Source organism: Prauserella sp. PE36 (assembly GCF_003311655.1).
Lineage (GTDB): Bacteria > Actinomycetota > Actinomycetes > Mycobacteriales > Pseudonocardiaceae > Prauserella_A > Prauserella_A endophytica.
In genome coordinates this window covers 1-56240 of sequence record NZ_QEQT01000066.1, presented here as the reverse complement: position 1 = coordinate 56240, position 56240 = coordinate 1, and the positions used below count along the sequence as shown (strand labels likewise).

The 56240-nt window shown below is 71.7% G+C and carries 59 protein-coding genes; 27 read left to right on the top strand and 32 right to left on the bottom strand.

All coding sequences use genetic code 11. From position 1 onward, the window contains the following. Window positions 1-64: 64 nt before the first annotated feature. The 3 genes from dapC to DI005_RS18725 form a co-directional block, all read right to left on the bottom strand. Window positions 65-1156, bottom strand: a complete 1092-nt coding sequence (dapC, locus tag DI005_RS18735; protein ID WP_113642962.1) for a succinyldiaminopimelate transaminase — start codon at window positions 1154-1156, stop codon at window positions 65-67. Next, complete coding sequence (gene fdxA / locus DI005_RS18730; RefSeq protein ID WP_110335128.1) at window positions 1153-1473, bottom strand: ferredoxin; 321 nt, start codon at window positions 1471-1473, stop codon at window positions 1153-1155. Before fdxA ends, dapC begins: the two co-directional genes overlap by 4 nt. Window positions 1474-1582: 109 nt before the next feature. After that, complete coding sequence (locus DI005_RS18725) at window positions 1583-1768, bottom strand: hypothetical protein (protein WP_112275958.1); 186 nt, start codon at window positions 1766-1768, stop codon at window positions 1583-1585. A 37-nt stretch (window positions 1769-1805) separates the two neighbouring features. Here DI005_RS18725 and DI005_RS18720 point away from each other — a divergent pair, with 37 nt between their 5' ends. The 5 genes from DI005_RS18720 to DI005_RS18700 are packed head-to-tail and all read left to right on the top strand — an operon-like array spanning window position 1806 to window position 5806. Further along, window positions 1806-2549, top strand: a complete 744-nt coding sequence (locus DI005_RS18720) for a GNAT family N-acetyltransferase (protein WP_233520196.1) — start codon at window positions 1806-1808, stop codon at window positions 2547-2549. Window positions 2550-2565: 16 nt separating this feature from the next. Further along, complete coding sequence (gene cofD / locus DI005_RS18715; protein ID WP_112275954.1) at window positions 2566-3561, top strand: 2-phospho-L-lactate transferase; 996 nt, start codon at window positions 2566-2568, stop codon at window positions 3559-3561. Beyond that, window positions 3554-4891, top strand: coding sequence for a coenzyme F420-0:L-glutamate ligase (locus tag DI005_RS18710; protein WP_233520195.1), 1338 nt, complete (start codon window positions 3554-3556; stop codon window positions 4889-4891). The genes cofD and DI005_RS18710 overlap by 8 nt, the downstream gene beginning before the upstream one ends. Next, the gene (locus DI005_RS18705) at window positions 4891-5424 is read left to right on the top strand and encodes an NUDIX hydrolase (RefSeq protein ID WP_228714180.1); all 534 of its coding nucleotides are present in this window, start codon (window positions 4891-4893) and stop codon (window positions 5422-5424) included. The genes DI005_RS18710 and DI005_RS18705 overlap by 1 nt, the downstream gene beginning before the upstream one ends. A gap of 19 nt (window positions 5425-5443) precedes the next feature. After that, window positions 5444-5806, top strand: coding sequence for a GntR family transcriptional regulator (locus tag DI005_RS18700; RefSeq protein ID WP_112275949.1), 363 nt, complete (start codon window positions 5444-5446; stop codon window positions 5804-5806). Between the two features lie 38 nt (window positions 5807-5844). Here DI005_RS18700 and DI005_RS18695 read toward each other — a convergent pair whose 3' ends face one another. The 4 genes from DI005_RS18695 to DI005_RS18680 form a co-directional block, all read right to left on the bottom strand. Then, window positions 5845-6609, bottom strand: a complete 765-nt coding sequence (locus DI005_RS18695) for a putative hydro-lyase (protein WP_199542971.1) — start codon at window positions 6607-6609, stop codon at window positions 5845-5847. A 2-nt stretch (window positions 6610-6611) separates the two neighbouring features. After that, window positions 6612-7487, bottom strand: coding sequence for a biotin-dependent carboxyltransferase family protein (locus DI005_RS18690; RefSeq protein WP_113642960.1), 876 nt, complete (start codon window positions 7485-7487; stop codon window positions 6612-6614). A gap of 76 nt (window positions 7488-7563) precedes the next feature. Then, on the bottom strand, window positions 7564-8175 hold the full coding sequence (locus DI005_RS18685; protein ID WP_112276184.1) for an allophanate hydrolase subunit 1: 612 nt from the start codon (window positions 8173-8175) through the stop codon (window positions 7564-7566). Between the two features lie 2 nt (window positions 8176-8177). Beyond that, entirely contained in the window at window positions 8178-9431 is a 1254-nt protein-coding gene (locus tag DI005_RS18680; RefSeq protein WP_113642959.1) for an NRAMP family divalent metal transporter, read from the bottom strand. Window positions 9432-9545: 114 nt separating this feature from the next. Between DI005_RS18680 and DI005_RS18675 the strand changes: the two genes are divergently transcribed. Continuing rightward, window positions 9546-10244 carry a GntR family transcriptional regulator gene (locus DI005_RS18675; RefSeq protein WP_112275943.1) on the top strand — a complete coding sequence of 233 codons (699 nt, stop codon included), beginning with the start codon at window positions 9546-9548 and terminating at the stop codon, window positions 10242-10244. Here DI005_RS18675 and DI005_RS18670 read toward each other — a convergent pair. Both DI005_RS18670 and DI005_RS18665 read right to left on the bottom strand, forming a co-directional pair. Beyond that, window positions 10229-11140: a DNA-3-methyladenine glycosylase gene (locus tag DI005_RS18670; protein WP_113642958.1), complete on the bottom strand. Its 912-nt coding sequence runs from the start codon at window positions 11138-11140 to the stop codon at window positions 10229-10231. The two genes, DI005_RS18675 and DI005_RS18670, sit on opposite strands and share 16 nt — an antisense overlap. Further along, a complete protein-coding gene (locus tag DI005_RS18665) occupies window positions 11133-12212 on the bottom strand; it encodes a sugar phosphate nucleotidyltransferase (RefSeq protein WP_113642967.1) in 1080 nt (359 codons plus the stop codon). The genes DI005_RS18670 and DI005_RS18665 overlap by 8 nt, the downstream gene beginning before the upstream one ends. A 150-nt stretch (window positions 12213-12362) precedes the next feature. On the opposite strand from DI005_RS18665, the gene DI005_RS18660 reads away from it, so the two are divergent. Beyond that, the gene (locus tag DI005_RS18660; RefSeq protein ID WP_112275939.1) at window positions 12363-12722 is read left to right on the top strand and encodes a hypothetical protein; all 360 of its coding nucleotides are present in this window, start codon (window positions 12363-12365) and stop codon (window positions 12720-12722) included. Window positions 12723-12835: 113 nt separating this feature from the next. Here DI005_RS18660 and DI005_RS18655 read toward each other — a convergent pair whose 3' ends face one another. Next, window positions 12836-13699, bottom strand: a complete 864-nt coding sequence (locus DI005_RS18655; RefSeq protein ID WP_199542968.1) for a glycosyltransferase family 2 protein — start codon at window positions 13697-13699, stop codon at window positions 12836-12838. Between the two features lie 87 nt (window positions 13700-13786). Between DI005_RS18655 and DI005_RS18650 the strand changes: the two genes are divergently transcribed. Further along, on the top strand, window positions 13787-14320 hold the full coding sequence (locus tag DI005_RS18650) for a hypothetical protein (protein WP_112276180.1): 534 nt from the start codon (window positions 13787-13789) through the stop codon (window positions 14318-14320). 119 nt (window positions 14321-14439) lie between these two features. Here DI005_RS18650 and DI005_RS18645 read toward each other — a convergent pair whose 3' ends face one another. Both DI005_RS18645 and DI005_RS18640 read right to left on the bottom strand, forming a co-directional pair. Then, the gene (locus tag DI005_RS18645; protein WP_112276178.1) at window positions 14440-15573 is read right to left on the bottom strand and encodes a glycosyltransferase family 1 protein; all 1134 of its coding nucleotides are present in this window, start codon (window positions 15571-15573) and stop codon (window positions 14440-14442) included. Between the two features lie 24 nt (window positions 15574-15597). After that, complete coding sequence (locus DI005_RS18640) at window positions 15598-16701, bottom strand: glycosyltransferase family 1 protein (protein WP_113642956.1); 1104 nt, start codon at window positions 16699-16701, stop codon at window positions 15598-15600. Between the two features lie 17 nt (window positions 16702-16718). On the opposite strand from DI005_RS18640, the gene DI005_RS18635 reads away from it, so the two are divergent. The 3 genes from DI005_RS18635 to DI005_RS18625 are packed head-to-tail and all read left to right on the top strand — an operon-like array spanning window position 16719 to window position 21240. Continuing rightward, a complete protein-coding gene (locus DI005_RS18635) occupies window positions 16719-17627 on the top strand; it encodes a glycosyltransferase family 2 protein (protein WP_113642955.1) in 909 nt (302 codons plus the stop codon). A gap of 33 nt (window positions 17628-17660) precedes the next feature. Further along, window positions 17661-20162, top strand: coding sequence for a glycosyltransferase (locus DI005_RS18630; RefSeq protein ID WP_113642954.1), 2502 nt, complete (start codon window positions 17661-17663; stop codon window positions 20160-20162). Then, entirely contained in the window at window positions 20155-21240 is a 1086-nt protein-coding gene (locus DI005_RS18625; protein ID WP_199542965.1) for a glycosyltransferase family 1 protein, read from the top strand. The genes DI005_RS18630 and DI005_RS18625 overlap by 8 nt, the downstream gene beginning before the upstream one ends. On the opposite strand, the gene DI005_RS18620 is transcribed toward DI005_RS18625, so the two are convergent. Continuing rightward, window positions 21237-21680 carry a DUF6194 family protein gene (locus tag DI005_RS18620; protein WP_199542963.1) on the bottom strand — a complete coding sequence of 148 codons (444 nt, stop codon included), beginning with the start codon at window positions 21678-21680 and terminating at the stop codon, window positions 21237-21239. The genes DI005_RS18625 and DI005_RS18620 overlap by 4 nt on opposite strands. A gap of 38 nt (window positions 21681-21718) precedes the next feature. Between DI005_RS18620 and DI005_RS18615 the strand changes: the two genes are divergently transcribed. After that, complete coding sequence (locus DI005_RS18615; protein WP_233520194.1) at window positions 21719-22411, top strand: MerR family transcriptional regulator; 693 nt, start codon at window positions 21719-21721, stop codon at window positions 22409-22411. A gap of 123 nt (window positions 22412-22534) precedes the next feature. On the opposite strand, the gene rfbD is transcribed toward DI005_RS18615, so the two are convergent. Together rfbD and rfbB are read right to left on the bottom strand one after the other, a co-directional pair. Continuing rightward, a complete protein-coding gene (rfbD, locus tag DI005_RS18610; RefSeq protein WP_113642951.1) occupies window positions 22535-23440 on the bottom strand; it encodes a dTDP-4-dehydrorhamnose reductase in 906 nt (301 codons plus the stop codon). A 6-nt stretch (window positions 23441-23446) separates the two neighbouring features. Continuing rightward, window positions 23447-24439 carry a dTDP-glucose 4,6-dehydratase gene (gene rfbB / locus DI005_RS18605; protein WP_113642950.1) on the bottom strand — a complete coding sequence of 331 codons (993 nt, stop codon included), beginning with the start codon at window positions 24437-24439 and terminating at the stop codon, window positions 23447-23449. Window positions 24440-24585: 146 nt separating this feature from the next. Between rfbB and DI005_RS18600 the strand changes: the two genes are divergently transcribed. The 3 genes from DI005_RS18600 to DI005_RS18590 all read left to right on the top strand — a co-directional run bounded on the left by DI005_RS18600 (window position 24586) and on the right by DI005_RS18590 (window position 28397). After that, a complete protein-coding gene (locus tag DI005_RS18600) occupies window positions 24586-26172 on the top strand; it encodes an LCP family protein (RefSeq protein WP_113642949.1) in 1587 nt (528 codons plus the stop codon). A gap of 41 nt (window positions 26173-26213) precedes the next feature. Beyond that, complete coding sequence (locus DI005_RS18595; RefSeq protein ID WP_113642948.1) at window positions 26214-27473, top strand: LCP family protein; 1260 nt, start codon at window positions 26214-26216, stop codon at window positions 27471-27473. 219 nt (window positions 27474-27692) lie between these two features. Continuing rightward, window positions 27693-28397 carry a TIGR03089 family protein gene (locus tag DI005_RS18590; protein WP_113642947.1) on the top strand — a complete coding sequence of 235 codons (705 nt, stop codon included), beginning with the start codon at window positions 27693-27695 and terminating at the stop codon, window positions 28395-28397. Window positions 28398-28440: 43 nt separating this feature from the next. Here DI005_RS18590 and DI005_RS18585 read toward each other — a convergent pair whose 3' ends face one another. Both DI005_RS18585 and DI005_RS18580 read right to left on the bottom strand, forming a co-directional pair. Then, the gene (locus tag DI005_RS18585) at window positions 28441-28878 is read right to left on the bottom strand and encodes a DoxX family protein (RefSeq protein WP_113642946.1); all 438 of its coding nucleotides are present in this window, start codon (window positions 28876-28878) and stop codon (window positions 28441-28443) included. Between the two features lie 109 nt (window positions 28879-28987). Then, window positions 28988-29482 (bottom strand): GNAT family N-acetyltransferase, encoded by a 495-nt coding sequence (locus DI005_RS18580; RefSeq protein WP_113642945.1) that lies wholly within the window; start codon window positions 29480-29482, stop codon window positions 28988-28990. 73 nt (window positions 29483-29555) lie between these two features. On the opposite strand from DI005_RS18580, the gene DI005_RS18575 reads away from it, so the two are divergent. The 3 genes from DI005_RS18575 to DI005_RS18565 are packed head-to-tail and all read left to right on the top strand — an operon-like array spanning window position 29556 to window position 30902. Further along, window positions 29556-30212, top strand: coding sequence for a class I SAM-dependent methyltransferase (locus tag DI005_RS18575; RefSeq protein WP_113642966.1), 657 nt, complete (start codon window positions 29556-29558; stop codon window positions 30210-30212). Between the two features lie 22 nt (window positions 30213-30234). After that, window positions 30235-30504 carry a hypothetical protein gene (locus DI005_RS18570; RefSeq protein WP_113642944.1) on the top strand — a complete coding sequence of 90 codons (270 nt, stop codon included), beginning with the start codon at window positions 30235-30237 and terminating at the stop codon, window positions 30502-30504. Further along, a complete protein-coding gene (locus DI005_RS18565) occupies window positions 30501-30902 on the top strand; it encodes a hypothetical protein (RefSeq protein ID WP_113642943.1) in 402 nt (133 codons plus the stop codon). Before DI005_RS18570 ends, DI005_RS18565 begins: the two co-directional genes overlap by 4 nt. A gap of 111 nt (window positions 30903-31013) precedes the next feature. Here DI005_RS18565 and DI005_RS18560 read toward each other — a convergent pair whose 3' ends face one another. Beyond that, the gene (locus DI005_RS18560) at window positions 31014-32186 is read right to left on the bottom strand and encodes an acyl-CoA dehydrogenase family protein (RefSeq protein ID WP_199542962.1); all 1173 of its coding nucleotides are present in this window, start codon (window positions 32184-32186) and stop codon (window positions 31014-31016) included. 98 nt (window positions 32187-32284) lie between these two features. Between DI005_RS18560 and DI005_RS18555 the strand changes: the two genes are divergently transcribed. Then, window positions 32285-33934: a class I adenylate-forming enzyme family protein gene (locus tag DI005_RS18555; protein ID WP_113642941.1), complete on the top strand. Its 1650-nt coding sequence runs from the start codon at window positions 32285-32287 to the stop codon at window positions 33932-33934. Between the two features lie 140 nt (window positions 33935-34074). On the opposite strand, the gene purE is transcribed toward DI005_RS18555, so the two are convergent. The 4 genes from purE to DI005_RS18535 all read right to left on the bottom strand — a co-directional run bounded on the left by purE (window position 34075) and on the right by DI005_RS18535 (window position 38140). Beyond that, the gene (purE, locus tag DI005_RS18550; protein ID WP_233520193.1) at window positions 34075-34575 is read right to left on the bottom strand and encodes a 5-(carboxyamino)imidazole ribonucleotide mutase; all 501 of its coding nucleotides are present in this window, start codon (window positions 34573-34575) and stop codon (window positions 34075-34077) included. 14 nt (window positions 34576-34589) lie between these two features. Then, the gene (locus tag DI005_RS18545) at window positions 34590-35771 is read right to left on the bottom strand and encodes a 5-(carboxyamino)imidazole ribonucleotide synthase (RefSeq protein WP_112275906.1); all 1182 of its coding nucleotides are present in this window, start codon (window positions 35769-35771) and stop codon (window positions 34590-34592) included. A 41-nt stretch (window positions 35772-35812) separates the two neighbouring features. Then, window positions 35813-37144, bottom strand: a complete 1332-nt coding sequence (locus DI005_RS18540; RefSeq protein WP_369973600.1) for a glycosyltransferase 87 family protein — start codon at window positions 37142-37144, stop codon at window positions 35813-35815. 129 nt (window positions 37145-37273) lie between these two features. Continuing rightward, window positions 37274-38140: a GGDEF domain-containing protein gene (locus DI005_RS18535; RefSeq protein WP_112275905.1), complete on the bottom strand. Its 867-nt coding sequence runs from the start codon at window positions 38138-38140 to the stop codon at window positions 37274-37276. 204 nt (window positions 38141-38344) lie between these two features. Between DI005_RS18535 and DI005_RS18530 the strand changes: the two genes are divergently transcribed. Beyond that, window positions 38345-40624, top strand: a complete 2280-nt coding sequence (locus DI005_RS18530) for a sigma-70 family RNA polymerase sigma factor (RefSeq protein ID WP_113642940.1) — start codon at window positions 38345-38347, stop codon at window positions 40622-40624. Between the two features lie 32 nt (window positions 40625-40656). Further along, on the top strand, window positions 40657-41184 hold the full coding sequence (locus DI005_RS18525; protein WP_112275903.1) for a GtrA family protein: 528 nt from the start codon (window positions 40657-40659) through the stop codon (window positions 41182-41184). A 3-nt stretch (window positions 41185-41187) separates the two neighbouring features. Here DI005_RS18525 and DI005_RS18520 read toward each other — a convergent pair whose 3' ends face one another. Both DI005_RS18520 and DI005_RS18515 read right to left on the bottom strand, forming a co-directional pair. Further along, window positions 41188-42471, bottom strand: a complete 1284-nt coding sequence (locus DI005_RS18520) for an ATP-binding protein (RefSeq protein ID WP_112275901.1) — start codon at window positions 42469-42471, stop codon at window positions 41188-41190. 3 nt (window positions 42472-42474) lie between these two features. Next, window positions 42475-43158: a response regulator transcription factor gene (locus DI005_RS18515; RefSeq protein ID WP_113642965.1), complete on the bottom strand. Its 684-nt coding sequence runs from the start codon at window positions 43156-43158 to the stop codon at window positions 42475-42477. Window positions 43159-43206: 48 nt separating this feature from the next. On the opposite strand from DI005_RS18515, the gene hisN reads away from it, so the two are divergent. Continuing rightward, entirely contained in the window at window positions 43207-43992 is a 786-nt protein-coding gene (gene hisN / locus DI005_RS18510; RefSeq protein ID WP_112275899.1) for a histidinol-phosphatase, read from the top strand. A 78-nt stretch (window positions 43993-44070) separates the two neighbouring features. Here the strand turns inward: hisN and DI005_RS18505 are convergent, their stop codons facing one another. From DI005_RS18505 to DI005_RS18475, 7 genes are all read right to left on the bottom strand, one after another. Beyond that, window positions 44071-44343 (bottom strand): hypothetical protein, encoded by a 273-nt coding sequence (locus DI005_RS18505; RefSeq protein ID WP_110335090.1) that lies wholly within the window; start codon window positions 44341-44343, stop codon window positions 44071-44073. Next, the gene (locus tag DI005_RS18500; protein ID WP_113642964.1) at window positions 44340-46484 is read right to left on the bottom strand and encodes a TNT domain-containing protein; all 2145 of its coding nucleotides are present in this window, start codon (window positions 46482-46484) and stop codon (window positions 44340-44342) included. The genes DI005_RS18505 and DI005_RS18500 overlap by 4 nt, the downstream gene beginning before the upstream one ends. A 10-nt stretch (window positions 46485-46494) precedes the next feature. Continuing rightward, entirely contained in the window at window positions 46495-46827 is a 333-nt protein-coding gene (locus tag DI005_RS18495; RefSeq protein ID WP_112275896.1) for a WXG100 family type VII secretion target, read from the bottom strand. Beyond that, a complete protein-coding gene (locus DI005_RS18490) occupies window positions 46824-47267 on the bottom strand; it encodes a YbaB/EbfC family nucleoid-associated protein (protein WP_112275895.1) in 444 nt (147 codons plus the stop codon). The genes DI005_RS18495 and DI005_RS18490 overlap by 4 nt, the downstream gene beginning before the upstream one ends. A 150-nt stretch (window positions 47268-47417) precedes the next feature. Next, entirely contained in the window at window positions 47418-48362 is a 945-nt protein-coding gene (locus tag DI005_RS18485) for a hydroxymethylglutaryl-CoA lyase (RefSeq protein WP_113642939.1), read from the bottom strand. Between the two features lie 4 nt (window positions 48363-48366). Continuing rightward, the gene (locus tag DI005_RS18480) at window positions 48367-48948 is read right to left on the bottom strand and encodes a PH domain-containing protein (RefSeq protein ID WP_112276166.1); all 582 of its coding nucleotides are present in this window, start codon (window positions 48946-48948) and stop codon (window positions 48367-48369) included. Between the two features lie 65 nt (window positions 48949-49013). Next, window positions 49014-49838: a biotin--[acetyl-CoA-carboxylase] ligase gene (locus DI005_RS18475; protein WP_112275893.1), complete on the bottom strand. Its 825-nt coding sequence runs from the start codon at window positions 49836-49838 to the stop codon at window positions 49014-49016. Between the two features lie 78 nt (window positions 49839-49916). Here DI005_RS18475 and DI005_RS18470 point away from each other — a divergent pair, with 78 nt between their 5' ends. Next, the gene (locus tag DI005_RS18470; RefSeq protein ID WP_112275892.1) at window positions 49917-51557 is read left to right on the top strand and encodes an acyl-CoA carboxylase subunit beta; all 1641 of its coding nucleotides are present in this window, start codon (window positions 49917-49919) and stop codon (window positions 51555-51557) included. Then, entirely contained in the window at window positions 51554-51790 is a 237-nt protein-coding gene (locus tag DI005_RS18465; RefSeq protein ID WP_113642938.1) for an acyl-CoA carboxylase subunit epsilon, read from the top strand. The genes DI005_RS18470 and DI005_RS18465 overlap by 4 nt, the downstream gene beginning before the upstream one ends. Here DI005_RS18465 and DI005_RS18460 read toward each other — a convergent pair. Continuing rightward, window positions 51743-53032 carry a nitrate/nitrite transporter gene (locus DI005_RS18460; RefSeq protein WP_228714177.1) on the bottom strand — a complete coding sequence of 430 codons (1290 nt, stop codon included), beginning with the start codon at window positions 53030-53032 and terminating at the stop codon, window positions 51743-51745. The two genes, DI005_RS18465 and DI005_RS18460, sit on opposite strands and share 48 nt — an antisense overlap. 59 nt (window positions 53033-53091) lie before the next feature. On the opposite strand from DI005_RS18460, the gene DI005_RS18455 reads away from it, so the two are divergent. The 3 genes from DI005_RS18455 (at window position 53092) to DI005_RS18445 (ending at window position 56170) form a co-directional block, all read left to right on the top strand. Further along, complete coding sequence (locus DI005_RS18455; RefSeq protein ID WP_112275890.1) at window positions 53092-53748, top strand: GntR family transcriptional regulator; 657 nt, start codon at window positions 53092-53094, stop codon at window positions 53746-53748. Window positions 53749-53911: 163 nt separating this feature from the next. Further along, on the top strand, window positions 53912-54538 hold the full coding sequence (locus DI005_RS18450) for a nucleoside triphosphate pyrophosphatase (RefSeq protein ID WP_113642937.1): 627 nt from the start codon (window positions 53912-53914) through the stop codon (window positions 54536-54538). A gap of 279 nt (window positions 54539-54817) precedes the next feature. Then, entirely contained in the window at window positions 54818-56170 is a 1353-nt protein-coding gene (locus tag DI005_RS18445) for a dicarboxylate/amino acid:cation symporter (RefSeq protein ID WP_112275887.1), read from the top strand. Window positions 56171-56240 lie beyond the last annotated feature (70 nt).

The following is a 56240-nucleotide window of genomic DNA, read 5'->3' as shown; positions in this document are numbered from 1 at the left end:
AGCGGGGAACTCGCCGACCGGAGCGGGGAACTCGCCGACCGGAGCGGGGAACTCGCGCCGGGCGTCAGGCCCGCAGGCGTTCGGCGGCCGCGTTGACGCGCTCGTCGGTCGCCGTCAGTGCGACCCGGACGTGCTTGCCTCCGCGCGGGCCGTAGAAGGTACCCGGCGCGACGAGGATGCCGCGCTCGGCGAGCCAGCCGACCGTCTCGGCCGACTCCTCGTCCCTGGTCGCCCAGAGGTAAAGGCCCGCCTCGGAGTGGTCGATCCGGAAACCGCTGTCCAGCAACGCCTTGCGCAGCACCGATCGGCGCGCCGCGTACCGCTCACGCTGGGCGAGCAGGGCCTTGTCGTCGGTCAGCGCGACCGTCATGGCCTCCTGCACCGGCCTGGGCACGATCATGCCGGCGTGCTTGCGCACCTCGAGCAGCCGCCGCACCAGCGCGGGGTCGCCGGTCACGAAACCGGCCCGGTAGCTGGCGAGGTTCGCCGACTTCGACAGCGAGTGCACGGCGAGCAGGCCGTCGAGGCTGCCGCCGTGGACGTCGGGGTGCAGCACTGACACCGGCTCGCCCTCCCAGCCGAGTGCCAGGTAGCACTCGTCGGAGACGACCACGGTGCCGCGCTCCCTCGCCCACTCCACGACCTTGCGCAGGTGCTCGACGCCCAGCACGCGGCCGGTCGGATTCGACGGCGAGTTGAGCCAGATCATCGCCGGTTTCTGCGGCCCGAGCTGGGTCAGCCCGTCGGCCCGCACCGGTGACGCACCGGCGAGCAGCGCGCCCACCTCGTAGGTCGGGTAGGCGAGCTCGGGAATGACGACGACGTCGCCCGCGCCGGCGCCGAGCAGCGTCGGCAGCCACGCCACCAGCTCCTTGGAGCCGATCGTGGGCAGCACGGCTTCGGAGTCGATCCCCTCGATGCCATGCCGCCTGCGCAGTGCCTCCACCGCGGCGGCGCGCAGCTGCGGCGTGCCGTGTGTCGTGGGGTAGCCGGGGATGTCCGACACCGAGGCCAGCGCCTCGCGAATGGGCTCGGGCACGGGATCCACCGGGGTGCCAACCGAGAGGTCGACGATCCCGTCGGGGTGCGCCCGCGCCTTCGCGGTGTGGTCGGCCAGCGAGTCCCAGGGAAAGCCGGGTAGAGCGGCCGGGGTCATTCGCCCTGCGGGGGCAGGTCCTTGATCCACTGCGGGTCGTGAGCGGTCTTGCCGACCTTCGACGCACCACCCGGGGAACCCAGCTCGTCGAAGAAGTCGACGTTGGCCTTGGTGTAGCCGTTCCACTCGTCCGGGACGTCGTCCTCGTAGTAGATGGCTTCCACCGGACAGACCGGCTCGCAGGCTCCGCAGTCGACACACTCGTCGGGGTGGATGTAGAGCATCCGCTCGCCCTCGTAGATGCAGTCGACGGGGCACTCGTCGATGCATGCCTTGTCGAGCACGTCGACGCAGGGCTCGGCGATCACGTAGGTCACTGCGTTCTCCTGCTGTTTTCTTTGGTCTGGCCCGCTCACGGACATTACGCGGTCCCGGCAGGCATCCTATGCTCAGGCTGCCCTAATCGGGCGATCGCGGAGGGCTCGGTCACAGCCTCTTGTCACGGCCCGGCTTGGGTGGATTGCGCATGTCCCCGGTGACGACGAAACGCGGCTTCTCGGTCTCGGCCTCCTCGCCATCCTCCGGCTTCGAACCCACGGCGCGGTTGAAGCCGTCGGCGATCTCCCGCACCAGGTCGTTGTTGTGCCGGTCGTCCCTGCGCGCGATGCTCATCGGCTCTCCTTTCAGGTCTTTTGGTACCAATCTAGTCGTGACCGACGACGCCGAGCAGATCGAACGAGCATGCGCGGACGCATGGCCTGCCCAGATCGAACGGCCACTCGGACAGTGGCGGCTGCGCGCGGCGGGCGGCTTCACCGGAAGGGCCAACAGCGCGCTGGCGATCGGCGACCCGGGCACGACGATGGGCGACGCACTGCGCTCGGTATGTGACTTCGCCCACGCCCACGGCATCGATCCGGTGGTGCAGGCGATCCAGGACGGACCGGTCGAGCGGCAGCTGCCCGAACGCGGCTGGCGGCCCTACGACGAGTACGCCAACGGCAACGAGGTGTCCGTGCTCCTCGGCGAGGTCACCGAGGGAAGCGACGACCGCGTGCGCGTGCTGGACGCCCCGACACCCGGCTGGTGGCGGCTCACGGCGGACACGACCGAGCCCACTGACGCGCAGCGCCACGTCCTCACCGGCGGTCCGCTGGTCGGCTACGGGGTCGCGGAGGTCGACGGACACACGGCGGGTGCCGTGCGCGGCGCCGTCGCCGGCGACGTGCTGCTCGTGGCCCGCCTCGCCGTCGATCCCGGCTACCGCAGGCAGGGGCTCGCGACCGCGTTGATGGCCGGTATCGGCGGCTGGGCCGTCGCCCACGGGGCTACCCGCTGTGTTCTGCAGGTCTCGGTCGGTAACACCGGTGCGCTGGCGCTCTACGAAGGGCTCGGTTTCCGTGAACACCACCGGTATCGCTACTGGGTTCCGTGGAAGGATCGGGCGTCGTGAGGGAAAGGCAGGCGCTGTGAAGGTTGTCGTTGTGGTCGGCGGGGTCGGCGGCGCCCGGTTCCTGCTGGGGATCAAGGCCGCGCTCGGACTGCCGCCCATCGGTGAGGGCGAGTCTCCGCACCAGGTGACCGCGCTGGTCAACACGGGTGACGACGTGTGGCTGCACGGGCTGCGGATCTGTCCCGACCTCGACACGTGCATGTACACGCTCGGCGGGGGCATCGACACCGCTCGCGGCTGGGGGCACGCGGGCGAGACGTGGACGGTCAAGGCGGAGCTCGAGGCGTATGGCGCGGAGCCGACGTGGTTCGGGCTCGGCGACAAGGACATCGCCACCCACCTGATCCGCTCGCGGATGTTGCGGGCGGGCTATCCGCTCTCGGCGGTCACCGAGGCGCTGTGTGACCGGTGGCGGCCGGGCGTGCGGCTGCTGCCGATGACCGACGACCGGGTGGAGACCCACGTCGTGGTGGACGACCCCGAGGACAAGGGCCAGCGCAAGGCGCTGCACTTCCAGGAGTGGTGGGTCCGGTACCGGGCCGAGCTGCCCGCCCATTCGATCGTCCCGGTCGGGGCCGACGAGTCCACGCCGTCCCCGGGCGTCGTGGAGGCCATCGAGGAGGCCGACGCGGTGTTGTTCGCGCCGTCCAACCCGGTCGTCTCGATCGGCACGGTGCTCTCGGTGCCCGGGGTCCGCGAGGCACTGCGCAAGACCTCGGCGGGCATCGTCGGCATCTCCCCGATCATCGGCGGCAAGCCGTTGCGCGGCATGGCCGACGCGTGCCTGAGCGCGATCGGCGTGGAGACCTCGGCGGAGGGCGTCGGCAGGCACTACGGCTCGCGGCAGACGTCCGACGACGGGTTGCTCGACGGCTGGCTCGTGCAGTCGGGCGAGTCGGTCGACGTGCCGGGCGTCGCCGTCCGCGCGGTCCCGCTGCTGATGTCCGATGTGGACGCGACGGCGAAGATGGCCCGCGCCGCGCTGGAGCTTTCCGGGGTGGACGTTGACTGATCACAGCGCGAGCAAGCTGGAGGTCATCCCCGTCGAGGGGCTGCCCGAGTTCCGGCCCGGCGACGACCTGACGGGCGCCATCGCGAAGGCCGCGCCGTGGCTGCGCTCGGGCGACGTCGTGGTGGTGACCAGCAAGGTCGTCTCCAAGATCGAGGGCAGGCTCGTCACGGTGCCGAGCGAGCCGGAGGCCCGCGACGCCGTGAGACGCAAGCTGGTCGAGGAGGAGTCGGTGCGCGTGATCGCCAGGATCGCGCGCACGGTGATCACCCAGAACCACCTCGGCATCGTGCAGGCGGCCTCCGGGGTCGACGCCTCCAACGTCGCGCTGAACGAGATCGCGTTGCTGCCCGCCGATCCGGACGCCTCCGCGCTGGCCCTGCGCAACGGGCTGCGTGAGCGGCTCGGCGTCGAGGTGGCCGTGGTGGTCACCGACACGATGGGCCGGGCGTGGCGGGTCGGACAGACCGACGCGGCGATCGGCTCCTCGGGGCTGCGCGTGCTGCACTCCTACGAGGGCCAGGTGGACCCGCAGGGCAACGAGCTCGCCGTCACCGAGATCGCCGTGGCCGACGAGGTGGCCGCGGCGGCGGACCTGGTGAAGGGCAAGCTCGGCGGCACCCCGGTCGCGATCGTGCGCGGACTGGAGATCGGCGACAACGACTCGTCGGCACGTGACCTGGTGCGGCCCGTCGAGGAGGACCTGTTCCGGCTCGGCACCAACGAGGCCATCGCGCAGGGCCGTCGCGAGGCGGTGCCTGCCCGGCGGTCGGTGCGCGAGTTCAGTGACGAGCCCGTGGCCGAGGAGTCGCTGCGGGCCGCGATCGGCTCCGCGCTCACCGCGCCCGCCCCGCACCACACGCACCCGATGCGCTTCGCGTGGCTGCGCAACCGGCCGGTGCGGGTGAAGCTGTTGGAGGCGATGCGCGACGCGTGGCGGGCCGATCTGGTGGCCGACGGCTTCACCGAGGACCAGGTGGCCAAGCGCCTGAAGCGCGGTGACATCCTGTTCAACGCGCCCGAGGTGGTGGTGCCGTTCCTGGTCGCGGAGGGCGCGCACACCTACCCCGACGCGCGGCGCAACGCCTGCGAGCACACGATGTTCACGGTCGCGGGCGGGGCCGCCGTGCAGGGCCTGCTGGTGGCGCTGGCGGCGGAGGGCCTCGGCTCGTGCTGGATCGGGTCGACGATCTTCGCCGCGGACATCGTGCGCGAGACGCTCGGGCTCGACGAGACGTGGGAGCCGCTCGGCGCCGTCGCGATCGGTCATCCACTGCGAGCACCTGCGCCGCGCGAACCGCGGGACCCCGGAGAGGGATTGGTGGAGTTCTAGTGCTGCACGCCGACGTCGTGACCGTGCTGGACGCCTGGCGCCCCGCGACACGGAGCCAGGAGTCGTTGCGGCAGAGCTACCTCGGTTTCCTGGCCGCGCGCGAGGACGCGTGCGCCCGCGAATGCGCGCCCGGGCACATCACGGCGTCGGCCGTGGTGCTGGACGAGCCGGGCGAGCGCGTGCTGCTGACCCTGCACCCGAGGGTGGGCCGGTGGCTGCAGCTCGGCGGGCACTGCGAGCCCGGCGACGCGACGCTCGCCGACGCGGCGCTGCGCGAGGCCACAGAGGAGTCGGGCATGACCGGGCTCAAGCTCGACCCCGAGCCGGTGCACCTCGACGTCCACCCGATCACGTGCTCGCTCGGGGTGCCGACGCGGCACTTCGACGTGCGGTTCCTCGTGCGCGCGCCGCACGGTGCCGAGCCGGTGGCGAGCGACGAGTCAGACGACCTGCGGTGGTGGCCAGTGCACGCGTTGCCGCCGGGCAGTGAAGAGCTGACGGAGCTGATCGCCGCCGCGCTCGAACGCGCGTGACTTCCCCGCGGGAGGCGCCATGATCGTCAACGTGGACAGCACCTCGAAGGTGCCACCATACGAGCAGGTCCGTTCGGAGCTCGCCAAGCAGATCAACGACGGCACCCTGCCGGTCGGCACGAAGCTGCCGACCGTGCGGCAGCTCGCCACCGACCTCGGCATCGCGCCGAACACGATCGCCCGCTCCTACCGCGAGCTGGAGGAGGCGGGGCTCATCGAGACCAGAGGCAGGGCGGGCAGCTTCGTGGGCACCTCCGGCGACCAGAGCCGCCGCCGGGCGCGCGACGCCGCGACGAGGTACGCACAGACGGTGCGCAAGCTCGGCCTCGGCACCGAGGAGGCGCTGGCGATCGTCACCGCGGCCCTGAAGTCTCCGCAGTGAAGGTGGCCTTCACTGCGGCTGGCAGCCCTGCGGTCGCGTCAGGGCACCTGGAACGTCGAGTCCCGGACGTCCGTGATCGCCATGTGGCCCGGCGCGTGGCCGATCGCGAACGACGGCTTCGAGCGCATCACCGCGGCCTGCGGGGTCACGCCGCACGCCCAGAACACCGGGATCTCGCCGGGACGCACCTCCACGGCGTCGCCGAAGTCGGGGTTGCCGAGGTCGTCGATGCCGAGCAGGCCGGGTGATCCGATGTGCACAGGGGCGCCGTGCACGGCCGGGTACCGCGACGTTACGCGCACCGCCGTCGCCACCAGGTCGGCCGGGATCGGGCGCATCGACACCACCAGCGGCCCGGACAGCGAGCCCGCGGCGCGGCACTCCCGGTTCGTCCGGTACATCGGCACGTTCGAGCCCGCGTCGATGTGCCGCACCGGAACACCGGCGTCCAGCAGCGCGGCCTCGAACGTGAAGCTGCAGCCGATGAGGAAGGACACCAGGTCGTCGCGCCAGAGGTCGGTCACCTCGACGCGCTCGTCCACCAGCTCGCCGTCGCGGTAGACGCGGTAGGCGGGCAGGTCGGTGCGCAGGTCGCCCGTGAAGATCGAAGCGCTGGTCTCCCCCGGCTCCGTCACGTCGAGCACGGGACACGACTTGGGGTTGCGCTGGGCGAACAGGAGGAAGTCGTAGGCGTCCTCCTTCGGCAGGCACAGCAGGTTGGCCTGTGTCCAACCCGGACAGTAACCGGAGGTGGGAACCCTCAGTCCGGCACGGAACTTCTCCCTGATCTCGGCTGGTGACACCATCATCGGTTTCTCCTTCTCCCCACGGCGAACCGCAGCCGCATCCCCGGCCGCGCCTGTGCCGCCTTGTCGACGTCGCCCGACACGACGACGGCGATCACCGGATAGCCGCCGGTGACCGGATGATCGGCGAGGAACAGCGTCGGCCTGCTCGACGGCGGCACCTGCAGCGCACCGACGACCATTCCCTCGCTCGGCAGTTCCTCGTCCCTGCGCCGCTTGAGCTCGGGACCGTCCAGCCTGATCCCGACGCGGTTGGCCTCGGCCGTCACCGTGTACGGCTCGGACAGCAGCGCGTCCAGCGCGCCGTCGGCGAACCAGTCGGCCCTCGGCCCCGGCACCACGGTGAGCACGACCTCGTCGGCGGGCAGCTCGGCGACCGGCGCGAAGTCGGTGACCGGGCACCGCTCGGGAGCGGGTCCGACCGGCAGAGCCGTGCCCGCGCTCAGCCGGTCCGGACCCAGCCCGGCCAGCACGTCGGTGGAGCGCGAGCCCAGCACCGGCTCGACCGCGATGCCGCCGCGCACGGCGACGTAGCTGCGCAGCCCCCGCTCGGGCGTGCCGAGCCGCAGCACCGCCCCTGCCGGAACCCGCACGAGCGCGTTGGTCGCCGCGCCCCGGCCGTCCACCGTGACCGGACACGGCGCCCCCATGACCGCCACCGTGAGGTCGCGCCGCGCCCGCGCCGCGAACCCACCGAGGGTCACCTCCACGGCCGCGGCGCCCTCCTCGTTGCCGAGCAGCCGGTTGGCGAGCCGTAGCGAACCACGGTCGGCCGCGCCCGAGATCCCGACCCCGATACCGGCCAGCCCGGGGCGCCCCAGGTCCTGGACCGTCGACAGTGGACCGGTTTCGAGCACCTCGAGGCCGACGCTCACGAGCCCGCCTCCTCGGTATCTTGCGGGACACCCGCACCCGGTCGGCGGAACTGAGCACGCGCTCCGCGATTCTGGCTCACTCCGCCTCCTCGAAGCGCACTCGGACGCCGGGCCGCAGCAACGCGGGCGGATCCCGGTCGACGTCCCACATCCTCAGCTCAGTGCGCCCGATGAGCTGCCAGCCGCCAGGCGACTCCCTCGGGTAGACCCCCGAGAACGTCCCCGCCAGGCCGACGGCGCCGACCGGCACCCTCGTCCGCGACTCGGCCCGCCTGGGCACCTCCAGCCGCGGCGACCCCCCGGTCAGGTAACCGAAACCGGGCGCGAACCCGCCGAAAGCGACCGTCCACTCCGTACCGGTGTGCTCCTCGACGACCTCGCGTTCGGTGAGGCCGGTGAGTATGGCCACCTCCTCGAGGTCGGCGCCGTCGTAGACCACCGGGATCCGCAGCAGTTCACTTTCCCGCGTGCTCACCTCGCCGGGCCGGACCGACCGCACCGCCTGTTCGATCCCGGCCATGTCGGCGGCAGCGGGATCGAGCCGGAGCAGCAGTGTCCGGGCCGCGGGCACGAAGTCGGTCACGCCCTCGGGCGGATCGGCTTCGAGTGCCGCGTGCAACGCCCTGACCTGGTCGAGATCGTCGAGCTCGACCAGCAGCCCGGAGTCGGCACACGGCAGCACACGCATCGTCAGCTCCACAGATCGGCGATACCACTCAGCGAGTTCCAGCCGAGGTACAGCGTCAGCAGCCACGCCAGTACGCCGATGACCAGCAGCCAGCGCGGGTAACGGTAGCCACCCAGCAGGTCCCGGCGTCGCGCGGCGACCCACATCAGCACACCGAAACCGACCGGCAGGATCAGCCCGTTGAGCGCGCCCGCCAGGATCAGCAGCGTCGTCGGAGCCTGGTCCAACAGCAGGAACGCGCCGAGCGAGATCGCGATGAACCCACCGACGAGCCAGTTCTGCCGCCGCTTCAGCGCGGGCGAGAACGTCACGAGGAACGAGACCGACGTGTAGGAGGCGCCCACCACGGACGTGATCGCGGCGGCCCACAGCACCATGCCGAACAGCCGAAGGCCGACCTCACCCGCGGCGTGGCCGAACGCGTCGGCGGCGGGGTTGTCGGCCGCGAGCGTGACGCCTCCCGCCACCACGCCGAGGATCGCGAGGAACAGCACCACGCGCATCAGGCCGGTCACCAGGAGCGCGACGACCGAGCTGCGCGAGACCTCCCTGACCTGGTCCGGTCCCGTGGTGCCCGAGTCGACGAGCCGGTGCGCGCCCGCGTAGGTGATGTAGCCGCCCACCGTGCCGCCGATGAGCGTGGTGATCACGAGGAAGTCAACGGTGTCCGGCACCACCGCCTGCGTCAGCGCCTCCCCGACTGGCGGCCCCGACACGATCGCGACATAGGTGGTGAGGCCGATCATCAGCACGCCGAGCACCACCACGAGCCGGTCCATCGCGATGCCGGCCTTCTTGCTGAGGAAGATGCCGATGGCGATGACCGCCGAGATCGTGCCGCCGATCTTGACGTCGAGGCCGAACAGCGCGTCCATGCCCAGCGACGTGCCCGCGACGTTGCCGATGTTGAACACGAGCCCGCCGAGCACCACCAGCGCGGCCATCACGTAGCCGACGCCCGGCAGCACCTTGTTGCCGAGTTCCTGGGCCCGCATGCCCGAGATGCCGATGACGCGCCAGACGTTCAGCTGCACGGCGATGTCGATGACGATCGACAGCAGGATCGCGAACGCGAAGGCCGCGCCGAGCTGCGCCGTGAACGACGTGGTCTGCGTGATGAAGCCGGGGCCGATGGCACTGGTCGCCATCAGGAAGATCGCACCGAGCAGGGCACCGCGTTTGGTGGCTGCGCCTAGTGCGGCGTCCACCTTCTCGCCGGCTTTCTCGCTGGTGGACGTGCTGATGTCGTCGGCCATGGGGGCCTCCCATTCCGTCAGGTTTCCGAAGACGGTACTGAGTTGTTGAACAATCCTGCAAGACCCTTGTCGAACTTCTTTTGTTAAGCTGCGATCACACGGAACGGAGGGGTCATGGCCGCCACAGACCCGTGGGTGGATCTGCTCGCGGGCGACCGCTCACTGCTCGACCGCACCAGCACGGCCGAACGCGTCGCCGACCTCCTGCGACAGCGCATCATCGAAGGCGCGCTCCCCCCGGGTACCCGGCTCTCCGAGGAAAGCGCCGGCCGCGCGCTCTCGGTTTCCCGCAACACACTGCGTGAGGCGTTCCGCCTGCTCGTCCACGAGCGACTGCTGGTGCACGAGTTCCATCGCGGCGTGTTCGTCCGGGTGCTCGACGCCGACGACATCGTGGACCTCTACCGCACCCGGCGCGTGCTGGAGACCAGCGCCATCCGCTACGGCCCACTGGCCGACACGGAGCGCATCGCCGCGATCGACGCAGAGGTCGCCATCGCCGAGGAGGCGGCGCCGCAGGAGCGCTGGGTCGACGTCGGCACCGCGAACATCCGGTTCCACCAGGCCGTCACGGGCCTGCTCGGCAGCCCGCGCGTGGACGACATCATGCGCAGGGTGGTGGCGGAGCTGCGGCTGGCCTTCCACGTGATGGCCCGCCCGCGTGAGTTCCACGAGCCCTACATCGAGCTCAACCGCGGCATCGCCGACCTGCTGACCAAGGGCGAGTTCACCGAGGCCGAGCGCAGGATGGAGTCCTACCTCGACATCGCCGAGGCGCAGCTGCTCGACGCCTACCGTCAGATCGCGCGGTAGTCGCGCACCGGGTAGCGCGGGCCGAACCTGGGCCGCGAGAACCCGGCGGCCTCCAGGTAGCGCACCGCGCGCTGCCGCTGCGGCGCATACGGCGCCAGCACGGCCCGCATGCCCTCGTCGTCGAGAGCCCTGCCGACGAGCGCGTGCCCGACGACGGTGGGAATGTGGAAGTCGCCGAAGCTCACCGCGTCCGGGTCACCCCACGCGCGCTGGGCGATCTCGGCCGCCGTCCACACGCCGATGCCAGGCACCTTCCGCAGCAGCGCGCGTCCCTCCGCGCCACGCAGCTCGACGGCCCGCTCCAGCCTCGGCGCCACGCTCGCCGCCGCGAGCAACGCCCTGCGCCTGCTCACGTCCACACCGGCCTTGTGCCAGTTCCAGTCCACTATGGAGCGGATCGCCGACGGCGTCGGCGGCACCCGCATCCCCTCGGGAGTGGGGCCGGGCGCGGGCTCGCCGAAGCGGCGGCACAGCTCCCGCCACGAGCGGCGCGCCTCGTGCCCGGTGACCTTCTGCTCCAGCACCGAGGGGATCAGCACGTCCCACACGCGGCCCGTCGCACCGAGTCGCAGCAGCGGCCGCTGCCGCCGCGCCCAGGCGACGGCGTCGTGGTGGGCGACGAAGCCGGAGTCGTCATCGTCCGCGCCGAGCAGCGCGGGCAACCCGTCGAGCAGGAGCTCGGCCCCGCCGCCCCATGCCTTGGCCTCCACCGCGCCGTCCATGCGGCACACCAGCACAAGCGTGCCGGGGCCGCCCTCGGTGTTCGCGGTGAGCCACAACCGGCCCGCACCGTCCTGGCGCAGGCACGGGTCGCCCCGGCCGCGCCGCAGCGGCGCGATCGCCGAGGAGACGTCCACCGGGAAGTCCGGTTCCCAGCGGCGGAACAGCTCAGGCATCGCTGGAGAACCGAATCGAGCCGGGTGGCAGCACCGCGTCCGGCCACACCCGCGCCCCGTCGAGCAGTTCGCATCCGGCGCCGATCGAGGCTCCGTCGCCGAGCACCACACCCCGCAGCACGGCACCGGCGCCGACGCGGGCACCCGTGCCGAGGACCGAGTTCTCCACCACGGCACCATCTTCCACCCGCGCGCCGTCGAAGAGCACGGATCCCTTCACGCGCGCGCCCGCGCCCACGACGGACCCGGCGCCGAGCGTGGTGCCGCCGGTGACCTCCGCGTCGTCGGCCACCGTGGCGCCGTCGAGCCGCAGCACCTCGCCGACCGGTCCTGGCAGCGCCGACGTGGGGGCCAGCCCGCGCACGAGATCCGCCGATCCGCGCACGAACGCCTCGGGGGTGCCGACGTCGAGCCAGTAGGAGCTGTCGACGAAACCGTGCACGTGCGCGCCCTCGGCGAGCAGGCCGGGAAAAGTCTCGCGCTCGACCGACACCCGCCGCCCGGCGGGAATGGCCTCGACCACCTCGCGCCGGAACACGTAGCACCCGGCGTTGATCTGGTCGGTCGGCGGGTTCGGCGTCTTCTCCAGGAACGCCGTCACGCGCCCGTTCGCGTCGGTCGGCACGGAGCCGAACCGGCTCGGGTCGGCTACGCGCTGAAGGTGCAGCGTGACGTCGGCCGACGCGTCGCGGTGGGTCGCGACGAGCGCGCCGAGGTCCGCGCCGGACAGGATGTCGCCGTTGAAGATCACGACGTCGTCGGCGCGGAGGTGGCCGGCGACGTTGCGGATGGCGCCGCCGGTGTCGAGCGGCTCCTCCTCCACGACGTACTCGATCTCCAGCCCGAGCGAGGAACCGTCGCCGAAGTAGTCCTCGAACACCTCGGCGCGGTACGACGTGCCGAGCACCACGTGCGTGATCCCCGCCTCCCGGATCCGCGACAGCAGGTGCGAGAGGAACGGCGCGCCCGCGGTGGGGAGCATGGGTTTCGGCGCGGAGAGCGTGAGCGGGCGCAGGCGAGTGCCCTTGCCACCGACGAGCACGACGGCGTCGGCTCCGGTCACGGACGTCATCACGAGCACCTTTCCCTTCCTCGGCTGCGATCATCCGGCGACAAACCGGGGGAAACGCTGACGGTGAGCGGCCGGAGGGCCTACCCTAGACAGCAACGCGGCGGCCCCGGCGAGAGAGGGCCTCGGTTGAAGTATCGGGGAGGCGAGGGAATGGATCCCCGCGATCGGGCGAACGCCGTGCTGTCCCGCGCGCAGACGCGCGACGGTGTGGTGACGCCGGACAACATGACGTCGCCGATGGATGCCGCGAACACGCAGCAGATCCCGGGATCGGTCGTCCGGCGGCTCGACACCGAGCAGGACCCGGACACCACGACGAAACTGTCGGCGTCGTTCATCGAGAGCAGCGACAGCCACCTGGCCGAGTCGCAGCCGACCACGCGGCTCGACGCCGCTCAGGCGGCGAATGCCGAGCCGGAGGTCGAGCAGACGGAGATCAGCGGATTGGTCCCGACCACTCGCACCATGCCCACCCGCTCGAACGTCGCCCGCCGCCTAGAAGGACTCTGACCCGCAGCCCCCGACCGCAGCCCCGACACGGCACCCGACTGCAGTGAAGGCCACCATCACTGCGTTCAACGCAGGCATGGTGGCCTTCACTGCGGCTGCCGTCGAGCGTGGCCTCAGCCGCGGCGGGTCTCCAGCCGCAGGCGGACGGCCAGCCCCGCGCGGATCGCCAGCAGCAGCGGCTTCCACAGCAGCCCGCGGTGCCGGTCGGCGAGGTAACGGTAGGCGCTGTCGTGGTGGGCGGCGAGCATCTTCGCCGACGCCTTCGACGTGGCCTGCCCGCCGATGTGCATCACCGAGGCCGACGGCGCGTACACGTTGAGCCAGCCCGCACGCGTGAGCCGGTCGCCAAGGTCGACGTCCTCGAAGTACATGAAGTAGCGCGGATCGAACCCGTCGACGGAGTCGAACGCCTCACGCCGGACGAGCTGACACGAACCCGACAGCCAGCCCGCGGTGCGCTCCGTCGGCTCCCCGGTCTCCTGCCGATAGGCGCGGGTCCACGGGTTGCCGCGCCAGATCTTGCCGAAGATCGCGTGCCCGACACCGCGCCCGAGCGAGGGCAGCAGCCGCGCCGACGGGTACACGGTGCCGTCCGGCTCGCGGATGAGCGGACCGAACGCCCCTCCGCGCGGCCAGCGCTTGGCGACCTCGAGAAGCGCGTCGAGCGAGCCGGGGTCCCATTCGAGATCGGGGTTGGCGATGACGACCCAGCCGACGCTGTCGTCGAGCTCGGCGACGCCCCGGTTGGCGGCGGTGCCGTAGCCGAGGTTCTCGCCGGTGCGAAGCAGGTGCACGTTCTCGCGCTCGGCGGCCTTCTCGGGAGCGCCGTCGACGGAGCCGTTGTCGGCAAGGACGACCCGCACGTCGCGGTCGGTCGCCTTGGCGAGCGTGTCGAGGAACCGCTCCAGCGTCTCCCCTGGCGAGTACGTCACGGTCACCACGGCGACGCCGTCGCCGTAGGTCTTCGGCTCGGTCACGCGGCCATTGTGCACCCGGCACGGTGGGTAGTTCCCGACCGGTCCTTGTGCGCACTCCTGTCGGGGGTCGACGGCAAGATGGGCCGGATGACGGTGCACGCCTTCGTCGACGAATCCACGCGAACCGGGCTTTACCTGCTCGGAGTGACGATCGTGGAACCCGCTCAGCTCAGACCCGCTCGCCGGGAGCTGAGCAGACTGCTGCTGCCCGGAGCACGGGAGCTGCACTTCAAGAAGGAGAAACCACCGCGAAGACGTGAACTCGCCGACCGGATCGCCAGGCTCGGTGTGCCCACGAGGATCTACTCGGCCTGCTGCTCGCCGAAAGCCCAGGAAGACGCTCGCCAGCGATGCCTGGAGGAGCTGGCGGGCGACCTGCTCGACGTCGGTGCGCGACGGCTGGTGCTCGACTCGCGCGGGCACCGCGATGTCGACGACAAGCGAACGCTGCAGCGGGTACTAGGGTTCCGGCCGTCGAAGACCGACCTGACCTATGAACACTTCGAGTCGACGGCCGAGCCGTTGCTCTGGATCGCTGACGCGGTGACCTGGTGTCACGGAGCGGGCGGCGAGTACCGCAGGCGCGTCGCGGGCATCATCGCCGAGGTCGTGCGCCTATGAGGCCCGGACAGGCGAAAGGCCCGCGAGACGACCGTCCGGACGCGTCGCGGGCCCTCATACTCGGCTCCACAGGAGCTTCGCACCGACAACCATACCCCTTCCTTCTTCCCCCTGTCACCTCACATCTCACGGGTGCGGTGCCGGTGGAACGCGCGGTCGTAGGCCTCCCGATGACGCTCGGCGCTCGTGGCCCACGAGAAGTCCTTCGCCCTGCGCTGCGCGGCCTCGGCGAGCGAGGCCCTGCGCATCGGGTCATCGAGCAGCTCGCTCAGGGCCGCCGCGACATCGCCCGCGCCCACGCCGCAATAGGCCACCGCGTCACCGCCCACCTCCGGCAGCGCGAGCCTGCGCGTGGTGAGCACGCACGCACCCGATGCCATGGCCTCCAGCACCGGCAGCCCGAAGCCCTCGCCGAGGCTCGGGTAGGCGACCAGGTCGGCGCCGCCGAGGAACCCGGCGAGCGTGCCGAACGGCAGGTACCCGGCGCGGATGACGCGCAGCCGGTGCGGCACGGCGTCGAGCGCGTTCTCCACCTGCCGGTCCCAGCCGGGCTGCCCGGCGAGCACCAGCGCGGGCGGTTCCGGCCGGTCGGCCACCGCGAGCGCGAAGCCCCTGATCAGCGCGGGAACGTTCTTACGGGGTTCGAGCGCGCCGAGGAACGCGACGTACGGGGTGTCGCCGAGGCCCACGGCGTCGCGGGCCGCGCGGATCTCCTCCGGTGACGGAGGGTGGAACCGCTCCTCGTCGACCCCGTGTTGGATGATCTCCACCTGCGCGCCCCGCACGCGCGTGACCCTGGCCAGCTCCTCCGCGGTCGCCGCACTCGGCACCACGCACACCGATGCCCTGCTCAGGGCCGTGGCGGTCCACGCACGGAAGAAGCGGGCCTTCACCGAGGAGTGCAGCACGGCGTCCGTGAAGAAGGTCGCGTCGTGCAGTGTCACGACCGATGCCGCCCGGCTGGCGAGCGGCATCGTGTAGTGCGGGGAGTGGACCACGTCCACGCCGAGTCTCCGGACGAGCCTCGGCAGCGTGGTCTGTTCCCAGGTCAGGCGGGCCGTCCTGGTCGCGGTCGACTCGGCGGCGCCCACCACCCGCGAGCGCGGAGCCAGCTCGGCGTACAGCTGGACGTCCCTCGGCTGGCACACGACGGTGATGTCGGCACCGGCCACGTCGAGCGCGGCCACGAGGGAGTCGACGTACCGACCCACGCCGCCACGATCGGCCGGCACGGCCGTGGCGTCGATCAACACGCGTGGTTCTGCCACCCGTGCAGACTACGGCCCCGGCGACTCCGGCCGGACAGGATCCAACGAACTCGTGGTGTGGATCGTCCAGACCGCCTCGGCGGCGGCCCGCCACGAGAACGCGGCAGCTCTGGCCCGCCCGGCCTCGGCCAGCTCCTTCGCCGTCTGGGCGGAGCCGAGGACCTCGCGCAACGCCGAGCCGAGCGCCACAGCGTCACCACGCGGCACCACGCGGCCCGCTCCCCCGGCCACCTCGGCCAGCGCGGGAGCGTCGGAGTGGACCACCGGCACCCCGGCCGCCATGGCCTCGAGCAGGGGCAGCCCGAACCCCTCCGCGAGGCTGGGCGCGGCCAGCACCGTCGCGCAACTCAGCACGGTCGCCAGCTCGGCGTCGGTCAGCCTGCCGAGCACGCGGACCTGACCGTCGCGCAGGCCTGCCTCCGCCGCGAGCCGCAGCGGGTCGAGCCCGCCCCAGCCGGGCTGGCCCGCGAGCAGCAGCGGCTCGTCGAGCCCGGTCATGGCGCGCACGAGCACGTCGATCCCCTTGCGCGGTTCGAGGGTGCCGATCGCGAGCACGTACCGGGGCGGCAGCTCCATCGGCACCCGATCGGGCAGCGCGGTGACCCCGTGCCCGATCACGTGCGCGCCCTCGGCCCCCGGCACATACGCGGCCAGCTCACGGGCGACCGCGTGCGTGGGCACCACGAGCGCGTCGGCCCTCGCCGCCGCCCTGGTGATCATCGACCGGTGCCACGCCACTCCCCTCGGGGTGAGCGTCTCGGGATGGGTCCAGGGCACCGTGTCGTGCACGGTCACCGACAGCGTCCGGCCCCGGCCCGCCCGCGGCGGCGCCAACGGGGTCGGCGCGTGCATCGCCGTGCCGCCGGGCCACAGCGGCAGGCCGTACTGCCACGCCGCCACCAGCGCCTTCCTCGGCAACGGCAGCCGCAGGGGGCCCCGCACGCCCTCGACGCGGGCGGGCTCGACGTCGCCGTGCCTCGCCACGGCGCTGGAAAGCGTCCAGCCCTCGGGCACCGTCTCCGCCAGCGCGCGCAGCAGCTCGGCGGTGTAGCGGCCCGTACCTCCTGGAACGGGCGCCAGCAGCTGCTCTGCGAGCACGACGAGTTCACCCACGCCGCTATTCTGCCCGCGTGCCCGCAACCACCGTCGTCGTCGTCACCTGGCGTGGCGCCGCGCACCTGACCGACTGCCTCGACGCGCTCGCGGCACAGGATCGTCCACACCGGACGCTGGTCGTGGACAACGCCTCCGACGACGGTTCGGCCCGGCTGCTCGCGGAACATCCCTCCCGTCCGGAGGTGCTGCGCCTGCCCCGCAACGCCGGTTACGCGGGCGGGCTCGCGGCCGCGCTGTCCGCTGTGGACACCGAGTACGTGGCGTGGCTGAACGACGACGCCGCGCCGGAACCGGGCTGGCTGGCCGCGCTGGAGGACGCAATGCGGCCGGGCGTCGCCGCCGTCGCCTCCCGGCTGGAGTACCCCGACGGGACCCCGCAGTCGCTCGGTGTGCGCCTCACCGCCGACGGGCACGGCGCCGACCTGGTCACGCCGGGTGAGCCCTTCGGCTTCTGCGGCGGCGCCGCGCTGCTGCGCACCGACGCGCTCCGGGCCGAGGGCTCGGTCCCGGCCGCCTTCTTCTGCTACTACGAGGACACCGACACGGCGTGGCGGCTGCGGCTCGCCGGGTGGGACGTCGCCGTGGCGCCGGACGCCGTCGCGCGGCACCGGCACGGCGCGAGCACCCGGCCGGGCTCGCCCCTGTTTCACCGGTGGAACGAACGCAACCGGCTGCTCATGCTCGTGCGCTGCGCCCCGGCGATCGTGGCGGCGCGGGAGCTGGCGCGGTTCGCCGCCATCACGGCGCTGCTGCCCCTGCGCCACGACGTGCCCTCCGCGGCCAACTTCCGGACGGGGCTCCGCTGCCGGGTACTCGCCGAGGTCGCGGCGCGACTGCCCGCGACGCTGTGGGCCCGCGCCGGGATCGGTGGACGCGCGAGCGTCCGCCGAGGCGTCCTCTGGCGGCGGTGGGCGGGCCGATAAGCTCTGACCAAGCAGACAAAGGGGAGCGCGACCTTGGTACAACCGCTGGTCTCGGTGATCGTGGTCAACTACCGCGGCGCCGACGACACCATCACGTGCCTGCGCGCGCTCGCCGAGCACGACTACCCCCGGCTCGAGGTCATCTGCGTCGACAACGCCTCCCCCGGCGTCGACGCCGCCCGCATCCGGGCCGCCGCACCGGGCGTGCGGGTGATCGAGTCGGACCGCAACCTCGGCTTCGCAGGGGGCTGCAACCTCGGCGCGAAGCACGCCGAGGGCACCGTGCTCGCGTTCCTCAACAACGACGCCCGCCCCGGCCCGCACTGGGTCGAGGCCGCCGTCGCCACGCTGCGCGACGACCCGGCCGTCGGCGCCGTCGCGAGCAAGGTCCTCGACTGGGACGGCACCGGCACCGACTTCGTCGACGGCGGGCTCACGTGGTTCGGCATGGGCTACAAGCGGCACGCGGGCACACCCATCGCCGACGTACCGGCCGGCGAGCACGACTCCGCCAAGGACGTGCTCTTCGCCACCGGGTCCGCCATGTTCGTCCGGGCGAGCGTCTTCGCCGAGCTGGACGGGTTCGACGAGCGGTTCTTCATGTTCTACGAGGACGTCGATCTCGGCTGGCGGCTGAACCTGCGCGGCTGGCGGGTGCGCTACGTCCCCGAGTCGCTCGCCTACCACCGCCACCACGCCACGATGTCCGAAGTGGACACACCGGACAGCGGGCGGGAGACGTTCCTGCTGGAGCGCAACGCGTTGTGCGCGCTCTACAAGAACCTCTCCGACGATACTCTGGCGAAGGCGCTGCCGGCCGCGCTCGCCCTGAGCGTGCGCCGCGCCACGGCAAGGGGCGAGCTCGACCCCACGCAGCTGGACCTCGAACGCGGCGTCGGCCCCGCCGAGACCGGCCCGGTGCCTGTGCCGAGGAGCACGCTCGCCGGGGTGCTCGCCGTCGACCAGTTCGTGGAGCTGCTGCCCTCGCTCGCCGAGGCCCGCGAGGCAGAGCAGGCCGCGCGCGTGCGCACCGATGCCGACCTGCTTCCGTTGCTGCGCAACGCATTGGAGCCCGCCTATCCGCTGCCGCGCTACCTCGCCGCGCACGACATCCTCGTGTCGGCGTTCGGCATCGAGCAGGCGTTCGGCAAGCGCCGCAGAGTCCTCGTGATCACCGGCGACGCGATCACCGAGCGCATGGCAGGCCCCGCCATCAGGGCATGGAACATCGCCGAGGTGCTCTCGGGCGAGCACGAGGTCCGGCTGGTGACCGTGAACCCACTCGCCGATCCGCCGCCCGCGCCGTTCCAGGTCAGCGCGGCCCGCAGGCGTGACCTGAGCGAGCCGCTCGCGTGGGCCGACATCGTGATCCTGCAGGGGCACGTGCTGGAACTGGCCCCGGCGCTGAAGAAGGAGTACGCGCACAAGATCGTGGTGTGCGACCTCTACGACCCGATGCACCTCGAGCTGCTCGAACAGGGCAAGGACGCGCCCGACGACAAGCGGGCCGCCGACCTGGCCGGCGTCACGAAGGTGCTCGACGCGCAGCTGGAGCGCGGTGACTTCTTCCTGTGCGCCTCGCAGCGTCAGCGGCACTTCTGGCTCGGGCACCTCGCCGCGCTGGGCAGGCTGACGCCCCGGCTCTACGACGCCGACCCCACCACGCAGTCGCTGCTGTCGGTGGTGCCGTTCGGCCTCTCGCCGAGGGCGCCGCGCCGCACCGGCCCCGGCCTGCGCGCGAACCTCGACGGGATCGCCGAGACCGACCACGTCGTGCTGTGGGCGGGCGGCGTCTACAGCTGGTTCGACCCGCTGACACTCGTGCGCGCGATCGAGCGGCTGAGCAGCCGCCGCGCCGACGTGCGCCTGGTCTTCCTTGGCATGCGGCACCCGAACCCCGAGGTCGCAGAGATGGACATCGGCGCGCGGACCGTCCGCCTCTCGGACTCGCTCGGGCTCACCGGCAAGCACGTCTTCTTCAACGAGCAGTGGGTGCCCTACGACGAGCGGCAGAACTGGCTGCTCGACGCCGACTGCGGCGTCACCACGCACTTCGAGCACGTCGAGACCACGTTCGCGTTCCGCACGCGGGTGCTCGACTACCTGTGGTCGGGGCTGCCGATCGTCACCACCGACGGCGACGCCTTCGCCGACCTCGTGCGCGAGGAACGGCTGGGCGTCGTCGTCCCGGCCGAGGACACCGAGGCGCTGGCCGACGCGCTGGAACGCTGCCTCTACGACACCGAGTTCGCGAAGGCGTGCCGCGAGCGCATCGAACGGGTCGCTCAGCGCTACACGTGGCCGGTGGTGCTGGAGCCGCTCGTGGAGTTCTGCCGGGACCCCCGCCCCGCCGCCGACCGGCTGCCCGGCGCGGCCGACCTCGCACCGGGGGAACCGGTGCGAGGCAAGGAACTCGTCCGCCGCGACCTCGCGCTGGTGAAGGAGTACCTCGCCGAGGGAGGGCCGGTCGAGCTCGCGCGGCGTGCGGGCGGCCGGGTCAAGAAGCTCGCCAGGCGTGGGCTGCGCCGTGGCTAGGCGGGAACTGCGGGTGCTGCTCGACGGCACTCCCCTGCTCGGCGACCGGACCGGCATCGGCCGCTACACCGCCTCGCTGTCCGAGGAGCTGGCCTCACTGTCCGGTGTGGACACCCGCGCCGTGGCGTTCACGTTGCGGGGCTGGCGCAAGCTCCGTTCGGTGCTGCCGCACGGCGTGCGGGCGCGTGGCATGCCGGTGGCGGCGCGGCTGCTGCGCAAGACGTGGCTGCGCTCGACGTTCCCTCCGGTGGAGCTGTTCGCAGGCGCCACCGACGTGGTGCACGGCACCAACTTCGTGCTGCCCGGCACGTTCCGCGCCGCCGGTGTGCTCACCATCCACGACCTCGCGTTCTTCGACGCACCCGGCGAGCTGGCACCCGGTGACGCCGAGCTGCCGGAGCTGGTGCGGCGCGGAGCGGCGCGCGCCGACGTGATCTGCACGCCGACCGCCGCCGTCGCCGACGCCGTGGCAGAGCGACTCGACGTCGACCGCGCGAAGATCGACGTGACCCCGCTCGGTGTCGACGCGGGCTGGTTCACGGGCAGGCCACCGGGCCAGCAGATCCGCGACCGGCTCGGCCTGCCGCGCGATTACCTGCTGTTCGCCGGGGCGGCGGGCCCTCGCAAGGGTCTCGACTGGCTGCTCAAGGCGCACACGGCTGACGCTGACCTGCCGCCGCTCGTGTTCGCGGGCCCCGGCACCTTCCCGGCGACCGAACGCACCCAGCACGTCGGCTATCTGTCCGATCTGGACCTGCAGCGCGTGGTCGCCGGTGCGTCGGCGCTCGTGCTGCCCTCGCGCGACGAGGGCTTCGGGCTGCCCGTGCTGGAGGCCATGGCGTGCGACGTGCCCGTGGTGTGCACCGACGTGCCCGCGCTGCGCGAGGTGTCGGGCGGGTTCGCCCACCTCGTCGAGTACGGCGACGTCGACGGGCTCACCACCGAGCTGCGGGCCGCGGTGTCGGAGCCCAACGCCGCGTCGACGGCGGCCACGCGCAGGGCGCACGCGGCGAGCTTCACGTGGCGGCGTTGCGCCGAGACCACGGTCGCCGCGTACCGCCGTGCCGTCGAGGGTTAACCGAGCTTTCGCACTACCCGGTCCTTGGCCCGCTCGTGCGCGTCGCGCAGGAGGTCGAGCACCTGCGCCGACGTCCGCTCACCGGGGTTGACCACCGCGATCCATCCCTGCCTGCCGTAGACGGGATGCGGCAGCACCACGTCGGGCTCCGCGGGGTCCGTGACGCCCTGCCCAGTGAGCCGCTCTAGCGCGGTTCGGCCGACGTGGATGTTCACCCTCCACCGGTCCTCCGCCTCGAGGTCGGACTCGGTGTCACCGGGGTAGTTCTTCGTCACGATCGTTCCGTAGGGTTGCACGTTCGCCGGGACCCGGCCGTCCGGGGCGTAGTAGAAGAAGTAGTCACCCCACGCGATCTCGGGAGCGCCGCTGGACGCGTCCGGCGCGAGCACCAGTACGCGGTCGAACGAAGTGACCGTGTCGAGGATCTGCTGGATCATCATGGTTCAAGTGTGAGGTTGAAGCGCTTATGGAGGGTTTCGTGAGCCACTACCGGACGGCGCAGCTCGCGACGGCCTCGGGTTACTCCGTCCAGCAGGTGCGCGACCTGGAACGCCTCGGCGTCATCCCTCCAGCCGGCCGAGGAGCGAACGGCTACCGGCAGTTCACCGACGAGCACCTGCTGGCGCTGCGTGCCTACCGTTCCCTGGCGACGGCCGTCGGCCCGGTCGTCGCCCGCCAGACCCTGCGCGACGTGCGGGCGTTACCGCTCGCGGAGGCGGCCGCGCGCGTGTCCGAGCTGCACGTCCTCCTCGCGAAGGAACGCCGGGACGTGCTGGCGGCCCTCTCAGCGGTGCGCGCGATCCAGGCCGAGGCTCCGGTGGAGGCGGACGAGGAGCCCATGTCCATCACCCAGCTCGCCGACGCGCTCGGAGTCCGCTCCTCCACGCTGCGCTTCTGGGAGCAGGAGGGGCTCGTCGTGCCCGAGCGGGTCACCTCGCAGGCAGCGCGGCGCTATCCGCCCGCCGCCATCCGAGAGGCACGGATCGCCGCGGCGCTGCGGGCCGCAGGCTACCGGATCCCGGACGTGCGCCGGACGATCGAGGCGGTACGCAGGCATGCCGATCTCGACGACCTAGCCGAAACTCTGCACGACCGGCTGACGACCATCGCCCAGCGCACCGTTTCGCTACTCACCGCAGGCACCGCCATCACCCACCTGATCGCCCCCTAACGCTCCCCAAGGCCACCTTTGTTGCATTGATCGAACACTGCGACGCGCAGCGTCTCCGTTCGGGTGGTGGCGGGAGACGGGTGGGCGCAACAAAGGTGGCCTTGGGGGGGCAGTGGGGGCGCGCTACTTCAGTGACGCCGCGTGATCGGCGAAGAAGGCGCGCAGGGCGTCGCGCCACGGGCGCAGCGGCGTGAGACCCGCGTCGCTCCACGCGGCGTTGGACAGCACCGAGTAGGCGGGCCGCGGCGCCGGGCGCGGGAACTCTTGCGTGGTGCACGGCCCCACGCGCTCCGGGTCGGCGCCGAGCTCCTCGAAGATCGCCCGCGCGAACCCGCACCACGTCGTGTCACCGGCACCGGTACAGTGCAGCACCTTCCGCGAGGGGCCGTCGCCCTCGGCGATCCGGCCCGCCAGCTCGAGCAGGCCGGCGGCGAGGTCGGCCGACCACGTCGGCGACCCACGCTGGTCGTCCACAACGGACAGCGTGTCGCGCTCTTTTTCCAGGCGCGCCATGGTCTTCACGAAGTTGGGACCGTTCGCGCCGTACACCCACGCCGTGCGCACGATCCACGCCTGCGCGCCGGAGCCGAGCACGGCGTCCTCGCCTGCTGCCTTGGTACGGCCGTAGGCGGTGCGGGGCCCGAGCGGCGCGTCCGGTTCGTACGGAGCATCGGCGTCGCCTGCGAAGACGTAGTCTGTGGAGACGTGCACCAGCGGCACGCGGCGAGACGAGCACACGGCCGCGAGCACCCTCGGCCCGTCGGCGTTCACCGCGAACGCCCTCGCCTCGTCCTCCTCGGCCCTGTCCACCGCGGTGTAGGCGGCGGCGTTGACCACGACGGGGAACCGGCCCGACTCGCGGGCCGAGGCCGCCAGCTCCGTGACGGCCTCCACCACCGCGCCCGGTTGCGTCACGTCCAGCTCGGCCGAGCCGGGGGCGCGCACGTCGACGTCGTCGTTCGCGAGCGCGGCGAGGTCACGGCCGAGCTGCCCGCTGCCCCCGGGTACGAACAAGGCCAGTTTCGCCAAGACTGATCACCCTTCCGTGAGCGCGGCCCGCCCCTTGAGGGGCTCCCACCACGCCCGGTTCTCCGTGTACCAGCGCACGGTGTCGGCCAGACCGCTGGTGAAGTCGACCCTGGGCTCGTAGCCCAGTTCGGTACTGATCTTCGTGATGTCGACGGAGTAGCGGCGGTCGTGACCCTTGCGGTCCTCCACCGGCCGCACCATCTCCCAGCCGACGCCGACAGCGGCGAGCAGCCGCTCGGTCAGCTCGCGGTTGGTGAGTTCCGTGCCACCGCCGATGTTGTAGATCTCGCCGGCCCTTCCCTTCTCGGCGACCAGCTGGATGCCGTGGCAGTGGTCGTCCACGTGCAGCCAGTCGCGAACGTTGAGGCCGTCACCGTAGAGCGGCACGGGCTGCCCGTCGAGCAGGTTCGTCACGAAGAGGGGGATGACCTTCTCGGGGAACTGGTACGGGCCGTAGTTGTTCGAGCACCGCGTGACGCACACCGGCAGGCCGTAGGTGCGGTGGAAGGACCGGGCGAGCAGGTCCGACGACGCCTTCGACGCCGAGTACGGGGAGTTCGGCTCGAGGATGTGGTCCTCGGCCCAGGAGCCCTCGTCGATCGAGCCGTACACCTCGTCGGTCGAGACGTGCACGAACTTGCCGACGCCCGCGTCGTACGCCGCCTGCAACAGGGTCTGCGTGCCGAGGACGTTGGTGAGCACGAAGTCCGCGGCACCGAGGATCGAACGGTCCACATGGGACTCCGCGGCGAAGTGCACGACCAGGTCGACGTCGCGCATCACCTCGGTGACCACGGTCGGGTCGCAGATGTCGCCGCGGACGAAACGCAGCCGGGGGCTGTCGGCGACGGGCGTGAGATTGGTCTCGCTGCCCGCGTAGGTCAGCTTGTCCAGCACGAGGATCTCGGCGTCCCGCAGTGCCGGATACTCCCCGCAGAGCGCCTGCCGCACGTAGTGCGAACCGATGAACCCGGCACCTCCGGTCACCAGGACCCGCATGTCTGTTTCCTCCCGTGGTCGTCCGCGCAGTCTGCCACGACGCTCCGTCCGGCATACGCAACATCCAGGCAACGTTTCGCGATCGAACGGTCGTCTCACAAGTACATCAGTAATGTGAATCCTGGGACCGACTGGGAGGAGCGCACGTGACCGGCTGGCGTCGGGGACCGGTCGAGGCGCCCACGGTGGCCCGCAGGGGACGTGTGGGCACGTTCGCCCTGCGCGGAGGCAAGGTCGTCATCTCGCTGCTCTCCGTCACCGTACTGGCCCTGACCTGGTACGTCTGGCAGTTCATCGGCAACGTCAACGACGGCGTCACCACCACGGACGTGTTCGACGGCGACGAGAACCTCCGGGCCGAGCCGCTCGACGGGGCGATCGACATCCTCCTCGTCGGTCAGGACAGCCGCACCGACGCACAGGGCAACCCGCTGCCGCAGGAGGTGCTCGACCGGCTGCACGCGGGCGAGGCGAACGGCGAGCGCCAGACCGACACGATGATCCTCGTGCACATCCCCCAGGACGGCACGCGCGCCTCGGCGATCTCGTTCCCCCGCGACTCCTGGGTGGAGCTGGCGGGCGGCTACGGCACGCACAAGCTCAACAGCGCGTTCGTCTACGCCTACAACGACACCTTCCAGACCCTGCAGGAACAGGGCCGCACCGATCTGGAGCAGATCGACGAGGAGGCCAAGGTCGCGGGGCGCAGGAACCTGATCGCCACCATCGAGCAACTGCTGGGCAAGCCGGGCCTCATCGACCGTTACGCCGAGGTGAACCTGGCGAGCTTCTACGAGGTGACCAGGGCGCTCGGCGGCGTCGAGGTGTGCCTGCGCGAAGCGGTCCGCGAGCGAAACTCCGGCATCAACCTCCCCGCGGGCAGGCAGACCATCCAGGGTGTGCAGGCGCTCGCGTTCGTCCGGCAGCGTTACGAACTGCCCAACGGCGACCTCGACCGCATCGCGCGGCAGCAGGCGTTCCTCTCCGGCCTGGTCCGCAAGATGCTCTCCACCGACGTATTGTTCGACCCGGGCAAGATCGGCGAGGTCGTCGGCGCCGTGCAGAAGTCCGTGGTGCTCTCCGAGGACTGGGACCTGCTGCAGTTCGCCGCGCAGATGCGCAACCTCAGCGGCGACAACGTCGAGTTCCGTACCATCCCCGTCGTCGGCAACACCTGGATCGGCGGCGCCTCGGTGCTCGAGATCGACGTCCAGGAGGTGCGGCGGTTCGTCGACGGGCTCATCTCCCACGAGACGGAGACGGAGACGGAAACACCGTCGGACGGGTCTGCCGCCCCCGCGACCATCCCCGGCGCCGAGGCCTACACGGTGGAGATCTACAACGCCTCGGGAGCCGACGAGCTCGGCCAGCAGATGCGGGAACAGTTGCGGCAGCACGGTTTCCTCGGCGAGAGTTCGGCCACAATGGACCCACAGGCGCACACCGTGGTGCGGTACGCGCCCGGCGACGAGGCGGGGGTGGAGCTACTGCGGCAGGCGCTCGGCACCGAACTGGCCGCCGAGCCCGACGCGACCGTGCCCGCCGGCCAGCTCCAGGTGCTGTTCGGCACCGACTTCGAGCCGGCCACCACCGGGACCACGCCCGCGAACCACGCGGGCCAGGAGCCGCAGTTCTTCGCGCCCCCGCACCGCACGCAGACGCCGCAGGACGAGGGTAAGGATGACCCGCCCGACGAGCCGATAACCGCCGGTGACGTGCCCTGCGTCAACTAAGCTGACCGTCCGGATCGCACGCGGGGTGGGGAGGAGCCAGCGTGGACGAGCGCGAGGCCGGAGAACGGGGTGAAGCGGAGCCTGCCGAGGTTCCCGCGCGCCCGGTTCCGACGCCGTATCCGCGACCCCGTCCCGCGCCGGAGCCGTCGCCTCCGCGCGGCAGGGTTCGTTCGGTGCTGCGGGGCGCCAACCGCACGGTGGTGACGCTGCTGTCGGTGATCGCGCTGGTCGCCACAGGTTATGCCTACCTGGCCCTGGACGACCTGCAGGACAACGTGCAGACCACGGACGCGCTGCAGCAGAACCTCGGCGACGACCCGGGGGCGCCCCCGCCACCCCCGCAGGACGACGGCGCCACCGACATCCTGCTCGTCGGCGCCGACTCCCGCACCGACATGCAGGGCAACCCGCTGCCGCTCGGCATGCTCAGGGAACTGCGCACGGAGGACAAGGCGGGCGTCAACACCGACACCCTGATCATCCTGCGCATCCCGAAGGACGGGGGGAAACCGACCGGCGTCTCGATCCCGAGGGACACGTGGGTCGACGTCCCACAGGGCGGCAAGGCCAAGATCAACTCGGCGTACGGCGCCGCGAAGGTCGAGGAGGCCGACCGGCTGCGTGCCGAGGGCATGACCGACGGGGCGCGGATCGAACGCGACTCGAACCAGGCCGGGCGCAGGGCGCTCGTGCGGACCGTCCAGGACTTCACCCAGATCCGCATCGACCACTACGCCGAGATCAGCCTGCTCGGGTTCTACCTGCTCACCGACGCCCTCGGCGGGATCGAGGTCTGCCTCAACAGCGCCACCGCCGACAAGGACTCCGGCGCCGACTTCGCGGCGGGCCCGCAGGTGGTGTCCGGCGGCGAGGCGCTGTCGTTCGTCCGCCAGCGCAAGAACCTGCCGAGGGGCGACCTCGACCGCATCGTCCGCCAGCAGGTGTTCCTCTCGTCCGCGCTGAACCAGGTGCTCTCGGCGGGCACGCTGACCAACGCCGAGCGGCTGAACCAGCTCACCGAAACCGTGCGCCGTTCGCTCGTGCTCGACCCCGGGCTCGACCTGCTGCAGTTCGCCGAGCAGGCCAAGGGCATCGCCACGGGCGACATGGAGTTCGTGACCATCCCCGTGAAGCAGGTCGGCGCCCGCAGCAAGGACGGGCAGAGCATCATCACCGTCGACGTGGGCGAGGTGCGCCGGTTCGTCAAGAACCTGGTCAGTGGCGGGCAGCAGCAGCCGTCGGGCGGAGGCTCGGCGCCCGCGGGTTCGCCGGTGCGCGCGGCCGTGCCGTGCGTGAACTAGTGCCCTCCGCCGGAAGTCTGTTGCTTGAGTCGGTGGATCCAGGTTTCCGCTGGCAAGGCGCCGGTTCGTCCTCGTACTGGGCCGTACTCGGGTCTTCGCCAACACATGCCTCGGGCTCGGTGTCCCGCAGGAACCCGGCGGCGGGTGTCCCGCACGGACCGAGCGCCACCCTGGCCCCGCGCACCCACCACCCAACGGGAAGGCAGTTACATTCATGTCGTGAGCCTCACCGAGAATCTCCTCCGTCCCCTGCTGAAGTCCTCGGCCCGGCCGCTGGTGACGCACTACGACGACGCGCTGGGCAGCCGGATCGAGTTGTCGGTCGCGACGGTCGCCAACTGGGCAGCCAAGACGGCGAACTGGCTGGTCGAGGAGTTCGACGTGGAGGAGGGTGACGAGGTGGCCGTGGAGCTGCCCGCCCACTGGCAGACGGCAGGCGTGCTGCTCGGCGCGTGGTGGTGCGGGGCGCACGTGGTCGCGGACGCGGCGGGAGCACGAATCGCCTTCGTCGGCCCCGAGGGGATCGCGGGCAAGGCGGAGGCCACCGCGGTGGTCGCGCTCGACCCGCTCGGCCGAGGTCTCGGCGGGTCCGTGCCCTCCGGGGCACTGGACTACCTATCGGAGGCGCGCCTCGCCGGCGACGACTTCTCGCCGCTCGTGCCCATCGCCGGCGACACGCCCGCGCTGCTGGGCTCGACCGTGGACGACGTGCTCGCGCGGGCGCGCGCGAGGGCGGGTGAGCTGGGAATCGGTGAGGGCGCCCGGGTGCTCTCGACGAGGGACTGGACGTTGCCGGACGGGGTGCTCGACGCCCTGCTGGCGCCGCTCGTGGTGGGAGCGCATCTGGTTCAGGTCACCGGCTCCACGCCCGAAAGGCTCGTCGCACACCGCGAAGCCGAGCGCACGACGGTGGACCTGACCTGAGCGGTCCCCCTCGGCGCTGAGGGAGACCGGGGTTCGGCCGCCGCTACGCGGCCTGCAGCTCGGCGTCCTGAGTCTTTGCCGCTTTCCTGCGGCCGACGATCAGGTGGTCGAGCGAGAGCCGTCCGCCGTTGAATCCCAGCGCCAGACCCGCCAGCGCGAGCACCAGCACCAGCTCGTAGCCGCCCTGACCGGTGAGCCCGGCGTCGAGGTGGACGAAGAACACAGCGCCGAGTCCCGTGATGGCGTAGCCCAGACCCACGAGCGGCAGCGCGAAGCCGACGATGAACAGGATCGAGCCGATCACCTCGACGGCGATGACGAACAGCGCGCTCAGCGCCGGCAGCGGGATACCGGTCGCGGACATCATGTCGGTGGTGCCGCCGACGCCCATCTCCCACTTGTCGAGCCCGTGCGCGAGGAACACCACCGCGACGCCGATGCGCCCGATGAGCGCCGCGACGTCCTGAACCCTGGTGAACATTGTCCGAACCAACCCCTATACCGTCTTAGCTGAACTTTCAACTAACGGTCCCCAGGGTAGCCAGGGCAGGTAAAGCGGATGGAAAGAACCTCACCGCGACGGTGACGCGTCAGGAAAGCTTCTTCTCGAACCAGTGCTCGGCGTACGGCTCGGCGTTGTAGGCCGGAATCTCCCGGTAGCCGTGTTTCGCGTAGAGGCTGCGGGCCTCGACCAGATCGGCGCGCGTGTCCAGGCGGATGACGGAAACGCCCAGCTCACGCGCGGCGCGCTCGATCGCGGCCAGCAGCAGCGCGGCGATGCCACGACCCCGGAACCCCGGCAACACGAACATGCGCTTGAGCTCGGCGAAGCCGTCCCGGTGCCGTCGCAGGCCCGCGCACGCGACGGCGGCGCCATCGAGCCGCGCAAGCAGCAGCGTGCCGTGTGGTGGCGCCAGCTCGTCGCTGGGATCCTCCGCCATCGCCTCGTCGAGCTCGGCCTCCGTCGCGGGGCGGCCGTAGTAGCGGCTCGCCACGTCGGCGAAGTACGTGCGCAGCAGCGTTTCGGCCTCCGCGTCGTGGACGGAGACCGGGGTGACCTCAAGAGGTCCGGACCAAGTCGTCACGAGGAGATCCTGTCACGCGCCGCAAACGGAATCCGTTGGTCGCAGGTGGTTCACGGCGACTACGGTGCGATTCGTGAGCGAACCGGACTTCCTCGCCCGTACCCGCGCGTCCTACGACACGATCGCCGCCGACTTCGCCGGGTGGATCGAGGACGAGCTGGCGGCGAAGCCGCTGGACCGCGCCGTGCTCAGCGGGTTCGCGGAGCTCGCCGGCTCCGGCCTGGTCGCCGACGTCGGCTGCGGCACCGGCCGCGTGACCGCACACCTGCACGGGCTGGGGCTACGGGTGTTCGGCATCGACCTCTCGCCGGGCATGGTCGCACAGGCCCGCGGCAGGCATCCGGATCTGCGGTTCGAGGTGGGCTCGATGACCGAGCTGGAGGCCGGGGACGGCTCGCTCGGTGCGATCGTGGCCTGGTACTCGATCATGCACGTCCCGCCGGATCGGCTACCGGCCGTCTTCGCCGAGTTCCACCGCGTCCTGGCCGAGGGCGGTCACCTGCAGCTCGCGTTCCCGGCAGGTGAGGGCCTGCTGCACCGGACCGACGCGGGCGGCCACGAGGTGTCGCTCGACTTCCACCAGCGGCACCCGGACGAGGTGGCCGGCCTGCTGCGTGAGGCCGGCTTCGAGGAGCGCGCCCGGCTGGTGAGGGAACCGGACGAGGAGGGCAAGTACGCGGAGACCACACCGCAGGCCTTCCTGCTGGCCCGCAAGCGCCACACTGTGTAGTTCCGCCCTAGGCTGGCAGGACATGAGCGACCCCCACGTGCACGTCGGCCGAGACGTGGTCCACGGCGATGCCGCGGCCCGGAACCTGGTCGCGTCCACGATCGGACTGGTCGGTGAGCTGCCGAGCACGCTCACCACGGGCTGCGGCAGCACGGTGCCGTATGTGATGACGTCCCCTCGCCCGGAGACCGTCACCTGCCTGCCCTGCCGGGACTACACCCGCGCGCAGCGGCTGCGGTTCGCCACGGCTCGCCACCGCAACCTCGCTGACCGGTTCGGCGGGCTCACATGACCGCGGTGACCCGTCTCGTGACGTCCGTCGACGCCGACGACCAAGGCGATGGCACCGTCTCGGTGTCGGCGCTGCACGAGGTCGAGCTCGCCGACGGACGCCGCGTGGTGCTGCTGGCCGACCGCGGCTGGGGCACCACCCAGAGCTGGGCAGAGGCGTCGGCCCAGGACCTGCGCGCGACCGCACGCGTCGTCGTCGGCCCCGACGAGCCGTTCGACGACCGCACGCGGGAAGACATGGAAACCGACCACTGGAACGCACTGGCCCACGCCGCCAAGCGACACGGCGTCGACGTCACGGCGGCCGGGCTCAAGCGGTTGCCGCACGACGTGGTGCTCAGCGAGCAGGTACTCGCCCGCCTTGGCGCCGACCCGGGCCGGTCCGGCCAATCCGGCTAGCGCGCCGGATCCGCGGTAAGGCCTGTCGGAGCAGCGCGCAGTGACGCTCATGGCGTCCGGGCGGCCGCGAGACAACCGCGGCAGCCCGAAGAACCATCAGGTCGAGACCACTCAGCCCTTGAGCAGGCTCCTCGCCATCACCATGCGCTGGATCTGGTTGGTGCCCTCGTAGATCTGGGTGATCTTCGCGTCGCGCATCATGCGCTCCACCGGGAAGTCACGGGTGTAGCCCGCGCCGCCGAAGAGCTGCACCGCGTCGGTGGTGACCTCCATGGCGATGTCGGACGCGTAGGACTTCGCCGCGCTGGCCATGAACCCCGCACGTGCGTCGCCGCGTTCGCTCGCCGCCGCGCTGGCGTACACGAGGTGCCTGGCCGCCTCGATCTTCGTGCCCATGTCGGCGAGCATGAACTGCACGCCCTGGAACTCGCCGATCGCCTTGCCGAACTGCTTGCGCTCCTTGACATAGGCCACCGCCGCGTCCAGCGCGCCCTGTGCGATACCCAGCGCCTGCGCCCCGATGGTCGGCCGCGTGTGGTCGAGCGTGCGCAGTGCGGTCTTCAGCCCGGTACCCGGCTCGCCGATGATCCGGTCGGCGGGGATGGTGCAGTTCTCGAAGTAGATCTCCCGCGTCGGCGAGCCCTTGATGCCCAGCTTCTTCTCCTTGGGCCCCACCGAGAAGCCGGGGTCGTCCTTGTGCACCACGAACGCCGAGATGCCGTTGGACTTCCTCTCCGCGTCGGGGTCGCTGACGGCCATCACCGTGTACCACGACGACTCGCCCGCGTTGGTGATCCAGCACTTGGTGCCGTTGAGCACCCAGTGGTCGCCGTCCAGCCGGGCACGGGTGCGCATCGACGCGGTGTCCGACCCGGCCTCCCGCTCCGAGAGCGCGTAGGACGCGGACGCCTCACCGGAGGCGATCGAGGGCAGCACGAGCTTCTTCAGCTCGCTGGAGGCCGAGAGCAGGATGGGTTGCGTGCCCAGCTTGTTCACGGCGGGGATCAGCGAGGCCGACGCGTCGACCCGCGCCACCTCCTCGATCACGATGCACGCCGCGATGGCGTCGGCGCCCTGCCCCTCGTACTCCTCGGGGATGTGCACCGCGTTGAACCCGGCCTTGACCAGCGCCTCGCTCGCCTCGACGGGGTAGCGCTCCTGTTCGTCCACCTCGGCGGCGTAGGGCGCGATCTCCTTTTCGGCGAGCGCACGCACAGCCGCGCGCAGTTCTTCGTGCTCCTCAGCGAGCTGGTAAAGCCCAGGGCCGTCGGTCACCTGCGCCACCTTTCGATCGGGACAATCCGGCTACCACCAGTCGATGTTAGTGACGGTTTACTAGGTCATCCTTGTGTTCTTGGCCGCACCCTCCCTACTGTCGAGTGATGTCGATCACAACGACGTTGCGACCTCCTGGGCTCCCCTCCTCTCTCACCTACCCCGATGCCCCGGTCGGCGCCCTGCTCGCAGGCGCGGCGGCTCGATACGGCGACCGGACCGCCTTCCAGCACGGCGAGCAGCACCTCACGTTCACCGGCCTCTGGGACCAGGCGTGCCGGTTCGCCAACGCACTGCGGGACCGCGGCATCGGACCAGGCGACACCGTCGCCCTGCACCTGCCGAACTGCCTCGCCTTCCCGGTCGCCTACTACGGCACGCTGCTCTCGGGTGCCACGTTCAGCCCCGCCAACCCGTTGCTCCCGCCGCAGGACCTCGCCGCGCAACTCGCCGACTGCGGCGCCGTCGCGGTGGTGACCTACGGCCCAGTTGCCAAGGCGCTGGACGGCACAGGCATCGGCACCGTCCTCGTGTACCAGCCAGTGGAGCAGGGGCAGGCCGACTTCGACGCCTTCCACGCCCACGCCGACGCCACCCCACCCGACGTCCGCATCGACCCGGCGAGCGACCTCGCACATCTCGCGTACACGGGCGGCACCACGGGCCGGTCGAAGGGGGTTCGGCTCACGCACCGCAACGTCGTCGTCAACACGCTGCAGTACGCGTGCTGGGGCTCCGGTTGCGTGCCGACAGTGGACGACGAGGGCAACCCCGGCCTCGACCAGATCGGCTCCGAGCAGGAGTGGCCGATCCGGCTCGGCACCGGCATCGGCATCAACCTCACGCCGTGGTTCCACGCCATGGGCACCATCGGCGCCCTGAACGTCAGCGTGCTGAACGGCGGCACGGCGGTAGTGCACCAGCGGTTCGACCCACCGTCCTATGTGGTCGATGCCGAGCGGCTGCGCGTCACCACGATGGGTGGCGCGCCCGCGCTGTTCGCCGCCCTGCTCGCGTGCCCGGAGTTCCACGCGAGCGACCTCTCGTCGGTGCGCACCATCACCTCGGGCGCCGCACCGATGCCCCACGAGATGATCAACGCGTTGCGCGAGCGGTTCCCCGACGCGGTGATCGCCGAGGGCTACGGGCTCACGGAGGTGACGATGGGCGCGACGCTCTCGCCGACGTGGCGTTCCGGCGTCCGCAAGGTCGGCGCGGTCGGGGTGCCGACGTTCGACACGGAGGTCAAGATCGTCGCGGCCGAGGGCGGCGAGGAGGCCGTCGGGCCGAACCTGCCCGGCGAGGTGTGCATCCGGGGACCACAGGTCATGCAGGGCTACCACAACCGGCCCGAGGAGACGGCCGCCGTGCTCGTCGACGGCTGGCTGCACACCGGCGACATCGGAGTGCTCGACGACGACGGCTATCTATCCATTGTGGACCGCAAGAAGGACATGCTGCTTTACAAGGGCTACAACGTCTACCCGAGGGAGCTCGAGGAGCTGCTCATCTCGTTGCCGCAGGTCGCCGCGGCGGCGGTGGTCGGCAAGCGGAGCCAAGAGGCGGGCGAGCTGCCGGTCGCGTTCGTCGTGCGCGCCCCGGGGCACGAGCAGGCGGAAGCGGAGGCGCTGCTGGAGGCCGTGAACAGGCGGGTCGTGCCGTACAAGCGGCTGCGGGAGCTGCACTTCGTCGAGGCGATTCCGGTGTCGGCGGCCGGCAAGGTGCTCAAACGCGAGCTCCGAAAGCAACTCACCTGACACCCGGTCCGCGAGTTCCGCACTCCCGACCGTCCGGCGCCGTGCCTGCAGTCCCGAACGCAGAACTCGGCGTCCCGAACGCACAACTCGGCGTCGTGAGTGCGCGACTCGCGCGCTGGAGCGGAGGACTCGCGGCGGCGTCAGTGGGTCAGCTTCTCGCGGAGGGCGGCGTCCTTGTCGAGGACGAGCTGCTCCAGGTCGGCCTGGAAGGCCGACATGCGGGCGCGCAGCGCCTCGTCGCCTGCCGCCAGGATCCGTACCGCCAGCAAGCCCGCGTTGCGGGCACCGCCGACCGACACCGTCGCGACCGGTACCCCGGCGGGCATCTGCACGATCGAGAGGAGGGAGTCCAGGCCGTCGAGGTACTTCAGCGGCACCGGGACCCCGATCACGGGCAACGGCGTCGCCGAGGCCACCATCCCCGGCAGGTGGGCGGCACCCCCCGCACCCGCGATGATCACCTTGATCCCGCGGTCCGCCGCGCTGCGCGCGTAGTCGAGCATGCGCTGCGGGGTCCGGTGCGCCGAGTAGACGCCGACCTCGTAGGACACCTCGAACTCGTCGAGGGCCTGTCCGGAGGCTTCCAGCACCGGCCAATCCGAGTCGCTGCCCATGATGACGCCGACGACGGGGTTGCTCACGATCTTCGTACCTCTCAGTGGATCTGGTAGCCGTCGAGCCATTCGGCGTGGGACAGCCAGTGCGAGGCGAGCCGGGCGCGCTGCCGCAGCTCGTCGGTCAGCGGGCCGAGCATGTTCACGTGGCCGAGCTTGCGGCCCGGCCGTTCACCCTTGCCGTACAGGTGCACGCGCGCGTCCGGGAACCGCGCGAACAGGTGGTGCAGCCGCTCGTCGGGGCGCATCGCCGGGGTCTCCGGCGCCCCGAGGACATTGGCCATCACGGTCGGCGAGAGCAGCTCCGTCACGCCGAGCGGGTAGTCCAGCACGGCGCGCAGGTGCTGCTCGAACTGCGACGTCCGGCTGCCGTCCATCGTCCAGTGCCCGGAGTTGTGCGGGCGCATCGCGAGCTCGTTGACCAGCAGTCCGCCGTCGGTCTCGAACAGCTCCACCGCCAGCACGCCCACGACGTCGAGCTCCGTCGCGATCCGCAGCGCGAGGTCCTGCGCCTCCTGCGTCCGCCGTGCGGTCAGCCCGGGCGCGGGCGCCAGCACCTCGGTGTTGATGCCGTTCGACTGCACGGTCTCCACCACGGGCCAGGCCGCGCCCTGTCCGAACGGCGAGCGGGCCACCAGCGCCGAGAGCTCCCTGCGCATGGCGACCTTCTCCTCGACGAGCAGCGAGGTGCCCGCGTCCAGCAGCTCGGGCACGAGGCCGCGCGCGTCCGCGGGCGAGTCGACCATCCACACGCCCCTGCCGTCGTACCCGCCGGTCGCGGCCTTGAGGACCACCGGCCAGGAGTGGGCCTCGCCGAACTTGAGGACGTCGTCCACATCGGACACCTCGGCGAACGCCGGGCCGGGGAAGTCGTGTGCCGCCATGCGCTCGCGCATCAGCAGCTTGTTCTGCGCGAACGCCAGCGCGCCGGGTCCGGGGCGGACCACGACGCCCTCCATCGCCAGCGTCAGCAGGTGCTCGCCCGGCACGTGCTCGTGGTCGAACGTCAGCACGTCGACCCCGCGCGCGAACGACCGCAGCGCCTCCAGGTCGGTGTGGTGGCCGTACACGACCTCGCCTGCGACGAGCCCGGCCGATTCGTTCTCTCCCGCCGCGAGCACGCGCAGCGACTGGCCGAGCGAGATGGCCGCCTGGTGCGTCATCCTGGCGAGCTGGCCGCCGCCAACCATGCCGACCACGGGAAGTCCGGTGCGAGTATCCATAGCGGGTTCAGCTTACGGGCAGGTCAGAAGCGCTTCGCCGGTCAATGGGCCGCGGTGAGATCCGGGGCACGTTCCTCAGCCGCCCGCCGCCGCTGCCACAGCCAGCGACCGGCCAGCACCGCGGTCAGCACGATCGGCATGAGGATGTAGGCGCTGCCGAGCACGTACTGCCAGAACGCCCAGTGCAGCTCGAGGTTCCGCCCGTTGGGCAGCACCAGCAGCACGCAGCTCACGAACACCACGATCACCGCACCGGCCGCGAGCCAGCGCTTGCCCGCCGTCGCCGGGGTGGTCTGCGGCAGCCGCGACACCAGCAGCACGATCAGCGGCACCGCCCACACCCAGTGATGCGACCACGACACCGGCGAGACGAGCAGCGCGTAGAACGCGGTCACCAGCAGCGCCTCGAGCGGCCGGCCTCGCCGGTGGAAGCGCAGCATCAGCCAGATCGCGGCCGGCGCGAGCGCCGCGCCGATGGCCAGCGCCACCGTCGACGACCACGGCGCGAGGTCCGAGAGCCGGTTGACCAGACCGTTCAGCGACTGGTTGCCGGCCCAGTGCATGGGACCGATGCGGCCCTGGTCGGACACGGTGTGGGTCCAGAACCGCCACGCGTCGTTCGGGATCAGTGCGAACATCAGCGCCTGCAGGCCGAAGAACGTCAACAGGGCGCGCAGGGCGTCCATCTTGCGGCCCGTGAACAGCAGGTGCGGGATGAAGATCAACGGCGTGAGCTTGACGGCCGCGGCGACGCCGACGAGCACCCCGCCCCAGCGGCTGCCACGTGCGCTGATCACCAGCACGTCGAGCACGACCAGCGCCATGAGAATCAGGTTGATCTGGCCAAGGAAGATCGTGCGCCACACCGGTTCGAGCGCGAAGAACACGATCGCGAAGATCAGCGTGGTGCGGGCGGGCGAGGCCCAGCGCGGCAGCTCACCGGAGGGCCGGGGCAGTGCCCCGATCGCCACGCGGATCACCAGCGCCATCGCGAGGAACGACACCGCGGCCACCACGCCCCACGCCACCTGCACGGGCAGCACGGCCAGCGGGACGAACAGCAGCGCGGCCGTCGGCGGGTAGGTGAACGGGAGCAGAGCCCACCACGGTTCGGGCCCGAGGGTGTTGCCCTCGTAAAGCGGATCGCCGTTCAGCAGCGTCACCGCGCCGGCGCGGTACACCGCGCTGTCGACGCCGAGCCGCCAGTCGAGCAGCCAGCCGACGATGCCGGCGACCACGGCGAGCACGGGCAGCGCCACCAGCAGCGCCATCGAACGGGGACGGACGAACAACCGGAGCAGGGAGGTGCGCAGCGCGAGCCGTCGGGATCCCCGCTCGGAGCGGACTCCGGGATCGGTGGTGGTGGTGGGCAGGACCTGCTTCACGGTTTTCCATCCCCGCTGGTCAACGTCTCGTTTCCTGGAGTGCCGCCGCGCCGTTCCCTGGCTGCCTCACCTATCAAGGAAATCACGAATCGGAATCGAACCGCGCACAAGGCCCGGTCAGTTCCGGCTCAGCGTGTCGAGCAGCTCGCACGCTGCCCTGTGGTCGCCGGGCAGCCGGACCACATTGATCCTCGGGGTACCCACCTCGTGCAGCTGCGCATCGACCTCAAGCCGCTCCGTCAGCTCCCTGCGCAGGCGCACGGCACGGGCCGCCACACCGGCGTCGCGCGTCGCCACGGCGGCGACGGTCGACGGACCGAGCACCGCGAGGCTCTCCCCGCCGTCGAAGGCGACCCGCAGCGCGTCGGCCGCCAGGATCATTCCGGTCAGCCGGGTCCAGCCAGCGGCCTTCGAGAAGTCCATGGTCACCACCACGAGCGCGTGGTCGTCGGCCACGCGCTCGTCGTCGCGCTCGGCCTGGCGGTACAGCTCGGCGAGCCGGGTGCGCAGGTACGCGCTCGTGGGCAACCCGGTGAGCGGATCGCTCACCTCGGCGCGCGTCAGCTGGTCCAGGGCGACATCCGCCCAGGCGACAGCGGTCACGCGGAGTAATCGGGCAGGGGTCGCGTCGACGTCGGGGGCGACGAACCCGTCCGTGGCCGCCGGGTCGGCGAGCACGGCGTGCAGGGCCGCGAGGTCCGTGAGCGTCTCCTCCAGCCCCGCCCCGGAAGTCGCCCTCGCCCTGCCGAGCCCCGCGAGCGCGGGCAGCGCACCGTCGGCACCGCCGTGCTTCACGATCGCGGCGCACACGGCGTCGACCTCGGGAATCCCCCAGTCACTCGGAAACCGCCACCCCGAGGCGAGGCTCGCCGTCCGCCAGCGGGCACGCAGTGTGCGCAGGAAACGGTCCGGCGCGGTCCGCCACGCGGCTTCGGGGCGCTCGCCGTCCGGATCGGACAGCGAACCCGTCGCAGGCGCGTCCACACACACCCCCTTCCAACTGAGAACCTTGCCTGATCACGGGACGCGCGTACCCGGTCCCCGTGACGAGAATCAGACGAAACAACGGGTGAACCGGTTGCGACTCCCGGGGCATGGCTTCACCCATGGCGTGACGCGACAAACCCGATCCGTCACACTTGGCGCTGCGCGGCATCTAAACAGGTGTCCGCCCGGGAAAGGAGAGCCGTGACCACCGCCCCCGCCGACCCCAGTGGTCCCAGCGATGCCGAGCTCATCGCGGCGGTGAGAGAGGGCAGGCTCGAGTCCTACGGTCCCTTGTACGAGCGGCACGTCTCGGCGGCCTACAACCTCGCCCGGCAGCTCGCGCGGTCGTCCACGGAGGCCGACGACCTGGTCTCGGAGGCGTTCTCCAAGGTGCTCGACGCGCTGCGCGCGGGCAAGGGCCCCGACAGCGCGTTCCGCGCCTACCTGCTGACGGCGCTGCGGCACACTGCCTACGACAAGACGCGCAAGGACAAGCGCGTCGACCTCTCCGACGACATGACCACGGTCGGCGGCGCGGGCGCCGAAGCGCTGACGGTGCCGTTCTCCGACACGGCCATGGCCGGGCTCGAGCGCACGCTCGCGGCCAAGGCGTTCGCGCGGCTGCCCGAGCGCTGGCAAGCCGTGCTGTGGCACACCGAGATCGAGCAGCAGTCGCCCGCCGAGGTGGCGCCGCTGCTCGGGCTCACCCCCAACGGCGTCTCAGCGCTCGCCTACCGTGCCCGCGAGGGGCTGCGCCAGGCATACCTGCAGGTGCACCTCGCAGAGGTGTCCGCCGACCGCTGCCGGGCCACGGCCGACAAGCTCGGCGCGTGGACGCGCTCGGGGCTGTCCAAGCGCGAGCGGGCCCAGGTGGAGCAGCACCTCGACGAGTGCGCCGACTGCCGCGCGCTGGCCGCCGAGCTCGCCGACGTCAACGGCGCGCTGCGCGCGATCGTCGCTCCGCTCGTGCTCGGCGGCGGGGTGCTCGGCTACCTCGCGCTGGCCGGCGCGGGCAAGGCGAGCGCCGCGACCGCGATCGGTGCGGGCGCCGCGGCCGGGTCGGCCGGTGGTGCCGCGAGCGCCGCCGCCTCCGGTCCCCGCCAGTTCGTCGGCGTCGCCGCCTCCGGGGTCGCGATGGCGGCCGCGATCGCCGTGGCGCTCACCGCGGGCGGTCAGCGGGAGATCCCGGCCGCCGCGGCACCTCCGCCCCCACCTGCGGTGCAGGCGCCGGCCAACCCGCCTGCCGCTCCACCCGCTCCGCCCGCTCCACCGGCGCCGGAGCCCGCCGAGCCCGCGCCACCACCGGTCGTTCCGCCGCCCGCGCAGCAGCCGGCCCCGCAGGAACCGGCCCCACCGCCGCCGCCCGCTCCGGCGCCGCCGCAGGTCACCGCTGACTCCCCGCCAGACGGCATCGCGCTCGACCCCGGTGGCTCGGCCGTCGACCTGCCGATCACCGTCCGCAACGACGGCGGCACGGTCTCCGAACCCGTGTCGGTCACGCTCAACCTGCCAGAGGGCGTCTCCGCCATCGGCCCCGCGACGGGAGGCGGCGGGGCACCGCCTGGCGGACCGGTGGCCCGCCAGGCGCAGCAGACCGAGCGCGTCACGTGCCCCGGCGGTACGGGCACCGTCACCTGCCGGACGCAGGAGGGCCTCGAACCCGGCGAGTCGGCGGTGCTGGTGTTCCGGGTGCGGGCGGCCGCCGACGCGGTGTCGGGGCAGATCACCGGCACCGTCAACTCGGGCAGCCCCGTCGAGGTCTCGATCCGGGTCCCGGTGCGGGTGGCGCCCGTCCAGGAAGACGCGGTGTACCTGCGGGTCCACCCGGCCTTCCACCCGTGGGGCCGGGCACTGTCGGTGCAGGTCCGCAACGACGGCCCGGTCGCGCGCGAGGCGACGATGACCGTCGACGAGGCCGCACACGCCTCGCCGCTCAACCGCCCCGCCGCCTGCGACCGCCGCGGTGACTCCGTGACGTGCCGGACCACGCATCCGCTCGAACCGGGCGAGACCATCCGCTTCTGGGTCGTGGTGCGCTCGCACTTCTTCGACGCGTTCGAGAAGAAGAACGTCACCGTGTCCGCGACGGTCGGCAGCGCGCGCACGTCGGAGACCGTGGAGATCAAGTGCCTCGGCCACTGGTGCCACTGGCCGGACAAACCGGGTAAGAACCGCCCGGCACCGACCACCACGCCGGAACCGGCGCCGTCAGCGCCGTCAGCGCCGTCAGCGCCGTCCATGCCGGCCGCGCCGAGCACGACGACCAGCACGACCACCACCACACCGCCCACGCGATCGCATTGGCCCGGCCTGCCCACGTCGCCGGGACGGCCGACGGCACCGGAGCCGCCGCGGCCGGAACGCCCGAAACCCCAGAAGCCAGAGAAGCCCCAGGCACCAGGGAAACCGGCGCCCGAACACCCTCGGCCATCGAAGTCCTCGCAGCCACCGCTGTTCGGCTGGTCCGGCTGGTTCGACTGATCGGCCAAGGCGACGCTGCGTAGACTGCGGGAGTGGCCGTCGTCGAATCCGTGCTCGCCCGAGTGCCCGAGCCTCTGCGGTCGGTGCTGATCAGGCACCGGGAGCTGCTGAAGTTCGCGATCGTGGGCGGCACGACGTTCCTCGTCGACAACGGCGTCTGGTACCTGCTGAAGCTGACGGTGCTGAGCACGAAGCCGACCACCGCGAAGGCCATCGCGATCATCATCGCGACGATCGTGTCCTACGTCCTCAATCGCGAGTGGTCGTTCCGGACGCGCGGCGGCCGGGAACGCCATCACGAGGCGGCGTTGTTCTTCCTGATCAGCGGCGTCGCGGTGGTCGTGAACCTGATCCCGCTGCTGGTGTCGCGCTACGTCTTCGACCTGGAACGGCCACACGTTTCCCTGTTCGTGCAGGAGACGGCCGACTTCATCGCGGGGTCCGTGGTCGGCATGCTGCTGGCCATGGTGTTCCGCTTCTGGGGCCTGCGGAAGTGGGTGTTCCCCGACGAACTCGGCCGCGGGCACCGCGAGAGCGAGTTCGCGGTGCCGCGCTCCTGACCATCATCGCGGCACGCGTTCGGCTGGCCAGCTGACGCCCGCCACGTCGGTGGGGCTCGGCACCCGCAGGAACAGACTGAACGTCGCGGGCCGCTTGCCGGACAGCTCCAGTCTGCCGCCGTCGGCCTCGGCGAGCGCCCTCGCCAGCGCGAGCCCGACGCCGAACGAGCCCGCGCCGGAGAAACCGCGTTCGAAGATGTACGGGGCCAGCTCGTCGGGCACGCCGTCGCCGGAGTCGGTCACCTCGATCACCACGGTGCCGTCGGCCTCGCCGCGCCGGGCCGTGAGCGTCACGTTGCCCGAGCCGTGCCGCAACGCGTTGTCCAGCAGCACTCCGATGACCTCGCGCAGCCGCGCGGGCGTGGCCCGCGCCATGAGCCCGTCGGCCACCCGCAGCCGCAACGTCCGGCTCTCGGCCTTGAGCAGTTGCCGCCACTCCTCGCTGACCTCGGGCAGCACGGTGGTCAACTCCACCGGCTCGGCCCCGACCTCGCTCGCCGCCCGCGCGGCCGCGAGCAGCTCGTCGAGCGCCTCGGCGAGCCGGTCGGCCTGCTCCTGCGCGGCCTGCGCCTCCTCGGCGACGTCCGAGTCGGGGTGGCTGGTGAGGCTCTCCAGCCGCAGTTGCAACGCTGTCAGCCTGCTCCGCAGCTGGTGGGAGACGTCACCGACGAGCTGCCGCTCCCGCTGCACCAGCTGGGCGAGTGCGGTGGCGGAGGCGTCGAGCGCGTCGGCGACCATGTCCAGCTCGGCGACCTCGTAGCGCCGCCCGTCCGGGCGGAAGTCCCCGCCGCCGAGCCGGGCGGCGCGGTCGGCGACGTGCCGCAGCGGTTTGGCGAGCCTGCGCGCGGTGACCGTCGCGACCACCGTTCCGGTGCCCACCGACAGCACCACCAGCAGGATCACCGCCAGCGCCACCTGCATCTGCCTGGTACGCAACGGGCCGGACGGGATCGCCAGCTCCACGGTGCCGCCCCGCGCGATCGGCACGCTCTCCACCACCACCTCGGGCCCGGGATCGACGCCGTAGGTGAGGTCCCGGGCGGCCGGCTGGCGAACGGTGAGCTGCCCCGACTGCGGCACGGCCGCCCGCACCTGGCCGAGATCGAGCGGGCGGTTGTCGGCGAGCTGGTCGTCGAGGATCGCGGCGATCCGCTGCGCGCTGGAGGCGAGGTCCTCCCTGGCGAAGTTGTCCACCAGCAACCAGCCGGTGACGCCGAGCGGGCTGCCCAGCGCGGCCGCGGTGACGGTCACCGCCAGCAGGATGGCCAGTAGGATCCGCCGTCGCATGACTTACTCGGTGTTGAACCGGAAGCCGACGCCACGCACGGTGGCGATGTGCTCCTCGCCCGGCTTGCGGCCCGCGCCGTTCTCGCCCGCGATCGCGAGCTTGCGGCGGAGCCAGGACATGTGCATGTCGAGCGTCTTCGAGGTCTTCGACTCCAGGTCGTTCCACACCTCGGAGAGGATGTCCTCGCGGCTCACCACCTGGCCCGCCCTGCTCATCAGCACCCTGAGCAGCTCGAACTCCTTGTTGGCGAGCTGCACCTCCTTGCCGTCGACGGTCACCATCCGGGCGCCGACGTCCATGCGCACACCGCCGGCCTCGATCACCTCGGGGGCGCGCCTGCGCAGCAGCGCGCGGATGCGGGCGAGCAGCTCGGCGAGACGGAACGGCTTGGCGACGTAGTCGTCGGCACCCGCGTCGAGGCCGACCACGAAGTCGACCTCGTCGGTCCTCGCGGTCAGCATCAGCACGGGCAGCTCGCTACCGTTCGCGCGCATCCTGCGGCACACCTCCAGGCCGTCCATGCCCGGCAGGCCGAGATCGAGCACCAGCAGGTCCACCCGGTCCCGGGAGATCAGGTCGAGCGCTGACGGTCCGTCCCCGACCACCACGACGTCGTAACCTTCCCGCTCCAGCGCCCTCGACAGCGGCTCCGCGATCGCCGGATCGTCTTCGGCAAGTAGGACCATGCTCACCTGGCCAACCTTACGGCCGACGCCCATGAAACCATCGTTGCCGTGTCCAGCTACTCCCCCGATCTGACCCTCGCAGGCAGGCTGGCCGACGCCGCCGACAAGATCACCTCGGCCCGGTTCCGGGCGCAGGATCTGCGGGTGTCGAGCAAGCCAGACCGCACGCCGGTGACCGACGCCGACACCGCCGTCGAGGACGCGATCAGGGAGCTGATCACGGCCGAGCGGCCCGCCGACACGGTCGCGGGCGAGGAGCGCGGCGGCTCGGCGAGCGCGGCTGGCCGGGTGTGGGTGCTGGACCCGATCGACGGCACGAAGAACTTCCTGCGCGGCAACCCCGTGTGGGCCACCCTGATCGCGCTGGTCGAGGACGGCAGGCCGGTGGTGGGCATGGTCAGCGCGCCGCTGCTCGGCAGGCGCTGGTGGGCGAGCGCGGGTGGCGGTGCGTGGCTGCGCGACGACGCGGGCGAGCACCGGCTCTCGGTCTCGCGGGTGTCCGAGCTGTCCGACGCCTACGTCTCCACCACCGACCTCGGCGCGTGGACCGAGTACCACTCGCGCGCTGCCTACCTCGCTTTCCTGGACGCGTGCTGGGAGAGCAGGGCGTTCGGCGACTTCTGGCACCACTGCCTGGTCGCGGAGGGCTCGCTGGAGGTGGCGGCGGAGCCGATCGTCAACCCGTGGGACGTGGCGGCCGCTCAGGTGTTGGTGACCGAGGCCGGGGGCCGCTTCACCGATCTGACCGGGGCGGAACGCTTCGACGCCGGCACGGCCCTTTCGACCAACGGCCTCGTCCACGACGCCGCACTCGACCTGCTGCGCAAGCCCTGAAACCCGACCGCAGTGAAGGCCACCTTCACTGCGTTGAACGCAGTGAAGGTGGCCTTCACTGCAGCTGGCGGGAACGGGTCAGGGCAGGACGCCGACCGCGCCCCTCGCGACCTGTGCCCAGGCGAGCCGTCCGAAGAGGTAGTGGCAGGCGACCTGCTCGTTGGTGAAGCGGGCCCAGTCGTAGCGGTTGCCCTGCTCACGCCAGAACACCTCGAACGCGACGTCTCCGTCCTCGCCCGCGTCCTCGGTGCGGAGCAGGCACCACGCGTTGTCGGCCTCGCTGCCGACCGACACGACCTCGGGCGGCACGCCTACGGCCTCCAGCCAGCGCATGATCGACTCGGTGTTCATGCCCTCTCCTCGAACGTGATGTCGGCAAGGTAGCCCAGCGTCACCAGCTCGGCGGCCGAGTAGACCGAGCGGTACCGCTCACCCCCGCCCGCCTGCGCGAACCAGCCCGCGGAGATCGCCTTCCACATGGGCACCTCGCGCACCACGCGGTAACGCCGGTAACCCGCCTCGCGGTGGGCGGGCGGCAGCGAGCGCTCCGCGAACGGCGTGCCGTCGGCGGCGAAGACCCGTCCGTGCGCGGTGCCGAAGCGGTCGAGCAACGTGCCCTCGCCGAGCAGCACCGGCTCTCCGTCCTCGCACCCACCCTCCGGGTAGCGCTCACCCGGCGGCCAGACGTACTCGGCCCGCTCACCGGGAACGAGGTAGCGGCTGTCCCACTCGCGCTCGGGCAGGTCGCCGAGCGGGTCGTAGCCCTCGGTCAGCGCCCCCGGCGGGCACGGCAGCACTTCAGCGGGCGGCGGCGCGGGCTGACGCCAGCCGTTGCGCAGCCACGCCAGCGCGTGCCCCGGGTCGACGAGGTCCGAACGGGGGTGGTCGTGCGGAGGGAACCGAAGCCACACCGCGGAGTCGGAGTCGGGGTCGGGCACGGGCAGCTGCCGTGCGGGCCGGTCAGCGGCGACCGGGAGGTGCCCGATGGGGAACATGTGCACGCGGAACAGCGCGACGATGCTCTCCCGCTCCTGCCTCGGCGCCCCGAGCGGAACCGGTGCCGCGGGCGGCTGCGGGCGGACCGGCTCCGGCGGGCGGACCGGCTCCGGCGGGCGGCCCTGCGGCGGGTGCGGCTGTGCTTGCGGTGCCTGCGGTGCCTGCGGTGCCTGTGGTGGGTCGGGCATCGGCGCCCAGCGAGCGGGCGGGGCCGGGGCGCCGGGTGCGAGGCGCGGCGGCATCGGTGCGACGCCCGCCGCCTGCCCCGGCGGCGGCTGCATCGGCGCGGCAGGTGGAGCGGGCGCGGCGGCAGCGTACGGCGAGGGACCGAAGTGCTGCCCGGCAAACGGTTGCGCTGGGTACGGCTGACCAGCGAACTGCTGGCCGGGCGGCATGACCGGCGCCTGCGGCGGGGGAACAGGTGCGGCGGGACCGCCGGAGAACCCGGCCAGGTGCGTCTGCGCCGGTGGCGTCGGGATGCCCTGCGCACCCGGCGCGGGCGCGGCGATGCCGCTGGGTGGAGTGGGCACGTCGTCGAAGCCGCCCTGGGACAGGAAGCCTCCGTAGGCGCCCCTCGGCGGGGTCGGCGCGTCGGCGCCGGGCAACGCGATGGGGCCGGTGCCCACGTCGTCGGGAACGGACACCGGCGGCGACGCAGGCTCAGGCCGCACTTCCGGTAGCTCCGGCCCCCGGTCACCGGGCAGACCCACCTCCGGCCCCCGGTCACCGGGCAGACCCACCTCTGGCCCCCGGTCACCGGGCAGACCCACCTCTGGCCCCCGGTCACCGGGCAACGGCTCCTCGGGGAGCGGCACGATGTCGCCGGGCAGACCGCTTTCCACGGGCGGCCCGGACGGTTCCTCCACCGGCGACAGCACACCGTCCACAACCGTGGCCGGAAGTCCGGTCGCGGCGCTGAGCAGCCCGGCCTGCCCGTCGGGCGTGTGCGTGCCGGGATTGGGGTTCACGACCTCCCCGGCGGCGTGCACGGTGCCGTTCGCGCCGGATCCGACCGCGTCCACGAGCCCGCCCGAGATCGCGCCGACGTTGGTCGCGGTGCCACGCAGCGCGGTGTCCAGCCCGGCCAGCGCCGTGGGATGCCCCGAGTCGGCCGCGGCGACGGCGGCGTCGTGGTTTCTCGCGGCGTCAACGAGCTGGCGCACGATCTCGACCTTCGCGGCGCCGACCTGCTCGGCGGCGGACTCGAGCCGGTGCGCCGCCTCGTCCGCGCCCCGCGCGGCGACGGTCAGCCGCCCGTGGTCCGGCTCGACGAAACCCGACCACCGCTCGCCGGCGGCCTCGGCGGCGGGCCCGCTCATCGCGCCGAGCGCCTTGCCTGCGACGGTGTCCGCGTCGGCGGCGAGCGTGGTCAGCTCGCGCGCGGCCTGCCGCCACGCCCCCGCCTGCTCACGCATGGCGTCCTCGTCGGCCTCCGGCCAGCTCACGCCTGTTCGCTCCGCGATGGCGGCCAGCTCGGCGGGCAGCTCGATTCCCATCCGCACGCCCCTACCCGGCCGAACCGGCGTCGCTCAGGTCTCCTGCCGCATCCGTGTCGGCCGAGCGGTACGCGCCCGCCGCCGACGAGAGCCTCGTCCCCATGTCGCCCAGCCCGCCCGCGAGCTCGCCGAGTGTGCGCAGCACCTCGCTCGACGGGCCCTCGTGTGCGCCGGCGAAGCTCTGCCCCACCGCGTCGGTCCCCCAAGGAGTGGGGCCTGCCTCCAAGCCGGCCCTCAGGTCGGCGGCGATGCGGGTGGCCCGCTCGGCAAGCCCCTCGAACTCGGCGGCGTGTGCGCCGAGCCGATCGGCGTCGACCTCGAAACCCGGCCCCCCGCCGTTCATCGCGCCCTCGGCCAGTCGGCCTCGTCGAGCCAGCTCCGGTCGTCGAAGCTCTCGTCCTCGTCGTCGGGCACGTCCGCCGCGGCGATCTCCTGCGCACCGAGGTCGGCGGTCCCGAGCAGGAGCGCCTGCGGGTCGGTGCCGGACGGCAGCGCCGGGGCGAGCACCTCGCCCGCACCGGTCAGTGCCTTGACGGTCGCGCCCCCGGTCAGCTTCACGATCTGCGCCGCCAGCTCGGCCGGCCGGTACTTCTCGTACGCCTCGTCGGCGATCACGAGGCCGGTGAGCACCCCGCGCGCGCCGACCGTGGCCGTGATGAGGCCGTCGTCGCTGGTGGCCGACTCACTGATCGACGCGAGCTCGCGGTGCACGGAGGCCAGCTGCTCGCGACTGCGGCGGTAATCGGCGAGGAGCTGGTCCACCTGCGCACGATGGTCGGTCACGGCACTCTCCCCGACGTCCGTTGGTCTGCTGTCACAGCGGTCGGCAACGCATCAGACGCAGCCTGCTGGCCCGCGGTTCCATTCGCAACCGAAGCGTTGTGCGATCAGCGTCCCGAGATACAGATCGGCACGAGGACGGCTCTCCTTGACCTATCCGGCCAGTGCCCGCACCACGCGCGAGGGGCTGGGCCTGCCGAGCCGCTCCGCCATCCACGCGCTCGCGGCGACCAGCGCGTCGAGGTCGGCGCCGTGCTCGATGCCGAGCCCGTCGAGGAACCACACCAGGTCTTCGGTGGCGAGGTTGCCCGTGGCCGACTCGGCGTAGGGGCAACCGCCGAGGCCACCCGCCGAGGAGTCCACAGTGGACACCCCGCGGCGCAGCGCGGCGAGCGTGTTGGTCAGCGCCTGACCGTAGGTGTCGTGGAAGTGCACGGCGAGCGCGTCCACGCCCACGCCCTGCGCGGTGAACGTGTCGAGCAGCCGTTCGACCTGTCCAGCCGTGGCCACGCCGATGGTGTCGCCGAGCGAGAGCTCCGAGCAGCCGAGCTCCAGCAGGCGCTTGCCGACGCGCACGACCTGCTCGGGCGGCACGGCGCCCTCCCACGGGTCGCCGAAGCACATCGAGAGATACCCGCGCACAGCCAGCCCCGCGGCCCGCGCCCGCGTGACCACCGGCTCGAACATCGCGAACTGGTCGTCGAGGGTCGAGTTGAGGTTCCGCTTGGCGAAGGTCTCCGTCGCGCTGCCGAACACGGCGATGTGGCTCACCCCGGCCGCCAGCGCCCGGTCGAGGCCGCGCTCGTTGGGCACGAGCACCGGGTAGCGCACGCCGTCGCGGCGGTTCAGCCCTGCGAGCAGCTCCTCGGCGTCGGCGAGCTGCGGCACCCACTTCGGGTGCACGAAGCTCGTCGCCTCCAGCGTGGTCAGCCCCGCGGCCGCGAGCCGGTCCAGGAACTCCAGCTTGACCGCCACCGGCACGGTCGACTTCTCGTTCTGCAGACCGTCGCGGGGGCCGACCTCCCAGATCGTCACCCGCTCCGGAAGCCCGTCCGCCGAGGAAACCCGTTCCGGCAGACCCAGTTCGCGCGTACCCACTACCTCAGCGTCCCCTTCCACGCGGCGGCTGACGGGGCGGCGGCTCCTGCTGCCCGTACGGAAGCTGCTCCGTCTGCGCCACGCCGTAGTCGTCGTACGGGTTGTCGTTGACCTGGCGGTAGATCACGGTGTGCACGCGCTCCACCTTCGGGATGTCGTCGAAGGTCAGCGGCTCGTCCGACGCCGACTCGATGACGAGCGTGCCGCAGCCGAAGACCCGGTCGATCAGGCCGTGCTCGAACCGTACGCTGTTGATGCGCGCCATCGGGATGTCGATGCCGGTGCGCTTGATCACGCCCTCGCGCGCGATGACGCGGTCGGTGGTGACGATGAAGTGCGTGGTGCGCCAGCGCACGAACGGCACGAGCACCAGCCACACGATCAGCACCAGCGCTACGACCCCGATCGCGATGAGGCCCACGGAGTTCCACGGCGACTCGGCGTCCCGCACGAGCAGGGCGAGCCAGCTGCCGACGCCGACGGTGGCGAGCAGCACGAAGATCGGGAACAACAGCATCTTGAAGTGCGGATGCTTGTGGGTTACGACTTGCTCACCGTCGCTGAGCAGATCGTCTGGATAGGCCACCTCGAACAACTCCCCGAACTCGTTCTTGCGCGCCGTGCGCTCACCGTACCGCCAAGCAGCGCGATTCACCCCGAAACAGGGCGCAGGTGCACGACATCGCCCGCGAAGATCGTTCGCCGCGCTCCCGTGTTCGTCTCCACGACGAGCGCGCCGGTGCGGTCGAGGTCGACGGCGTTGCCGAGCAGCTTCTCCCCGCCCGCGATCATGATCTTGACCTCCTGTCCGAGGGTCGCGCAATGCGCGCGGTAGTCCTCGAGCAGGCCCGCGGTGGCGAGGTCGCCCGCCCCCGCGAGCCAGGCACTCTCGCGTTCGTGCAGGGACGTCAGCAGCAGACGCGAGATCTCCGTCCGGTCCGTCGTGCGCGCGCCGAGGTCGGACAGCGCGGCCGGGGGCAACCCGCCGGGACCGGGCTCGACGGGCTCGCGCGAGGGCGTGACGTTGAGGCCGACACCGAGGATCACGCCCTGCTCCTCCGAGGCCGCCGCCTCGGCGAGGATGCCGGCGACCTTGCCGCGGCCGTCCGAGGCGAGGACGTCGTTCGGCCATTTGAGCACCGCCCGAACTCCGAGCTCCCGCGCCAGGTCCATCAGCGCGAGCCCGGCCACCGAGGCGAGTGAACCGAGCACCGCGAGCGACACCCCGGCCGGCCGGAACAGGACGCTGCAGTACACCCCGGCCCCCGACGGCGACACCCACGTCCGGCCCCGCCGCCCGAGCCCCGCGGTCTGCTCCTCGGCGATCAGCACGGTCCGGTCCTCCGCTCCCTCGACCAGGGCTTCCCGCAGGTCGGCGTTGGTGGAACCGGTGCTGGTCACGACGTCGAGCCGGGCGTACGGCCCGACCGGGCGGACGAGTTCGGCCCGCAGTCGCGCCGCGTCGATACGCTTCATGCGCGTTAGCGTAGGACGTTCGAGGACGTTGGCTACGCCACATCTGCGGCCAAGGGCACGGAGCTAAGCTGCGGTTCCATGAGCAGCGCAACGGAGCCGATCGGGACACCTCCCGACGAAGAGCCGGACATCCACACCACGGCCGGCAAGCTCGCAGACCTCTACCTGCGCTACGAAGAGGCCGTGCACGCCGGCTCCGCGAGAGCGGTCGAACGCCAGCACGCCAAGGGCAAGAAGACGGCGCGCGAGCGCATCGACCTGCTGCTCGATCCCGGTTCGTTCGTCGAGCTCGACGAGTTCGCCCGGCACCGGTCCACCAACTTCGGGCAGGAGAAGAACCGCCCGTACGGCGACGGCGTGGTGACCGGCTACGGCACCATCGACGGCCGTCCGGTATGCGTGTTCAGCCAGGACGTTACGGTCTTCGGCGGCTCGCTCGGCGAGGTGTACGGCGAGAAGATCGTCAAGGTCATGGACCTCGCCATCAAGACCGGCCGCCCGATCATCGGCATCAACGAGGGCGGCGGCGCGCGCATCCAGGAGGGCGTGGTCTCGCTCGGGCTCTACGGCGAGATCTTCCGCCGCAACACGCAGGCCTCCGGCGTGATCCCGCAGATCTCGCTGATCATGGGCGCCAACGCGGGCGGGCACGTCTACTCGCCCGCGCTCACCGACTTCGTGGTGATGGTCGACCAGACCTCCCACATGTTCATCACCGGCCCCGACGTGATCAAGACGGTGACGGGCGAGGAGGTCACGTTCGAGGACCTCGGCGGTGGCCGCACGCACAACACCAAGTCCGGCAACGCGCACTACCTCGGCTCCGACGAGGACGACGCGATCGCCTACGTCAAGGAGCTGCTCAGCTTCCTGCCGTCCAACAACCTCTCCGAGCCGCCCGTGTTCGAGGCGCCGGAGCCGTCTGGCGACTCGATCGCCGACGGCGTCACCGACACCGACCGCGAGCTCGACACGCTGGTGCCCGACTCGCCGAACCAGCCCTACGACATGCACGAGGTCATCACGCGCGTCGTGGACGACGGCGAGTTCCTCGAGGTGCACGAGCTGTTCGCGCCCAACGTCATCGTCGGCTTCGGTCGCGTCGACGGGCACAGCGTCGGCATCGTGGCCAACCAGCCCACGCAGTTCGCGGGCTGCCTCGACATCGACGCCTCCGAGAAGGCGGCCCGGTTCGTGCGCACGTGCGACGCGTTCAACGTCCCGGTGCTGACGTTCGTGGACGTGCCCGGCTTCCTGCCCGGCACCGACCAGGAGTGGAACGGCATCATCCGGCGCGGCGCGAAGCTGATCTACGCCTACGCCGAGGCCACCGTTCCGCTGGTCACCGTGATCACGCGCAAGGCATACGGCGGCGCGTACGACGTGATGGGCTCCAAGCACCTCGGCGCCGACGTCAACGTCGCCTGGCCGACCGCGCAGATCGCCGTGATGGGCGCTCAGGGCGCGGCGAACATCGTGCACCGCAAGCGGCTCGCCACCGCCGCCGACGGCGGTGAAGACGTCGAGGCACTGCGCGCGCAGCTGATCCAGGAGTACGAGGACGCGCTGTGCAACCCATACGTCGCCGCCGAGCGCGGCTACGTCGACGGTGTCATCCCGCCCGCGCACACGCGTGGCTACGTGGCCCGTGCGCTGCGAATGCTGCGGGACAAGCGCGAGACCCTGCCGCCGAAGAAGCACGGGAACATTCCGCTGTGAGCGCCGAGGAAACGACCGAGGAGCCTCGCCGTCCGCTGCTGCGCGTCGTGCGGGGCAACCCGGACGACGCCGAGCTCGCCGCACTCACCGCCGTGCTGGCCGGGCTCGCCTCGGCGAGCACGGAGCCGTCAGAGCCGCCAGCGCGTTCGCGCTGGGCCGACCCGGCGGCGCTGGTCCGCGCCCCGCTACGTCCCGGCCAGGGCGCGTGGCGCGCGTCCGCGCTCCCGCGCTGACCCGTTCAGGGAGGGCAGCGCGCCGGCGTGCCGGTGCAACGCGACCACGCGCGTGATCCCGGCGAGTGCGAGCACGAGCGGCACGCCGAACGCGACCCGGTGCGCCGAGGACTGCGGAAGTCCCGCGTCGGTGAGCGCGTCGAGGGCGATCCCGGCACCGAACTGGGCGACCACGGCGAACGTGAAGCCGCCCATGTTGGCAACGCCGCTCGCGATGCCGGCGCGGTGGCCTCGGTTGGCCGAGCGGGCGAGGTCGAAGGCGAGCATGCTCACGCCGCCGCCCGCGCCGACGACGAACAGCACGAGCGCCAGCACGGTCGCGGGCGTCGAGGCAGGCAGTGCCACGAGCAGTGCCGAGCACGTGACCGCGGCGACCGCTGCGCCGAGGACCAAGGCGCCCCGCACACCGGGCCTGCGGGAGGCGAGCTGACCGGCGGCCGTGCTGGCCAGCACGAAGCCGAGCACGACCACACCGAGCAGCGTGCCGGCCGTGCCCTCGGACAGCGCGTGCGCGCCGACGAGGTAGGGCTGGCCGAGCACGGCGCTGAACGAGACGAACGTGCCCATGAGCGTGAAGTGGGTCCACATCGCGTGCCGGGTTCCCGGGTTTCGCCACGCGTGGCGCAGGCTCTCCCGCAACGGTTCGCCGGGCTCGTCGGTGTGCCGCGCGGGACGCGGGCTCTCGCGCAGGCCGACGCCGGTGGCGACCAGCAGCACGATGGTGACCGTGCCCGCGATGAGGAAGGTGCCGGTCCAGCCGCGGGCGGCGAGCAGCGCCGCGAGCGGCGCGGTCGCGATCAGCTGGCCGAGTCCGCCGATCATGCCGGTGAGCGCGGCGACGAGCGCGTACCGCCTGCCGGGGAACCAGTTGTGCGCGATGCGCAGAACGCTGACGAACATGCAGGCGTCGCCCGCGCCGATGAGCGCGCGGCCCGCCATCGCGGCGGCGTAACCCGTGGCGATGGCGAACACGACGGTGCCCGCTGCCATGAGCGTCATCCCGGCGAGCAGGAGCTTGCGCGGGCCGAGGCGGTCGGAGCCGACGCCGACGGGCACCTGCAACGCGGCGTAGAGGGCGAGCTGCACGACGGAGAACGCGGCCAGCCCGGTGGCGTCGATGCCGAAGCGTTCCTGCGCGGTGAGCCCGGCGACGGAGAGGCTCATGCGGTGGAACAGCGCCGTGAGGTAGCAGAGGGCACCGAGGCCCCACATCGCCCACGGCAGCCACGTTCTCGCGCGCACTCCAGGTCCTCCACAACTTGTATCTATGTTGCATCTAAGTTGGCCGCTAGGATGCCCGTGTGTCAACGAGCGACCGGTCACAGCGCAGGGCTGCCGGCGAGCGCGCCTACGAATGGGTGAAGGACCGGATCCTCGACGGGAGGCTCGAAGGCGGTCAGCTGCTGAGCGAGGGCGAGGCCGCGTCGGCGCTGGAGATCTCGCGCACTCCGGTGCGGGAGGCGTTCCTCCGGCTGGAGGTCGAGGGGCTGCTGCGGCTCTATCCCAAGCGCGGCGCGCTGGTGGTGCCGGTGTCGGCGGGCGAGGTCGCGGAGGTCACCGAGGCGCGCATCCTGCTGGAGTCCCACGCGGCGGCGACGGTGATCGCGCGCGGCATCCAGGCCGACGTCGCCGACTCCATGAACGCGGTGCTCGGCGACCAGCGGCGCCTGGACGTCCCGAAGGAGACGGCGGCGTTCTCCCGGCTCGACCGGCAGTTCCACGCGACCCTCGTGGAGGCGGCGGGAAACGGCCTGCTCACGCAGTTCTACTCGGGTCTGCACGACCGGCAGGTGCGGATGGCCAACTCCGCACTGCACCGGGCGCCGAGCCGCTACGGCGCCATACTCGACGAGCACGAGCGGCTGTGCACACTCCTGCGCGACAGCGACGCGGACGGCTTCCGCGAGCAGCTGGCCGCCCACATCGGCGGCACCCACGGAGCCCTGCTCGACAGCTGACCCCGGCTGTCCCCCCAACGAATGCAGTGAAGGCCACCTTGACTGCGCCCACCCGTCTCCCCCACCGCCCAAACGGAGGCGCTGCGCGCCGCTGTATTTGATTCCATGCAGGCAAGGTGGCCTTCACTGCAACCGGTCGCGGCGCGTCCTCTAATCTCGGCGCGTGCGTTTCGTGCTGGCCTCCGCCTCTCCTGCCCGGCTCGCCGTCCTGCGGGCGGCGGGCATCGATCCGAGCGTGATCGTGTCCGGTGTGGACGAGGACGCGGTCGCCGCGACGCTGACCGACCCCACCCCCGCCGAGCTGGTCACCGCGCTGGCCAGGGCGAAGGCCGTGGCGGTCGCCGACACGGCCGGCATCGCGGGCGCCGACGCCGTGGTGGTCGGCTGCGACTCGATGCTGGCGATCGGCGGCGAGGTCGTCGGCAAGCCGGGTACGGCGGAGATCGCCCGCAAGCGCTGGGCGGGCATGGCGGGCGGCACGGGCGAGCTGCTGACCGGCCACGTCGTCCTGCGACTGGAGAACGGCACCGTGACGCGCGAAGCGTCGGGCAGCCAGACCACGACGGTCCACTTCGCGACGCCGAGCCAGGACGAGCTGGACGCATACGTCGCGACGGGCGAGCCGCTCAACGTGGCCGGCGCATTCACCCTCGACGGGCTCGGCGGCTGGTTCGTCGAGGGCATCGAGGGCGACCCGTCGAGCGTGATCGGGATCAGCCTGCCACTGACGCGCCGCCTGCTGGCCGAGGTCGGCGTCAGCGTGACCGACCTCTGGCGCCCCGCACGGTAGAACCCGTAGCGATGCTCGGGCCGACGCCGGGCTGCTAACAGCCGCGGGGACTGCGCCCGCCCACACCGGCCACCGGTACTGCTCTACCGGCTCGTCCGCTTCTACGCCGAGACCCCTTCGGCCCGCCCAGAACTGGCCACCGGAGCGGCCGCACAGAGGCTGCGGAGCGACCGGCTTCCCATGATGTGAGATAGAACCGCGGGCGGAAGCTCGTCACCCGCTCACGCGTTGTGCACTCCGGCAGATACAGGAATTACTTTCAGCTATCGGAGCGGACGCGTGTCTTTCCTGCGCACCTACACCAAACCCTCGGTCTTCGCGGCCGCGGTCATCGGCTCGCTGGTCGCGGGTGCGCTACTGGGCGCACTCGCGAGAGCCACCGAAACCGCGTGGCTCACCGAGGTGCTCGACCAGCTCGGCTCGGTCTTCACCACCCTCCTGCAGATCGCCGTGATCCCGCTCGTCTTCACCGCGATCATCGTCGGCATCAACAGCCTCCGCAGGCTCGGTGGCGGGCGCACCGCGGCCAGGCTCGGCGGCAAGACCGTGCTGTGGTTCGCGATCACGTCGTTCATCGCCGTGCTGATCGGCATCGTCGTGGGGCTGATCTTCAACCCCGGCAGCGGCGGGCTCGGCGACGCGCAGGCCACCGCGGAGAACACCGAGAAGGCCGCGGGCAGCGTCGAGAGCTGGGGCTCGTGGACGGCGTTCATCGAGGGCATCGTGCCCAGCAACTTCATCGCGGCCTTCGCCGAGGGCGAGACGCTGCAGGTGCTGTTCCTCGCGCTGGTCATCGGCGCCGCCGCCTACAGCCTCGGTGACCGCGCCAAGCCGTTCGTCGACTTCACCACCAGCGTATTCGAGATCATCCAGCGCTACCTCGGCTGGATCGTCCGCCTGGCCCCGATCGGCATCCTCGGCCTGATCGGCGCGGCCGTGGCGAACTACGGCGACTCGCTGTTCCGGCCCCTGCTGTCGGCCACGGTCGCCGTCTACGTCGGCTCGCTGCTCGTGCTGTTCGCCGTCTACCCGATCCTGCTGCGGGTCTTCGCCAAGGTGAGCCCGGGCCGGTTCTTCGGCAAGGCGTGGACGGCGATCCAGTTCGCGTTCGTGTCGCAGTCCTCCGGCGCGACGCTGCCGCTGACCCGGCAGACCGCGGTCAACCTCGGCGTCGATCCCGGCTACGCCGCGTTCGCGACGCCGCTCGCCAGCGCCACGAAGATGGACGGCTGCGCGGCGGTGTTCCCCGCGATCGGCGCGATCTTCATCGCCAACATCTCCGGGGTGTCGCTGAGCTTCGGGCAGTACGTCGGCATCGTCGTGGTGGCCGTGCTCGGCGCGTTCGCCACGGCGGGCACCACCGGCTGGCTCACGGCGCTGACCCTCACCACCACGGTCATCGGCCTCGACGCAGAGCAGGTGGCGCTGGGCATCGCGCTGATCTACTCGGTCAACCCGATCATGGACATGATGCGCACCGCCACCAACGTCGCCGGTCAGATCGTGGTGCCGACGGTGGTCGCCCGCAGCGAGGGCCTGCTCGACGACGATGTGCTCAACACGCCGAGCACCCCGCCGCTGCTGAGCGACACCGGCGAGGCCGCCAAAGCCCCCGCCCACGCCGGAGGCTGACCCCGTCTCCCCGGCTGCAGTGAAGGCCACCATGCCTGCGCCCACCCGTCTCCCGCCACCACCCAAACGG

What these genes read in the sequence shown, in the direction of transcription:
- dapC (WP_113642962.1), bottom strand. Translation starts at nt 1,156, where the DNA reads ATGACCCCGGCCGCTCTACCCGGCTTTCCCTGGGACTCGCTGGCCGAC.
- DI005_RS18725 (WP_112275958.1), bottom strand. Translation starts at nt 1,768, where the DNA reads ATGAGCATCGCGCGCAGGGACGACCGGCACAACAACGACCTGGTGCGG.
- DI005_RS18700 (WP_112275949.1), top strand. Translation starts at nt 5,444, where the DNA reads ATGATCGTCAACGTGGACAGCACCTCGAAGGTGCCACCATACGAGCAG.
- DI005_RS18685 (WP_112276184.1), bottom strand. Translation starts at nt 8,175, where the DNA reads ATGCGTGTGCTGCCGTGTGCCGACTCCGGGCTGCTGGTCGAGCTCGAC.
- DI005_RS18680 (WP_113642959.1), bottom strand. Translation starts at nt 9,431, where the DNA reads ATGGCCGACGACATCAGCACGTCCACCAGCGAGAAAGCCGGCGAGAAG.
- DI005_RS18675 (WP_112275943.1), top strand. Translation starts at nt 9,546, where the DNA reads ATGGCCGCCACAGACCCGTGGGTGGATCTGCTCGCGGGCGACCGCTCA.
- DI005_RS18670 (WP_113642958.1), bottom strand. Translation starts at nt 11,140, where the DNA reads ATGCCTGAGCTGTTCCGCCGCTGGGAACCGGACTTCCCGGTGGACGTC.
- DI005_RS18665 (WP_113642967.1), bottom strand. Translation starts at nt 12,212, where the DNA reads ATGACGTCCGTGACCGGAGCCGACGCCGTCGTGCTCGTCGGTGGCAAG.
- DI005_RS18660 (WP_112275939.1), top strand. Translation starts at nt 12,363, where the DNA reads ATGGATCCCCGCGATCGGGCGAACGCCGTGCTGTCCCGCGCGCAGACG.
- DI005_RS18650 (WP_112276180.1), top strand. Translation starts at nt 13,787, where the DNA reads ATGACGGTGCACGCCTTCGTCGACGAATCCACGCGAACCGGGCTTTAC.
- DI005_RS18620 (WP_199542963.1), bottom strand. Translation starts at nt 21,680, where the DNA reads ATGATGATCCAGCAGATCCTCGACACGGTCACTTCGTTCGACCGCGTA.
- rfbB (WP_113642950.1), bottom strand. Translation starts at nt 24,439, where the DNA reads ATGCGGGTCCTGGTGACCGGAGGTGCCGGGTTCATCGGTTCGCACTAC.
- DI005_RS18585 (WP_113642946.1), bottom strand. Translation starts at nt 28,878, where the DNA reads ATGTTCACCAGGGTTCAGGACGTCGCGGCGCTCATCGGGCGCATCGGC.
- DI005_RS18570 (WP_113642944.1), top strand. Translation starts at nt 30,235, where the DNA reads ATGAGCGACCCCCACGTGCACGTCGGCCGAGACGTGGTCCACGGCGAT.
- DI005_RS18565 (WP_113642943.1), top strand. Translation starts at nt 30,501, where the DNA reads ATGACCGCGGTGACCCGTCTCGTGACGTCCGTCGACGCCGACGACCAA.
- DI005_RS18555 (WP_113642941.1), top strand. Translation starts at nt 32,285, where the DNA reads ATGTCGATCACAACGACGTTGCGACCTCCTGGGCTCCCCTCCTCTCTC.
- DI005_RS18545 (WP_112275906.1), bottom strand. Translation starts at nt 35,771, where the DNA reads ATGGATACTCGCACCGGACTTCCCGTGGTCGGCATGGTTGGCGGCGGC.
- DI005_RS18520 (WP_112275901.1), bottom strand. Translation starts at nt 42,471, where the DNA reads ATGCGACGGCGGATCCTACTGGCCATCCTGCTGGCGGTGACCGTCACC.
- DI005_RS18515 (WP_113642965.1), bottom strand. Translation starts at nt 43,158, where the DNA reads ATGGTCCTACTTGCCGAAGACGATCCGGCGATCGCGGAGCCGCTGTCG.
- DI005_RS18505 (WP_110335090.1), bottom strand. Translation starts at nt 44,343, where the DNA reads ATGAACACCGAGTCGATCATGCGCTGGCTGGAGGCCGTAGGCGTGCCG.
- DI005_RS18500 (WP_113642964.1), bottom strand. Translation starts at nt 46,484, where the DNA reads ATGGGAATCGAGCTGCCCGCCGAGCTGGCCGCCATCGCGGAGCGAACA.
- DI005_RS18495 (WP_112275896.1), bottom strand. Translation starts at nt 46,827, where the DNA reads ATGAACGGCGGGGGGCCGGGTTTCGAGGTCGACGCCGATCGGCTCGGC.
- DI005_RS18475 (WP_112275893.1), bottom strand. Translation starts at nt 49,838, where the DNA reads ATGAAGCGTATCGACGCGGCGCGACTGCGGGCCGAACTCGTCCGCCCG.
- DI005_RS18470 (WP_112275892.1), top strand. Translation starts at nt 49,917, where the DNA reads ATGAGCAGCGCAACGGAGCCGATCGGGACACCTCCCGACGAAGAGCCG.